Origin of the sequence: Pseudoalteromonas sp. NC201, from assembly GCF_002850255.1 — a bacterium.
Taxonomy (GTDB): Bacteria; Pseudomonadota; Gammaproteobacteria; order Enterobacterales; family Alteromonadaceae; genus Pseudoalteromonas.
On the sequence record NZ_CP022522.1, the window covers coordinates 112,501 to 170,171 of the forward strand.

Genomic DNA, 57,671 nt, shown 5'->3' on the forward strand with positions numbered 1-57,671 from the left:
TGTGAAAGGCTGTAGGCTGGTGACTTAGGAAAATCCGGGTTGCYAAGGCTGAGAGTCGAGACGAGCCACTAAGGTGGTGAAGTTGTTGATGCCCTACTTCCAGGAAAAGCCTCTAAGCTTCAGTTCATACTGAATCGTACCCTAAACCGACACAGGTGGTCAGGTAGAGAATACTAAGGCGCTTGAGAGAACTCGGGTGAAGGAACTAGGCAAAATTGTACCGTAACTTCGGGAGAAGGTACGCTCTTGTTTGTGAAGGACTTGCTCTGTAAGCAAACGAGAGCCGCAGTGACCAGGTGGCTGGGACTGTTTATTAAAAACACAGCACTGTGCAAAATCGTAAGATGACGTATACGGTGTGACACCTGCCCGGTGCCGGAAGGTTAATTGATGGGGTTAGCTTAGGCGAAGCTCTTGATCGAAGCCCCGGTAAACGGCGGCCGTAACTATAACGGTCCTAAGGTAGCGAAATTCCTTGTCGGGTAAGTTCCGACCTGCACGAATGGTGTAACCATGGCCACGCTGTCTCCACCCGAGACTCAGTGAAATTGAAATCGCAGTGAAGATGCTGTGTACCCGCGGCTAGACGGAAAGACCCCGTGAACCTTTACTACAGCTTGGCACTGAACATTGACCCTACATGTGTAGGATAGGTGGGAGGCTTTGAAGCAGGAACGCTAGTTTCTGTGGAGCCGACCTTGAAATACCACCCTTGTAGTGTTGATGTTCTAACTTAGGCCCCTGAATCGGGGTTGAGGACAGTGCCTGGTGGGTAGTTTGACTGGGGCGGTCTCCTCCCAAAGAGTAACGGAGGAGCACGAAGGTTTGCTAAGTACGGTCGGACATCGTACGGTTAGTGTAATGGTAGAAGCAAGCTTAACTGCGAGACAGACACGTCGAGCAGGTACGAAAGTAGGTCATAGTGATCCGGTGGTTCTGAATGGAAGGGCCATCGCTCAACGGATAAAAGGTACTCCGGGGATAACAGGCTGATACCGCCCAAGAGTTCATATCGACGGCGGTGTTTGGCACCTCGATGTCGGCTCATCACATCCTGGGGCTGAAGTCGGTCCCAAGGGTATGGCTGTTCGCCATTTAAAGTGGTACGCGAGCTGGGTTTAGAACGTCGTGAGACAGTTCGGTCCCTATCTGCCGTGGGCGTTTGAGAATTGAGAGGGGCTGCTCCTAGTACGAGAGGACCGGAGTGGACGAACCGCTGGTGTTCGGGTTGTGATGCCAATTGCATTGCCCGGTAGCTACGTTCGGAACTGATAACCGCTGAAAGCATCTAAGCGGGAAGCAGGCCTCGAGATGAGTTCTCACTTTGACTTAGAGTCAACTGAAGGGCCGTTGAAGACTACAACGTTGATAGGCGAGATGTGGAAGTGCTGTGAGGCATTAAGCTAACTCGTACTAATTACCCGTGAGGCTTAACCATACAACGCCAAAGTGGTTTATAAGCGACAGAAGTTAATAGACTAAAGTAGACAAAGAATTTAATAGCTTTTTCCGGATTTATATTAATGAAGGATACTTCATTAATGAACAGAATTTCCTGATGACCATAGCGTTTTGGACCCACCTGACCCCATGCCGAACTCAGAAGTGAAACAAAACAGCGTCGATGATAGTGTGGGCTTCCCATGTGAAAGTAGAACATCGTCAGGGCCTTATAAGAAAAACCCGTTGCAGTAATGCGACGGGTTTTTTTGCTGTTTGGGGTATAGAGATTTGAGATTTAAAAATCTCGCGAGGTAAACTCGCTCCTACCATAGACTCGCTCCCACCACAGTATAAACATGTATCGTGGGAGACGGTTTACCCGCCGATTTGTGAATTCATAATATTCTGTGGGAAAGTATTTATTGATCCCAAATTACCATTACTTTTTAATGTACTGTCCCGGTGGTTTGCCAAAGACTTTTTTAAACGCATTGCTAAATGCGGCGGTAGATTCAAAACCCAAATATTCGGCTGCTTGTTGCTGAGAATATCCATCTTTCAAAAGCTCAATTGCTTTGATAGCTCTTAGTTTTTGGCGCCAATCACTGAAGCCCATCATAAAACATTTGTGGAATAAGCGGTTGAGTGTCCGGGTTGATGCGCCGACTTGATCACTCCAGGCCTCCAAGCTTATTTTGCATCCTGGATTTGTATGTAGCTCGGTCACAATGGGTAAGATCCGAGCATCCTGTGCACTTGGAATAAAAAAGTGGCACGTTGCAGCTGACGTTAGCCTATCAATAAAGACCGTAATAAATCGCTCTGTTTTTTCATCTAGGTGGTACTCTTCCTGCCAAGTACAGATCTCCAGTATAAATTGCTTCAGTAGTTCATCTACCGCAATTAGCTTCGCTTTATTCCCTAGCAACTCGGTGTATTTATTGTCGATATAGACACTACGAAAATCTCCACCGTAGCGACAATACGTCTCATGTGGAAGGCCAGGAGGTAGCCACAAAGCTTGGTCGGGAGGGATCACGAAAGTGCCTTCAGGAGTCACAATTGTAATGACTCCATTGCTTGTATATGCAAGCTGTCCCCACTCATGTTGGTGCCGTTGAACATGCTCCCACTCTGCTTTTTTTACCGCTCTTGGCAGGATTGGCCGGCCAAGTGTTGGCTTTAAGAAGCGCTTATATTTGGGTTGAATACGCCAAGGAGAAGTTGTCTGTTTTGATAAAAAACTTGGCATAATTGTGTATATCTGAAATTGACGTGTGGCCATATTATAGCCATAACTTTTTAATAGTTGTGCTTTATGTGGAGATAATCATGAAGAATGCCTCTCAAGGATGGCAAAGTCCTTTTAATTTCTTAGTGCTCGCTACCATTGTTATGGCAGTTACATTCGCAGGCTGGATGGCCATGCTCAATAACTTTGCGATTGAAGCCGCAAACTTCAATGGCGCTAATATGGGAATGTTGCAATCTCTGCGTGAGATCCCCGGATTTTTAGCGTTTACAGCGGTGTTTGTTTTATTGGTGTTAAAGGAGCAAACCTTCGCACTGATCAGTTTATGTTTGCTGTCGCTTGGCGTCGCCATTACCGGCTTGTTGCCTACTATTTATGGTTTGTATGCAACTACAGTGTTAATGTCGATAGGTTTTCACTATTTCGAGACGCTGAATCAATCTCTCAGTTTACAATGGTTCAATAAAGATGAGGCACCGGCCAAACTAGGTATCTTGCTCTCTATTAAATCCATCGCTTCTCTGATCACCTATGCGGTAATATGGCTGGGTTTTAGCTACTTCTCCGCAGACTATCAGTGGATGTATCTGCTTATTGGAGGGGTTGGCTTTATCATTGCGCTATTTATGTTTATCGGCTTTCCAACCTTTGAAATGCATACTACGCAGCATAAAAAGCTCATTTTGAGAAAAGAGTACAGCCTATATTACGCCTTGATTTTCTTCTCGGGCGCGAGAAGACAAATATTTATGGTGTTTGCGGGTTTCTTAATGGTGGAAAAATTTGGTTTTGATGTTGCACAGATCACCGCGCTTTATATGTTGAATCATTTGATAAACATATTTATCGCCCCCAAAATTGGTCAAATGATTGGGCATATTGGTGAGCGTAAAACACTGACAATCGAATATGTGGGACTCATTTTTGTATTTATTGGTTATGCATTGGTAGAGTCAGCAAGCTTTGCAGCAGCGCTTTATGTCATCGACCATCTGTTTTTTGCGATGGCCATTGCACTCAAAACTTATTTTCAAAAAATTGCTCGGCCAGAAGATATCGCAGCAACAGCAGGGGTTAGCTTTACTATTAACCATATTGCAGCAGTAGTGATCCCAGCAAGCTTTGGCTTAGTATGGTTATACGATCAATCCTTAGTGTTTTACTTTGGTGCTGCACTTGCGGTGTGCTCATTGGTGTTGAGTCAATTTGTGAATACAGCCAATGTGCAGGAAAAGCTGGCTAAATCCGTGTGATGCTCCAGCATCACACGAATAGTGACATTGCAGTTTAGATACTGCGACCACACCAAACAACACGCCCTGCAATGCCGTGACTGTCGGCATTATCAGCGGTGATCTCCCAGCTCGGGTAATCAGGGTTATCACTGATCACTTTGAGCTGAGAGTGCTTTTGTTGCACTCGCTTAGCCATGAGACCCTCTTCTGTTTGAATGATATAAACCGCATCTTTACTGGGTTGATTCTGTGAAAGGTCAACGAGTACCATGTCGCCGTCTAGCAACGTGGGCTGCATACTATCACCACGGATAGAGACAAAGGCGAGCTTCTCTGAATACACGCCAAGATGGGAGTTTAGCCAACGACGGTTGAGTGCAAACTGCTCGGTAACTTCTTCATGACCAATTACACTGCCCATACCTGCACTGGCCTCAATATCAAGTTTAGGTATGAGGGTAAGTTCATCTTTAAGCTGACCTTGTGGTTTATCTAAGGGTTGTTCACCGGTAAGTAACCAGTTCAGATCAACGGCAAATAGGCTATAAAGGTGCTCAAGATATATCATTGAAGGGCGACTTAAGCCGCGACAAATACGGTAAATATGGGAAGGGGATTTACCTGTTAACTGGGCAAATTGGCGCTTATTGCCGCCTGCAAATTGCTCGACTAAGGTTACAAATCGTCTTGAAAATGCCGTACTCATCTCTTAATTATTCTCTTTATAGCGCCTAAACCCGCAAGCATACTGAGCTAAGCCTTATCTGTACAGTCTCGCTGCACTAGTTGGACATTTTATAAACGAGCATAATCAAGGACGAATAATGGCCTAAAGAGAGGGGTTATTTCATTAGACTAAGGTCGTAGTGAGTTGGGTTGTACGAAATTTGTCCATGCTGGTAGGCTAGAATCGCAAGTTAACATTTATTTAAACTCGGCACGACTTGCTTTAGCCGACATACAACATGGAAAAAGGTAATGAAATATACAAATTTATTAATTGCACTTCCGCTCTTGGGCGCGATGGAAGTTGCACTGGCGGTTGACTGTAGCAACTTAACGCAATGGCAATCACAGCAGGTATATACAGGTGGTGATGCTGTCACCTATCAGTCAGCTAAATACACCGCGAAATGGTGGACACAAAACCAAAACCCAGCGCAAAATTCTAATACTTATGATGTCTGGCAAGCAAACGGTAGTTGTGATCCTGTAACGCCATTGCCCCAGGTTTCGGTCACCTCTCCAAGCAGTAACGCACGAGTGTTAGTGGGTTCATCAGTTAGCCTAGCTGCGGCGGTAAGCCATCCGCAAAACACGGCTATCGACAGTGTTGAATTCTATCTCGATGGCACGCTGGTCGCCTCTGACAACAGTGCACCTTATGAGGTGATGTGGCAAGCGCAGGGGCTAGGTAATCGCGCATTAACTGTCTCTGCAACTGATGTGTCTGGGGCACGAGGTGAATCGAGTGCGGTGAACTTCAGTGTCGTGTCTGACGAGGTTCCTCCTGGCGACCCTAATTTTAAAATTGTCGGCTACTTTCCAAGTTGGCAGGGTGCCGTGAGTGATATTCAGTTTGATAAACTCACCCATATCAATTACTCATTTTTACTACCCAATGCAGATGGCACACTGAGACCACTTGAAAATTTGAGCAAAATGACAGCGCTAGTAAATTCGGCTCATGCCAACAATGTGAAAGTGGGAATTGCCATTGGTGGCTGGAACGGGGGGGACGATAGTGCATTCGAGACATTCGCCAGTTCACAGCAAGGTAGAGCCCGTTTCGTGCAAGAGGTCATTGCGTTTGTAGAGCAGCATAATCTAGATGGTGTTGATATGGATTGGGAATATCCAGATCCCGGTGCTTCAGCAAATAACTATGCATTACTGATGAAGGAACTAAGCGTTGAGTTACGCGCCAGAGGTAAATTCTTGACGGCAGCTGTGGTGGCGCTTGGTTATACTGGTGGTGGCGTGTTGGAATCTGTATTCCAAGATATCGACTTTTTAAATTTGATGGCGTACGACGCGAACAATACTGATCATGCTTCTATGCAATACGCCAAAGACTCAATAGCTTACTGGCAAGGTCGTGGGCTTAGTAAAGAAAAAACGGTATTAGGCGTACCATTTTATGCAAGACCTACTTGGAAAGCGTATCGCACCTTACTGCAGGAGAACCCTGCCAATGCCTGTCGCGATAGTGATGGTAGCAGCTACTACAATGGTATCCCGACGATCCGCGCAAAAACGCAGTACGCTAAGCTCAATGCCGGTGGCATTATGAATTGGGAGCTATCCCATGACAGTAATGGCCCTGCGTCGCTATTAACAGCGAAATGGGAAGTTGCTAATGGTGTAACACCAAGCTATCAATGTCAGTAAATTATTACTTATAACTCAGCTCGGCGGCGAGTGAGAGCTGGCCGTTGAGCATATAGAGAGTTTGACTGAGAAATAGGCTAACTACATATTTTTATAATATCTAGCCTATATATGGTGGGAAATGCTTATAAACAGCGTTCCATTACGCTGCAGGTAACAGCCGGTGAACTTGGACGTTGGCACCAGTAATCGTTATTAGTCGTTTCGCACATAACGCCGGTTTCTGGTCCTCTACCACCGGCTGCTTGCGGTGTGAGCTTTGCGGCTAGTTGACTCTGTTGATAGTCTAATTGTTTTAGTTTTTTCTTTGCTAGGGTAAGTTTCATATTATTTTCCTTTGAAATAAGAATGTCTTAATAGACTATTTCACCCTACTGTATAGTTTACTAAATGTACAGATTAAAGCGGTGACTACCCAGCTGTTGGGTAGTCACCTTATGTTTAAAGCGCTTTAAAACGAATAGCAACGCCGCCGCCAGCAGCCAGTTTTAATATCAGTTTGTCGGCACTTGTTACCTTTTTGCGGTAAATATTCATTTCATACGGGTTTTGTTTCCATTCGGCTTTATTACCGTCCGCGTAGATTTGCGCTTCAAAGGTTTTACCTGACTCAAGGAAATCTAAAGTAATAGGAATTTCTCTTGCTTCCTCGTCAGTTACTGCGCCTAAGAACCAATCGTTACCACTATATTGTTTATGCTTGCGCTCCTTTCTGGCAAAGACAACATAGTCACCCACTTCTCCTGCAAGTGCGATACTGTGTTCCCAGTCGGTGGGTACGTCTTTAATAAACTGAAAAGCATCTGGCTTAGCGAGGTAATTTTCTGGCAAATCGGCCGCCATTTGAATTGGACTATAAAGCACAACATAAAGCGCTAATTGTTTGGCGAGGGTGGTTTGTGGGCGGTTGGTTTTATCGCCAAGGCCGTTGAAGCCCATGTCAAAAATACCCGGAGTAAAGTCCATAGGGCCTGCTAACATGCGGGTAAAGGCAAGCATTGGCACATGCTCTGGTGGGTTTGGTGGCGTGCCCCATGCGTTGAACTCTTGCCCTCTTGCACCCTCTCTCGCGATCCAGTTTGGATAGGTACGACGCAGGCCGGTATCTTTGATTGGTTCATGTGTATTGATACTGATCTTGTGCTTGGCCGCAAGTTTGACGTTGTCTAAGTACTCATTTGCCATAAATTGACCGTCGTGCCATTCGAATCTGGCATTGCCCTTGGCATCAATGCGTTTGATGTTGCCACCATCGGCTACGTAACCGGTTTTAACTTGGCGAACGCCTGCTTTTTCGTAGAGTGCGAAAGCCGCCTCCATTTGATTGCGATAGTTGCTGACGTTACCAGACGTCTCGTGATGACCTATTAGGCGTGTACCTACTTTTTCTCCGTGCTTGGCTATTTCATCAATATTAAAGTCAGCATAGGCGTCGGTAAAGCTAAAGACATCACCGTTGAAGAACCAGTCGCCATCCCAGCCGATGTTCCACCCTTCAACCAACACGCCATCAAAGCCATGGTCAGCGGCAAAGCTCAAATATTCTTTAGTACGCGCCGTAGTCGCTCCATGTTTATCGCCGCTGCCCCAGGTATTTTTGTTGATGTGCATGCCCCACCAAATGCCGATGTATTTACCCGGCTCAACCCAAGATACATCGCCGAGCTTATTTGGTTCGTTGAGGTTTAAAATAAGGTGAGAGTTCAACAAGTCGGTGGCTTCATCGCCTATTTGCAGGGTGCGCCAAGGTGTATTGAACTTACCATTGGTTTTGACAGCAACGCCGTCTGACCAAGGTGTTAGATCGGCAACAAATGTTCCTGGGCGACGCTGGTTTAAGGTCATGCCCGCATAGTCAATTAGGGCCGCTTCATGCACACTGATATGAACCCCGTCTTGATTCTTTAAAGTAAATGGGGTGTGCACATGTGGGGCATCGTGCAGTGGTGTGGTGTTGTATACATATTCATAGCGATTCCAGCCACGAGCAGGGATCCACCACGCTGTACTTTTATCACTTTGTGCAAAGGCGAATTCGGTCAATTCTCTGGTGATATTAAGCGCTTGATTTTGAGCAACCTCATAGCGAAAGCCGACACCGTCATCAAATACTTTTACACGCACAGTATATTGCGGCGATTTGTCTGCCTGCTTAGCAAAGGTGACAGCAAGCTCATTGTGCTTATCTTGGATCACTCGGGCTTCGCCCCAAGGCTGTTGCCAACTGCTATCGACGCTATTACGCTGATGTGTGGTGATACTTAAGCCATCGCGCATCGATGCAGCTGTTGCGAAATCAAAACCAAGTTTAGACGGTTGAATAATGGTTTTGTTGTTAAAGCTGACTTGGTAGGTCGGCTGGCTATTATCATCACTCAAGGTAAAAGTGATTTTGCCATCTGGCGAACTCACAGCTAAAGATGCGGCAAAGCTCGTAGTCGTAAACAAGCTTAATCCGATCAGGGAAAGTGACATGGGGCGCATAGTTTTTCCTTCTTGTTGTCGGCACGAAAATTCGTGTTCTTTTGCACATAAGCTAAGCTTACTGTTGTATGCTAACGTTCACGTAAAAGTTGCATACGTATTCATGCTGTAAATGCGATGAATGTAATAATTATTCCGCTCGGTCTAGTGTAGACAAGCTAAGAAAAATAATAAGGATAGGTTGAACTGCTTATGCTAAACCTAACAATTTTTGGGCGTATTGCTGTTGTGATGGCAATGCTACAAGCCGGTCTAGTCAATGCCCTTGAAGTGCAAATAGTCGATGCTGATAAACAGCCGCTCGCGAATGCCGCGGTGTGGTTGCAAGGAGATAGCTTTGATAACAAAAGAACGATGCTAGATTATAAAATGGAGCAAAAGGATAAGGCGTTTGTGCCCCATATCTTGATGGTGCAAGCTGGCACCCAAGTCTCGTTTCCGAATTTAGATCCTATTCTGCACCACGTCTATTCGTTCTCTGCTGCAAAGCCGTTCGAGCTTAAGTTGTATCGCGATGACCCGAAACAAGTATTATTTGATCAAACTGGTGTGGTTGAGCTTGGCTGCAATATTCACGATTGGATGCTGGGTTATATCGTGGTTGTAGATAGCCCATTATTTGCGGTAACGGATAGCAGCGGCAAAGTATCAATCGACCTAGGTGCTCAGCAAGCCAGCGCACTAAAGCTGAATGTATGGCATGAAAGATTCGAAAATATAGACAAAATAGAACAGCATCCGCTCTCCATCGTGAATAACACTCAAGCAATTACCTATCAAATTAAGCAAACACTGGTTGCTCCACTTCAGGATTTCTCCGATGGCTTCGATGATTACTAAGCTAAGCGCCGCTTTGGCATTATTCGCCATAGGGCAAGCAGGTGCCGTTGAGATTTCTGGACAAGGGCAACTGCAAACGACCTGGCAGCATGATGATAATCGTAAAGCTTGGTATCAGCCTGGATGGGGCGTTACGCGTTTTGGGAAAGGGGAGTCAGATATTACGCTTAGTCGAGGCGCTATTGATTGGCGTGTAGATTTTGCTAGCGCTTGGTCTTTGCACGGGGTAACACAGTATGTGCCAGACCCAGATGACAAGCTCGGTTTTACAGAACTGTATTTGCAATATCGAACACTACCCAAAAATGGCCATCGCTTGATTGTTCGAGCTGGTGGCTTCTATCCGAAGTTTTCTATTGAGAACCCAGATATTGGTTGGTCATCACCCTATACATACCAGTATTCGGCTATTAACGCTTGGATAGGTGAGGAAGTGCGGGTATTTGGCGGTGAAGTCGCGATTGAGCAGCCGCAGACGCGCCGTAGCCGAGGTCAGGGATTCAAAGGTGTGTTTGGTGTTTTTAAGGGGAATGATCCGGCTGGCACTTTACTCGCATGGCGAGGCTTTACCGTGCATGATAGGCAGTCGGTGTTTAACGAAAGTCTCCCCTTTGCCGCGGTAGAGTCGTTGAACACACCGCAGCTACAACATCAAGCACAGCATGTTGAACCGTTTTCGGAAGTAGATGGCCGATTTGGTTATTATCTTGGATATCATCGCGAATTTTCAAACCGCAGTGAGATCAATGTCTATTGGTACGATAATAATGGCGATCCAAGTAAGATTAACTACCGAACTGGGCAGTATGCGTGGGACACTAAATTTATTAGTGCAGCTTGGCGTTACAAGTTAACCCCGCAGACGCATATACTCGTACAAGGCATGCTGGGTAATACCGCCATGGGTGTCAATCGCGGCGTTGATAATGACTTTAATAGTTGGTTTTTGCTACTCACACATCAGCGTGATGAGTGGCGCTTTTCCTTACGGGGGGAGCAGTTCAAAGTCATCGACAAAGATGATTGGCAGTTCGACCCAAACCAAAGTGATGGCCATGCACTGACCGCTACAGTGAAGTATCGAATTAATAGCAATTGGCTGGTGGGCGGTGAGTTTTTGAGTCTGACAACCACAGTTGCAAACCGCGAGGCCTTTAACGGAAAGCCCAAGCAAAGCGATAATGTGTGGCGACTCAGTGCGGAGTATCGTTTTAATTTATAACAATAAACGTGACGCCCAAGGTGTCACGCTTATTCATGCCATACGATACGTTAGTCCAGTAGACGATTAATGCCGTTTAAGGCTGCAACGCGATAGGCTTCGGCCATTGTTGGGTAGTTAAAGGTAGTATTGATAAAGTACTCGATATTATTACCCGTTCCTTTTTGTTCCATAATGGCTTGGCCGATATGGATGATCTCGGATGCACGTTCACCAAAGCAGTGAATACCTAATATCTCTTTGGTTTCTGCATGGAACAAAATTTTCAAGCTGCCGACTTCAGTGCCTGTGATCTGTGCACGAGCCAAATGTTTAAACTGGGCGCGACCCACTTCATAGGGAATGCGCGCAGCGGTGAGTTCTTGCTCAGTTTTACCAACAGAGCTCATTTCTGGAATGGTGTAAATGCCGGTTGGGATATCGGTGATCAAACGATCATCACAGGCACCATGCACAATCGCATTGGCCGCAATACGCCCTTGATCGAACGCCGCACTGGCTAGGCTGGGATAGCCAATCACATCTCCTACTGCGAAAATATTATCCACTTCAGTTTGATAGTGTTCGTTGACTTTAAGCTGGCCACGGCTATCAGCCTTTAGACCTACGCTTGCAAGGTTGAGTGTTTCGGTATTACCGGAGCGGCCATTGGCCCATAAAATGCAGTCTGCGCGTACTTTCTTGCCAGACTGTAGATGCACAATAACCCCTTTGTCATGGGTCTCTACTTTCGCAAACTCTTCGTTATGGCGAATAACAATACCATTATTCCAAAAATGGTAACTGAGTGCGTCAGAGATCTCGGCATCCATGAAGGCCAGTAAGCGGTCGCGGGTATTGATAAGATCTACCTTTGCGCCCAGTCCTTTAAAGATTGATGCATATTCACAGCCTATGACCCCTGCGCCGTATATCAATACGCGCTGAGGATTATGCTCAAGGCTTAAAATAGTGTCACTGTCGTAGACGCGAGGGTGGTTAAAATCAACGCCTGGTGGGCGGTATGGACGCGAGCCTGTGGCTATTACAATGGTTTTAGCGGTGAGTAACTCTTGCGAACCATCTTGGTGAATGACTTGTACTGTATGCGCGTCAACAAAGCTGGCATCTCCTTGAAACAAGTGGATGCGGTTACGACCATAAAAGCTAGAACGCAATGTTGACTGTTTTGAGATCACATCACTGGCATGGTGCAAAATATCTTGAAAGGTATGGCGCTGCGGGCGCTCGGTAAAACGATAAAGTGGATTCGCTTTATACTCAATTAAACGACTGACAGAATGGCGAAGCGCTTTTGAGGGAATGGTGCCCCAGTGAACGCAGCCACCGCCAACTGCATGCTGGCGTTCGATAACCGCGACTTTCTTACCACTTTTAGAGAGGTTCATGGCGGCGCCTTCGCCGCCAGGTCCGGTGCCTATAATAATGGCATCGTATTGATAGGATTGTGGAACAGTTTCGGTTTTTTCTGCAGCTTTTTTGCTCACGGCCTCACCCCTTTAGTTATTGAGGCCGCTGAACGTTATGCCGTTTTCAGTAGCCTCGAATTTAGTGCAATCCAAGCTTGTTTTTGGCTTTCCCAAGCTTGTTCTAGCTCTTTATATTGTTGCATCAGTGCGGAATGTTCGCACTGTGCAAGTACTGCCTCTTTCTTCGCTTCGAGTACCTGCTTTTGCACAGTACAGTAGTTTTGAAGCTTTTTAAGAAGTAAATCATACTCTTGTTGTAACAATGTAAGCTTATCTTGCGCCAAAGGCAATTTTGCGAGACTGACTTTAGTCTTATTCAACAAGGTCTCCGCTTTGGCTTTTTCAATGCGCTCAACCGGAGTGCGTTTTAGCTTACTGGCAAGGCCTAGTGCTGCAAAAGTGCGGATCAGCCATTTAGTTGGGTCATAGTGATACCAGCGAATACCATTACGGTAGTCGCTGGCAAAAATATGATGAAAGTTATGGTAGCCTTCACCGTAAGTGAATAGGGCTAGCAAACCATTGTCTCGCGCGGTATTTTTTTCGGTGTAAGGACGACTACCCCAAATGTGCGCCAGTGAATTGATAAAGAAGGTAAAGTGTTGACTGAGTACGAGTCTGAGTACGCCCGCAAGTAACAACATGCCAAACACATTTCCGAGTAATAAACCTAGCACTAACGGGATGCCGATATTCGTAAGTAACACCAATTTCATATAGTGCTTGTGTTGCCACATCACGATAGGGTTACGTTGTAAGTCTCTGGCGTTATTATAATCACCGTAAGTCTCGCCTTGATAATCTCTCAGCATCCAACCGATATGGCTATACCAGAAGCCTCGTGTTGCGGCGTACGGATCTTTTACTGGGTCGTCGACTTGGCCGTGGTGTACACGGTGATCGCTACTCCAATGTAATATACTGTTTTGTAACGCGAATGCGCCACCCAACGCAAAAATAACTTGAATCACAGGATGGGCGTCATAGGCTTTATGCGCCCATAAACGGTGATACCCTGCGGTGATCGACAGACCGGCGTAAAACATACAGGCAACAAAAGCTACCCAGTGGCTGGTGGTATAGCCGTATTCAAAGCCATACCAAGGCACCAAAGTGATCGCAGCTAAAAACGATAAGCTAAAGAACAGCACATTGGTCCATAAAATGGGTGGTTTTTTCATCAATTAATCTCAAAATCTAATTTCAGCGTACAACTGTACGCTAAAATAGTATTTCATTCTTGCTGCGTCAAGGTTTAGACTGCGGTTTATTGTTCTTATTTTTCGAAGCGAATTGGGGAAAGTCCATGGCTGGTGTACGCGCCCAACAAAAACAGAAGACCCGTCAAGCGCTTATCGAAGCGGCATTTAATCAACTAAGTGCTGAGCATAGTTTCTCGAATTTAAGCCTGCGTGAAGTCGCGCGAGAGGCGGGTATCGCACCTACTTCTTTTTATCGACATTTTAAGGATATGAACGAGCTCGGGCTGACTATGGTAGATGAAGCGGGTTTAACCTTGCGACAATTAATGCGCCAAGCAAGACGTCGCATCGCTAAAGGTGGTAGCGTGATCAATACTTCTGTGCACACCTTCATGGAATTTATTGAGCAGTCGAGCAACCAATTTCGTTTATTACTGCGTGAACGTTCGGGTACGTCACCTGCGTTTCGTGCCGCCGTGGCTAGAGAAATCAAACATTTTATCTTAGAGCTTGCTCATTACCTTGAAACAGAAACGGGAGTAGATACCCATCACGCCCACATGCAGGCTGAAGCAATGGTCACCTTAGTATTTAGCTCTGGTGCTGAGGCTTTGGATCAAGACCCCCCACAACGCGCTGAACTGACCGAGCGTTTGAAGTGGCAGTTGCGGTATATCGCAAAAGGTGCCTCTGGTTATGCAAAACATCCAGAACCAATAAAAAAATAGCCTAAATTGGCTATTTTTTTATTGGTAATTAAAATTCAAAAATACCCTGCTCACTTCATATCCTATCTGTGTTCACTTCTGATCTTGAAATGTATTTTCTAAATTTGGCGTTATTGTGATTTTATTTGCCAATAAATCGAGATTTAAACTCTATTTTTGGGATAATTTATGCTTGATTGTCGCTTTTGAAGCATGTTAAAACATAACCAATTCATCAACAGGAACACTTAGCTCAATGAAAATGACTGCGCGTATTTCACTCCTTCTTAACCTCCTACTGGTAAACCAGAGGGGTGGGGTGTAATTGCGCGAATTGAGCGACATTTACTGTAGACACCCCGCACTTGCGGGGTTTTTTTTGGCTGAGGATAAGGGTATGCAAGATAAAGTCTGGATTTTCGATACAACATTAAGGGACGGTGAGCAGGCGTTAAAAGCCAGCTTAACAGAAGAAGATAAAATACAGCTGGCGCATACCATTAGTCGTCTCAATGTGGATGTTATGGAAGTGGGTTTTCCAGTATCAAGTCCGGCTGATTTTCGTGCGGTACAACGCATTGCTGCCGAGGTAAAAGGTCCAGCGATTTGTGGCCTTGCGCGTGCGGTTAGTAAAGATATCGACGCATGTGGCGAAGCCCTTAAAGGCGCTGAGCAGCGCCGCATTCACACCTTTATCGCAACCAGCCCTCTGCACCTAGAACATAAGTTAAGAATGAGTCTAGATGATGCGACTAGCATGGCGATTAAGGCCATTTCTCAAGCCAGAAAGTACACTGATGATGTTGAGTTTTCATGTGAAGACGCCGGCCGTACGCCACACTCAGACCTGTGTCGTATTGTTGAAGCGGCGATTAATGCCGGTGCATCTACGATTAACTTGCCTGATACCGTAGGTTATGTCACACCAGACGAGTATGCAGCGATGATTTACCATATTCGTAATAATGTGCCTAACATCGACAAAGCCAGACTAAGTGTCCATTGTCACAACGATTTAGGACTTGCGGTGGCAAACTCAATCGCGGCGGTACAAGCCGGTGCAAGACAAATCGAATGTACCATCAATGGTATTGGTGAGCGTGCAGGTAACTGCTCACTAGAAGAAGTGGCGATGATCATGAAGATGCGTCAAGACCACCTAAAAGTGCACACCGATATTCGTAGCGAAGAGATTTATCGCGCGTCACGTCAAGTTGCTAAAATCTGCAATATGCCGGTGCAGCCAAACAAGGCAATTGTAGGCGAAAATGCCTTTGCACATAGCTCGGGTATTCACCAAGACGGCGTCTTAAAAGCACAAAACACCTATGAAATCATGGCACCAGAAACCGTTGGTGTGCCGAGTAATCAGTTAAATATGACTTCACGCTCTGGCCGACATGTTATCGAGCATCGTCTTACCGAGCTTGGCTATCAGAAATCGGATTACGATATGGATAGCCTGTATGAAAGCTTCTTGGCGTTAGCCGATCAAAAGGGCACGGTTTACGACTATGACCTTGAAGCGATGATTTATTTCAACCAAATCAAAGATAAAGACGAGCGCTACCAATTACAGTTCGTCAATGCATCTTCTAACTCTCAATCTATCGCGAGCGCGACTGTGGGGATTGCCTTGAATGGTGAGCTTAAGCAAGAAGCGGCAACCGGCAACGGTCCTGTGGAAGCGGCGTTTGTAGCTATCGAGCGTATCACTGGCATGGCGGTGGAAGTGGTGGAATATAACCTTGATGCGACGGGTAAAGGGGCAAGTTCACTGGGCCAAGTCGATATTATTGCCAAGTTTGATGGTAAGCAATATCACGGTGTGGGACTTGCGGCCGACATCGTCGAAGCGTCAGTGAGAGCCATGATCCGAGTATATAACCTAATTGATAGAGCACAAAAAGTGTCTAGCCTAAAACAACAAAGGAAAGCAGGATGAGTCAAACAAACTACAAAATCGCAGTATTAGCTGGAGATGGAATTGGTCCAGAAGTGATGCAAGCCGCTGAGCTGGTATTAGATAAAGTGGCGACTAAGTTCAACTTTGCTTTAGAAAAATCACCACAAGCGATTGGTGGTGCGGCCATAGACCAATTTGGTGAAGCCTTACCCGCGGCGACATTGGCCGCATGTGAAGCCGCTGATGCGATTTTATTTGGCTCTGTGGGTGGGCCTAAGTGGGAGCATTTACCACCAAATGAGCAACCAGAGCGGGCATCCTTATTACCGCTTAGAAAGCACTTTCAGCTATTTTGTAATCTGCGTCCTGCGCAGCTATTACCCGCATTAAGCGCTGCCTCTCCACTACGCAGTGACATTAGCCAGCAAGGTTTTGATATTTTATGCGTCCGTGAGCTTACTGGCGGAATTTATTTTGGCGAAAAAGGTCGCCAAGGTGAGGGCGAAAGCGAGTCGGCGTTTGATACGCAAACCTATTCGCGCAAAGAAATCGAACGCATCGCCCGTTTTGCTTTTGATGCAGCGAGACTTAGAAGCAATCATGTGACTTCTGTAGACAAAGCCAACGTGCTGGCAACCAGTGTACTGTGGCGTGAAGTGGTCAATGAAGTCGCGAAAGAATACCCAGATGTGGCGCTTGATCACATCTATATCGACAACGCTGCGATGCAGTTGGTAAAGCAACCAAGCCAGTTTGATGTGCTACTGTGCGACAACCTGTTTGGTGACATCCTTTCTGATGAATGTGCAATGATCACGGGTTCCATGGGGTTATTACCATCGGCAAGTCTAAATCAATCGGGTTTTGGCTTATATGAGCCAGCGGGCGGCTCAGCACCAGATATCGCCGGTAAAGGAGTGGCAAACCCAATCGCACAAATCTTAAGTGCCGCGCTGATGCTACGTTATTCATTGGGGCAAGACGAAGCGGCACGCGCAATTGAAAAGGCAGTAGCAGAGGCGGTGAAAGATGGTGTAGGTACACCGGATATCTATCCTCAAGCAGGATTTACTACTATGGATGTCGCGCAAGCGATCGTCGACAGGGTTTAATAAAGGTAAGAGCAAGTGGCAAAAACATTATACGATAAAATTTGGCAATCCCATGTGGTTGCTAAATTAAACGAGCAAACCGATCTCTTGTACATTGACCGTCATCTAGTACACGAAGTCACTTCACCGCAGGCATTTGCGGGCTTAAGAGAGCAGAATCGTCCGGTAAGGTGTCCAGAAAAAACCTTTGCGACAATGGATCATAATGTCTCGACCAAGAGCCGTTCGATTGATGCTGCCAGTGAGGTGAGCAAAAACCAGCTACAAGCGTTGGCACAAAACTGTGAAGAGTTCGGCATTGTACTTTACGATTTAAATTCGATTAACCAAGGTATAGTGCACGTAATGGGACCTGAGCAAGGGATCACTTTGCCGGGTACAACGATTGTATGTGGCGATAGCCATACCTCAACGCATGGTGCATTTGGTGCGCTGGCTCACGGTATTGGTACATCAGAGGTTGAACACGTGCTGGCCACGCAAACATTACAACAGAAAAAAGCCAAATCGTTAAAAATTCAAGTGAATGGCGTATTGCGCCCGACCGTGACTGCAAAAGACTTGATCCTCGCTGTGATTGGGCAATTAGGCACAGCTGGTGGCACTGGTTATGTGGCTGAGTTTTGTGGGACGGGGATCGAAGCGCTGTCGATGGAAGCGCGGATGACGCTCTGTAATATGAGTATTGAAATGGGGGCGAAAGCTGGCTTGATCGCACCTGACGAGAAAACCTTTGCGTATTTACGTGGTCGCCCATTTGCACCTCAAGGCGAAGACTTTGATGCTGCGGTGCGCTATTGGCAAACCTTGCATAGCGACCCGGATGCTGAATTTGATCGTGTCGTGGAGCTGGATGCTGACAGTGTACAACCTCAAGTAACCTGGGGGACCAGTCCAGAGCAAGTCATTGGTATTAATGACTTAGTACCGAACCCTGACGATGAACCTAATTTAGTCAAAGCGGATGCGATGCGCAGCGCGCTGAAATATATGGGCCTCGCAGCAGGACAAAGGCTAAGCGATGCCAAAGTCGACACCGTATTTATTGGCTCTTGCACCAATAGTCGTATTGAAGATTTGCGTGCGGCGGCACAAGTGGTGGCAGGCAAGCACGTAGCGGCAGGCGTTGAAGCGCTAATCGTCCCAGGATCTGGATTAGTAAAGCAGCAAGCCGAACAAGAGGGCTTAGCCGATATTTTTAAAGCTGCGGGGTTTGAGTGGCGAGAACCGGGCTGCTCTATGTGCTTGGCGATGAACGATGATCGGCTTGGCGCAGAAAAACGCTGTGCATCGACCTCAAACCGTAACTTTGAAGGGCGTCAAGGGCGAGGCGGTCGTACGCATTTGGTGAGTCCAGCAATGGCTGCCGCAGCGGCAATTGCAGGTCACTTTACTGATATTCGAGGAGAGGCGTCATGAGCGTGTTTCATCAGGGCCTAGTTGCGCCATTAGACAAAAACAATGTTGATACAGACCAAATTATTCCCAAGCAGTTTTTAACTTCAACCAGCCGCGATGGGTTTGATAAAGCGCTGTTTTATGATTGGCGCTATCTTGACGATGGCCAGCCAGATCCGAATTTTGTACTTAACTATCGACAATATCGGGGCGCGTCAATCTTGTTAACGCGTGACAACTTTGGTTGTGGCTCGTCTCGTGAGCATGCTCCTTGGGCACTAAAACAATATGGTTTTACCGTGATCCTAGCCGAGAGTTTTGCCGATATCTTTTTTAACAATTGTGGTAATAACCAAATGCTTTGCATTGCGTTACCAGCCAGCACGTTAGATACGCTCTTCGATGCATGTGAGCAACAATCACAAGTGCATTTGAGTATTGACCTAGAAGCGCAGCAGATAAGCGGAGCGGGTATTGCACCAATTGACTTTGAGGTGCGAGAAGACATCAAAGCACGCCTCTTGAGTGGCCTTGACTTTATCGGTGAGACCGAATTATTAAATGCCCAAATTGATGCCTTTGAGCAGCAGCTTGCTACGACAAGACCTTGGCAATAATAGCTGTTTACTCAATTTAGTCGAATAATTTTGCCACAAAGCCAGAAGCTGATTAAGCTCTGGCTTTATTTGTTTTAGGTGTCTCTAATGAAAAAATTAACTTTAGCGCTACTCGTAACCTTGAGCTGTGCAGCCTTCGCGCGTCCTGCCCCGCTGGTTTCCATCCCAAGCCATGATGCATTTTTTGACGCTATTAAAGCGCATTGTGGTAAAGCCTACGAAGGCAAAGTAATGGTGGATAATCAAGGCCCAAGCAGCTTTAGCGATGCGCGTCTTGTGATGCACGTTCGTAAATGTGGCGACGCTGAGCTTCAAGTCCCATTTCATGTAGGAAAAGATGCTTCAAGAACTTGGATCATCACCAAAACAGGGAGTGGTTTGAGCTTAAAGCACGATCACCGCCATGAAGATGGCAGTGACGATGTTTCTACTATGTATGGTGGTCATACCCTAGATGCGGGATTTAATACCGTGCAGTCGTTCCCTGCTGATGAATACTCAAAACAGTTATTTGTCCAGCAAGGGATCCCACAGTCAGTCGGAAATACATGGCAGATGTATATCTATCCGGAGCAGTTTACCTATCGTTTAGTGCGTGAAGGGCGAGAGTTCCGAGTGGACTTTGATTTAACAAAACCGGTAACCGCACCAAAAGCGCCTTGGGGATATAATACCAATTGAATTAATTCTCTAATCAATTTGAAGGGTGAAATATCATATTAGCTTCGTTAAAAATTTCTCATTTAGAACAACTAAATAGCAAAATTTTTGCCTAGCTACTAAAACTATTTTCCCGCTTCAAAATAGATCATTTACTTAATACAACTGGTATAAAGACTAAACCCAGAGCGGGTTACTGAAAAAGATTTATAGCGCTAACAAAAATGTGTGGCTATTTGGCCACACATTTTACGTCTACTGTTAAGTCATTCTGGTAAGGTCTTGGCTCTAATGGCATCTTATCAAAGCCTTGGACGCCACCAAGTAATGTCAATTGTGGGTTACTGCCTTGGCATAAGCGTTTGGCATGGCGCAGCAAAAATACGCTTTGTTGCCTAAAATGCGCATAACTATCTGGCTTAATTGCCAGTCGAAAGTGGTCATCGTTATACGTGGTTTGCTCATAATGTACTTTGTGGTCAAAGTCATAGAGCTTTTCAGGTTCGCCTCGTGGAACCGGTGTATATTGGCATGCCGAGAGCAATGTTGCACCTACGACTAGGGAACTTAGCTTTAATGAATTTAGTCTCAATGATAACTTACGCATAACCGTCCTTTTAGTCTGCTACATTTACAGTATATCACATGGGAGATTAGCCACTTGCTTAACCAACTTAAAAAACTATTTCAAAGCTTGCAGGAGTCGTCACCGAAACAAGAAATCGACTTTAATACCGCGCTTGCTGCATTACTGGTTGAAGTGATGCGAGCGGACGGCAAACTACAACAGTCGGAGTTCGATAAAATTGCGGAGCTACTCAAAACACGTTGTGAATTGCCTGAACCACAAGTCAGTGCACTGATAACGCAAGCACAGCAATTGGTGGAACAGGCGGTAGATATGTATTCTTTTGCCAAGCAAGTGAATAACCACACCAGCGACATTGAGCGCATCGAGGTCATTGAACTATTGTGGCACGTTGCTTATGCAGATGGTGAACTCGACAGCCATGAAGACCATATCATTCGGAAAATAGCCGGGCTGTTTTATGTTGCCCACCCTGATTTCATTGCTGCGAAGCTACGAGTACAACAATCAGCTAGTGTATAATCCTCTATTCTAGTGAGCTAAAAACTCCTTTTGGCAGCTGTGTACAGCCTCTTTTATCATAAAGTTAACCAAGGTTGGTGAGATTTTATAAAGCTTCGCAATTTCTTTTTGTTTGAATCGACCAGTACGATAAAAGCTAATGATATTTTGATGGCGAGTTGACAGTTTTTGGATTGTTGAGTCCATGCGTCTATCCAGTTGCGCCGACTCGACTTTGTTTTCGATATCTGAATCTGTGTCTGACATGTACTCTACATGCGTTGCCTCAAGGGCAACTAAGCTTTCTCGACTTTGCTTTCTAAGCATATCGATTGCAATATTCCTAGCCACTTGGAAGCAGAAACTCGTTGTGTTATTGATTTGCGCATTTTGTGTATGTGACATGCTGCTAAGACGGATAAAAGTGTCCTGTAACGCATCTTCGGCAAGATAGGGGCATTTTAAGATACTGTTGAGATACGCGAGTACCTTCCCTTTGTTGTCTGAAATAACGTTAGCCCACTTGATAGCAAACTTGGACACAGATCACACTCCTATGTTAATTATATTTTACCATTGCAAATGAAAACACTTATCATTTACTGTGCGATCTTATTTTCTGTTATGGGTTCATGTCAAGTTAAATTAATACTTTTACGCAATTTTTTGCACCATATATTAACATTCTATTGTCATTACAATTACTGAGAAAGTTGCTAGCAGATTACGGTCAACATGGGCTTTATCTCTACAAGGTGAGCTTGGTGCTCTCTAACAATGGAAGTGTTTAAGTTAACAAAATGAAAACTAACTGTATGGCTGTTCGTTAGGGAGCGGTAATCACAATGTGCTTTGTTGGGTGCTTGGAAAAAAGAGTCGGCTTTGAGCTGCTCTTAATATTGATGGTGTTGGTATGATGTTAAAGGGATATCTGTCTTGTATAAGAGCAACCTGAGCAATCTACTTTTATTAAAATTAACTCACACCGCAAAGTCAGATAAGTTACCCTGTATTTGATAACAATAAAACTCGGTCATGAGCATGAAAGTATTCGAAAAAATTTATCATAGAGCTGCCGAGCGCAAAGGCTCTGAGGCGGCGCTAAAAGCTAAGCTTAACCAACCATTGAGTGCCGAATCACTATTGGCATTAAGTGATGATCAATGGCTAGAAGAATTTACTCGCAAGATTTTCCAGAGCGGGTTTTATTGGGCGGTGGTTGATAATAAGTGGGATGGCTTTAGAGAAGTATTTTGGCAATTCTCAATTGAGAAGTTGCTTATGATGTCACCTGAAATGTATGAGCAACGTAGTCAGGATGAACGGATCATTCGTAATGCTAAAAAGGTAAAAAGTATCGCTGACAATTGCCATATGATTTTTGCAGTGCAACAACAGTATGGTCGCTTTAGTGATTTCGTCGCACACTGGCCTGAAGACAATATCGTAGGTCTGTGGCTGTACTTGAAAAAGCATGGTTCGAGACTCGGTGGGAATACCGGGCCTTACGCACTTCGTGTGTTAGGTAAAGATACGTTTTTACTGAGTAAAGACGTCGAAACGGTGCTACGTGCCGAGGAGATCATAGACGGAGGCTTACAAAGTCAGAAGTCACTGCAATCGGCGCAGCAGTTTTTCAATGAAATGCGTCAATATAGCGGGCTTAGCTTACAAGAGTTAAGCCAAATTGTGTCAATGAGTGTTGGTGATAATATTCGCTAGGCGCTAAAAATAGAGATGATCGCATGGTATTTTTTCAGCCCTATCAGGGTTCTGCTCTGCTCTTTAAGGAGCAACCAGCAAGATTTAATCAGCCCACATTACTACTATCTAATACGCCGTTGCTAGTTAAGCTTGAGCTAAAGGAATACGACACTACAGCGCTTGCTGAGCTGTTAAGTGGTCAGCGCCCTTTAGGCAATATTGAACCTACGAGCTTAGCCTACAGTGGTCATCAGTTTGGGCAATTTAACCCGTTACTTGGTGATGGCCGAGCGCATTTAATTGGCGGGGTGAAGCTCGATGACGGACGTCAATACGACCTGCACTTGAAAGGCTCTGGAGCGACGCGATTTTCTCGAGGTGGTGATGGCTTTTGTGCGCTAGGACCTGCGGTACGTGAGTTTATAATGAGCCAAGCTATGGTTGGCTTGGGGGTTCCAACTACGGAATGCCTAGCTGTTGTAACCACTGGACACCATGTTTATCGTCAAGGTGAAGTACCTGGCGCAGTTGTATGTCGTGTGGCAAAAAGTCATATCCGCATCGGTACCTTGCAATATCTGGCTACACAGCAAGATAAAGATGAGCTATGGAGCCTACTTAACTTGCTGGGCGAGCAATTATTTGAGGGATTTAAAGTTGAGACCGAACAGGATGTACTCGAATTGTTCCGTGAAGTGTGTGAGCAGTTGGTTGACTTAGTTGTCGAGTGGATGCGGGTTGGCTTTATTCATGGCGTGATGAATACCGACAATATTTTACTCAGTGGTGAAACGATAGACTTTGGCCCTTGTGCAATGATGGAAAAGTTTGATTTTAACGCCGTGTTTAGCTCTATCGATCGCCAAGGCCGCTATGCGTTTGGTAATCAGCCAAACATCATGAATTGGAACTGTGCGCGACTTGCCGAGGCCTTATTGGTGTTATGGCAGGATGAGCAAGTGGGAATTGAAGCGTTTAGTCAAATTTTGGCGGAGTTTTCTGAATCGTTTAATCGCAAATACAAAGATATGTGGGCGGCTAAGCTTGGTATTGATGAATGGAGCGACGCAGACGACATTCTACTTAGTGACTTACTCAAGTTGATGACGGAGCACGAACTAGACTTTACCAATACCTTTGCGGCACTAACTAATAGCTTGCTTGGTCATCCAAACAAAGCTTTATCCGTGCCAACGGAGTTGGAGAGCTGGCTGCGACAATGGGCGCAAAGGCGTGCTCACGATGACATTGCGACTAACTTGATGAGTCAAGCTAACCCGATACTTATCCCCCGTAATGCGTTGGTGGAGGCTGAGATTGCGCTGTTTAATCAGCAAGGCATGAGTCAAACGCTAGAGGATTGGCTAACTGCGTTGACGTCGCCCTATGATTACAAAGACTATCCTGAATCGTGGATCAGCGCGTCTACACCGGCCCACTATCAAACTTTTTGTGGAACCTAAATGGCAGAACAGCAGCTTTCTTGGCAAGAAATTAAACGTAAAGTCCTTGAGCACAAACGGCCGCTTATTAAGGCACATATCATCGCCTTGTTTGCCGCGTTGGTGAGTGTCCCTATCCCTTTGATGATGCCGTTGCTGGTCGATGAAGTCTTACTAGACACACCAGGTAGAGCAGTGGCTTGGATGAACTCGGTATTGCCCGAGCAATGGCATGGCCCCAGTGGCTATATCGTGGTTATTTTGTTGGCTGTAATAACCATGCGCTTGGCCAGCTTGGTGCTAGGGGTGATGCAGTCACGCCAGTTTACTATTATTGGCAAGGACATTAGTTATCAAATCCGTGAGCGCTTACTTACGCATTTACCTAAAGTTCAACTTAAGGAGTACGAAAGTCAAGGTGGTGCAGCAATTAGCTCTCGTTGTATTACCGATGTAGAAACCTTAGATAAATTTATCAGCCAAACCTTGTCACGCTTTTTAATCGGTTTACTCACAATCATTGGCACTGCGGCGATTTTGCTTTGGATTGATTGGATGTTGGGGCTGGTGATCCTGTTGCTCAATCCGGCGGTCATCTATTTTTCTCGGCAGTTTGGCAAACATGTTAAAGAGCTGAAAAAGGAAGAGAATGCTGCATTTGAAGCATTGCAAACTTCATTAGTCGAGACGCTAGATGCTATTTCTCAACTAAAAGCCGTTCGTCGAGAGATTAACTACTTTGCACAAGTTAAAGTAGCCGCCAAAGATCTCAAACATTACGCGGTGCAGTCACAATGGAAAACGGATGCCGTTAACCGCTTAAGTTTTACTGTGTTTTTGGTGGGGTTTGAGTTTTTCCGTGCTGTCGCTATGTTTATGGTGGTGTTTTCTGACTTAACAGTCGGCCAGATATTTGCAGTATTTGGTTACCTTTGGTTCATGATGGGGCCTGTACAGGAAATTCTTGGTATTCAATATGCGTACTATGGTGCTTCGGCGGCACTTAGTAGGTTAAATCAGGTTTTTAATTTTGCGACAGAAGCACAATATCCCGCTACAAAAACCGTCTTTGATTCATCTCAGGTTGATATCAAATTTGCCAATATAGACTTCGCTTACGTTGCAGAGCAACCCGTGCTCAAGCAGGTATCTTTGCATATTCCTGCAGGGAAGAAAGTAGCGTTAGTAGCGGTGTCTGGAGGTGGTAAATCTACTTTGGTGCAATTGCTTTTGGGATTGTATGAAAAGCAAAGTGGCGAGATTCATATAAATGACACGCCAGTAGAGCAAATTGGTTACGAAGCAGTGCGAGATAATATAGTGACCGTATTGCAGCAGCCGATACTCTTTAATACCAGCATCCGTGAAAATCTAGCAATGGGACGAGAGGTATCTGACCAAGTGCTGTGGCAGGCACTCCGAGTTGCAGAGCTAGCTGATACCGTACTTGCTCTGGCTGACAAATTAGATGCGCAAGTTGGTCGCAATGGGATTAAATTGTCCGGAGGACAGAAGCAAAGGTTAGCCATTGCTAGAATGGTTGTTGCCGATCCTAAAGTGGTGGTGCTGGATGAAGCAACCTCGGCACTTGATATTGAGACTGAGGCAAAAATTCATCGCAATTTGCAAGCGTTTTTGGCTGATAGAACGACTTTGATTATTGCACATCGACTGAGCGCAATAAAACAAGCCGACTTAATTTATGTTTTAGATGATGGTGAAGTGTCCCAGTATGGAGAACATAAGGATTTGTTAAAGGAACAAGGTCTGTATCAAATCCTATTTGGTCATCAAAATTAATTCATAAATAGCAAAAATTCCTTATGTAACGTTAAGTAAACATTAATGGACGAGCTAATATTATCTATGCAACGTAATCAGTAGACGCATTTTCTGGTAGACTATCCGAGTCAATACTCAATGCGTTAACTAACAGAGATGGGAAGGAATGATGAAAATTAAAACTTTGAGCTTACTAGTTGCGATGGCAGTAACAGCCAATGCAAATGCAAACACCACTGAACCTACTGAAGGTGTATATCTTGGTGTATTCGGTGATTACTATGATGCTGACTGGCAAAATCACCGTGATATGGCTGGCTTAGACGTAGAAGAGTCTACTGGTTGGGGTGCTGAAATCGGCTACCGTTTTGATAAATATTGGAGTGGTCGTCTTGAGTATGCAGACATGGATTTTGATCTTGGTGGGATCAGCAATGGTTCACTAGACGCAGAGCGTTATGGTATCGATGGTTTATATCACTTTGATGGTGGCCCATTCTATGGTCTAGTGGGTATCAAAAAGATGAATCTGGACGTCATTTCAGACAACACTTTTGCTAACGTTGGTGCTGGTGTTCGTCACTACTTCACCGATCACTTGTTCGTGAATGCAGAAGCGGCAGTTTACCAAGGCTTAGAAGCAGGTTTTACTGATGTTGGCGGTAAAATTGGTATCAACTACTCATTCGGTAGCACGGCTAAAACGGAAGAAGTTGCACCTGCTCCGGCACCTGTAGTTGCAGAAGCACCACAAGACAGTGATAAAGACGGTGTAGTGGACAGCGAAGACAAATGTGCTAATACACCAATGACGGATGCTGTTGATGCGTCAGGTTGTACTTTATATGAAACGAATGAAGACAAAGTAAATCTACTTGTTCGTTTCCCGCACGATGATGCTTCTTTCTCACAGCAATATGTTGATGATATCAACGCGGTTGCTAAGTTCTTAAAAGAACATAAAAATGCAGATGTAGTGATTGAAGGTCACGCATCAGCAGTAGGTGATGCGGATTATAACCAAAAGCTTTCTGAGCGCCGCGCGAAAAACGTTGCTGAGAAACTCGTAGATATGGGTATTGATTCAATGCGTATTACCACAGTAGGCTACGGTGAAGAGCGTTTGAAAAACCCAGCTAATACGCTTGAAGCGCATGCTGAAAACCGTCGCGTAGAAGCGCACGTTTCTTCTAAAGAGAAAGTAAAAGTTAAGCGTTAATTTTTACTTAACTTATGCAAAAAGGCTCCTTCGGGAGCCTTTTTTAATCCTACCAAGCGTACCTTTTCGCAAAATTAAAATGATTCTCGTTTGACTAATATTCATCAAAATATACTTGTTTCGGTATGCTTATTCATTGTATTTATAGTGACTATAAGGCGAGGTATCGCATGCAAGATTTTCATCTATACTCAAAGACCTTATAATTGTTCATTATATTTTATGGTCAAGGGAATGGTTCAGCCGATTGCATCAATAATCGCAGCCAGATCATTTACTTGTCTGTCCACGTCACCAAGAGGGCAATATTGTGCTTCAAGAATATCGTAAACACGTAGAAGAGCGTGCCGCGCAAGGTATCGTGCCTAAGCCGTTAGACGCGCAGCAAACTGCTGACCTTATCGAATTACTAAAAACTCCACCTGCAGGTGAAGAAGAGTTCATCGTTGATCTATTTATCAACCGTGTACCGCCAGGTGTAGATGATGCCGCTTACGTAAAAGCAGGCTTTTTGGCTGCAGTAGCGAAAGGCGAAGCTGAATCACCACTCATTTCAAAAGAGTATGCAGCTGAACTACTTGGCACTATGCTTGGTGGTTACAACATCGCGCCTATGATCGACCTACTAGACGACGCAGCACTTGCACCTATCGTTGCTAAGGGTTTATCTCATACACTACTGATGTTTGACGCATTCTACGATGTAGAAGAAAAAGCAAAAGCAGGCAATGAGTTTGCTAAGCAAGTGATTGAGTCATGGGCAAATGCAGAATGGTTTCTTGAGAAGCCAGCCGTTGCAGACAAGATTTCAGTGACTGTATTCAAAGTAACGGGTGAGACAAATACAGATGACTTGTCTCCAGCACCAGATGCTTGGTCTCGTCCAGATATCCCATTACACGCACTGGCTATGCTTAAAAACGAGCGTGACGGTATCAACCCTGATAAGCCAGGTGAAGTAGGTCCAATTGCACAACTGGAAGCGCTTAATGGTAAAGGTTTACCGCTAGCGTACGTAGGTGACGTTGTTGGTACAGGCTCATCTCGTAAATCTGCAACTAACTCCGTACTTTGGTTCATGGGTGATGACATTCCATTCGTACCAAACAAGCGCGTTGGCGGTGTGTGTCTAGGTGGTAAAATCGCGCCAATCTTCTTCAATACCATGGAAGATTCAGGTGCACTACCGATTGAGCTTCCAGTTGACGAACTAAACATGGGCGACCAAATCGACATCTTCCCATACGAAGGTGTGGTTAAGCGTCACGGTACTGACGAAGTTATCTCAACGTTCTCACTGAAATCAGACGTAATTCTTGATGAAGTACGTGCTGGTGGCCGTATTCCACTGATCATCGGTCGTGGTCTAACTGATAAAGCTCGTGCTTCACTAGGCCTAGAAGCTGAAGATATCTTCCGTAAGCCTAAGTTAGTGGCTGATTCTGGTAAAGGCTTTACGCTTGCACAGAAGATGGTTGGTAAAGCATGTAACATGGCAGGTGTACGCCCAGGTCAATACTGTGAGCCAACAATGACAACAGTAGGTTCTCAGGATACTACGGGTCCAATGACGCGTGATGAGCTTAAAGATCTTGCTTGTCTTGGCTTCTCTGCTGACCTTACAATGCAGTCATTCTGTCATACCTCAGCTTATCCTAAGCCAATCGATGTAAACACACACCACACACTTCCTGATTTCATCATGAACCGTGGCGGTGTATCACTACGCCCTGGTGACGGTGTTATCCACTCATGGCTAAACCGTATGCTACTTCCAGATACAGTAGGTACAGGTGGTGACTCACATACTCGTTTCCCGTTAGGTATTTCATTCCCAGCCGGTTCAGGTGCAGTAGCGTTTGCAGCAGCAACGGGCGTAATGCCGTTGGATATGCCTGAGTCAATCCTTGTTCGTTTTAAAGGTGAAATGCAGCCGGGTATCACATTACGTGACCTAGTACACGCTATCCCTTACTATGCAATCCAGCAAGGTCTATTGACGGTTGAGAAAAAAGGTAAGATCAACGAATTCTCTGGTCGCATCCTTGAAATCGAAGGTGTTGAGCATTTAACGGTTGAGCAAGCGTTCGAATTATCTGACGCATCTGCAGAGCGTAGTGCGGCAGGTTGTACTGTTAAGCTTTCACAAGCGTCTATCGAAGAGTACCTAAACTCTAATATCGTGATGCTTAAGTGGATGATCTCTGAAGGCTATGGTGATGTACGTACCATTGAGCGTCGTATCACTAAGATGGAAGAGTGGCTAGCGAATCCTGAGCTAATGACTGCTGACGCGGATGCAGAATACGCGCACACCATTGAGATTGATCTTGCTGATATCAAAGAGCCAATCCTTTGTGCACCAAATGACCCTGATGACGCTCGTCTACTTTCAGCGGTAACTGGTGAGAAGATCGACGAAGTATTCATCGGCTCTTGTATGACTAACATCGGTCACTTCCGTGCAGCTGGTAAACTACTGGATAATTTCGGTGGTCGTCTACCAACGCAACTATGGGTTGCTCCACCAACGAAGATGGACCGCGATCAGTTAACTGACGAAGGTTACTACGGTATTTACGGTCGTGTAGGTGCACGTATCGAAACTCCAGGATGTTCACTATGTATGGGTAACCAGGCACGTGTTGCTGATAAAGCAACGGTTGTTTCTACCTCGACTCGTAACTTCCCTAACCGTTTAGGTACGGGTGCAAACGTATTCCTTGCATCAGCAGAGCTTGCAGCGGTAGCTGCTATTCTTGGTAAACTACCAACACCTGCTGAATATCAAGAGTATGCAGAGAAGATCAATGCAACGGCTGCGGACACTTACCGTTACTTGAACTTCCATAAGATGCCTCAGTACACTAAAAAGGCAGACTCAGTGATCATTCAACAAGCGGTTTAATTACTCGCTCTAGAATACATTGAAAGAAAAAAGCCAGCGCATGCTGGCTTTTTTTATGCACATAAAGCACTCAAGTTAAATGGTGTTATCAAGCATTATTTTAAATCTAGATAAGTAATCTATTAAAGTGGCTATAAGTGGGTTTTTATTGCGTTTTGCTTGTTAAAATCCCGTTTTTTTAAACAGTAATTTTCTCTGGTTTTATTAGAATTGTCGGCAAATTCTCATCAATGGGCGAGAGGATCATGACAACAGTAAACAACCAGAATTTATTACAACTACGCTTTTTACCGCAGTCACATATCGACGCAGTTAAGCCTTTCTTCAATCAACTTCCAGATAACCCTTATGCCGATGGTGCATTCAGAAAGCGCCGCTATTCAGTGGTTAAATTCACTGACGGTGAAGTGACATTGCAGCCGACTAAGGCTTTCGTGCAAGACGACTCAATTAATACTTTCCAAGGTAATATTGAGCGTGTTTACGAAAACCTTGAGCAGGACATGTTAAACACCGATGGCTTTAAGCATATGCTTGCTGAATTTAAAGCCATGACGGGAATTGCAGATGATACCAGCATAGAAGTGCATCAGTTTCGCATGTTAGCGATTGAAAGCGATACCCCTCCTGCGCCAGAAGGTGTGCACCAAGATGGCTTTGACCATGTCTGTGTCTGCGGTGTTTCTCACGAAAATATTGCTGGTGGCGAGCTATTGGTTTATGAGCACAAAGAAGCTGAGCCCTGTTTCAAAATGGAAATCAAAGATGGTTTATTTGCACTGGTGAATGACCGTGAAGTGTGGCATAACGCAACACCGATGAACAAGCTAGATGCCGAGCAAGTCGGTTACCTAGACTGCTTCGTATTTACAGCCTAAGAGGGTAGTATGGATTTAAATCAAGTGCGTCGTCAGTTCCCTGCGCTTATGCAAAGTATTGGTGGAGCCGCGCCAATTTTCCTTGATGGTCCGGGTGGCTCTCAAGTACCGCAATCCGTATTGAGCGCGATGTCTGCTTACCTTGGTTATTTTAACTCTAACTTAGGTGGTGCATTTTTCTCGAGCGATAAGACCGTCAGTTTGATGAGTGAAGCGCGCCAAGCGGTTGCGGACTTACTCAATGCGCCAAGTGCAGATCAAATTGTATTTGGTGCCAACATGACTAGCTTAACCTTTAGCTTTAGCCGTGCGCTATCTCGCGAATGGCAAGCAGGTGATGAAGTTATTGTGACCAATGCCGATCACTATTCAAACGTTTCTTCATGGCGTCAAGCTGCCGAAGATAAAGGTGCGACGGTACATGCGGTGCGTATTAATGAAACCGATTGCACGCTTGATCTTGCGCATTTTGAATCACTACTAAATGCCAAGACTAAGTTAGTTGCGGTGACGTATGCATCGAATACAACGGGCTCAATCAACGATATCAAACGCATTGTGGAGCTTGCGCACCAAGTTGGTGCATTGGTATATGTTGATGCTGTGCATTATGCACCTCATGAGCTAATCGATGTACAAGGTTTGGATTGCGACTTCCTTGCGTGCTCTGCTTATAAGTTCTTTGGTCCGCATGTGGGCATTGTTTATGGTAAGCGTGAGCATTTAGAAGGTTTTACTCCGTATAAGGTGGAGCCGGCAAAAGACATTATCCCAGGCCGCTGGGAAACTGGTACGCAGAGTTTCGAAGGACTAGCGGGTGTTGTTGCGGCGATTGACTACATTGCTTCACTTAGCGAGATGAGTGTAGATGCACCACGCCGTGAGAAACTGGTTGAGGCGTTTGCACGCACAAAAGCGCATGAGATGCAGCTTAGCCAGCACTTCTTAACGCGTTTAGCCGAATTTAAAAAGATTAAACTTTTTGGTATCGAGTCACGTGAGCGACTCGCTGAGCGTACACCAACGTTTGCTTTGACATTTGATGGCATCGAGCCACGTACCGTGTCGGAATTCTTAGGTAAAAAGCACATGTGCGTATGGGATGGTAATTTCTACGCCCAAGGGCTTTGCGAGCAGCTAGGGGTGATGGATAAAGGTGGGGTTGTTCGCATCGGTTGTATGCATTACAACACCATAGAAGAACTAGATAGCTTGTTTGATGCATTCAGTGAGTTGTTAGCATAATACAAAGTGGGAGCTACGGCTCCCACTGCTCATTTAGGTTTCTTGCCCTTCAATAAATGCATTGAGCTTAGCAATGCGATGGCTCATACCTTCAATGAGCTTATCTTTGATTTTTTCCCGGATCACATTAGGCAAGCGTGTTAATGCATCTGGGGTTATCGCCAATATGATGCTGTCTTTTAACGCTTGTGCGCTAGTGCTGCGTTCTCGGTTAGTGATAAATGCACCTTCACCTAAAAACTCTCCAGGACCAACTTTACCTAAATCATGGGCCGCATCTTGTTTAAAAATCAAAAACTCACCGCTTAATACAATATACAGGCGATTGTCTTTTTCAAAGCGTTTGAAAGCATGACGCTCTTGTTGCACCAGATATAAGTGACCAAAAGACTCAAGCAACACCTGGCGCTCGGCAAGCGTAAACTCTTTAAAAAAAGCTAAGCGATTGATGATCTCTAGTTGTTTAAACAGTGGGACATTTTCAAGTAACTTCATGCAACCCATTCGGTAATCAAATTTATTCATGAATATTGCGTGCTTTTGACTTTCTCGTCAATGATTACCCCCCATTTGCAGGTTGATTCTGAGGTATGAATACAAGCTGCTGTGAATAAATCAACTCACCAGTTGCAGTTGAGTAACTTTTTGACCCACACAGGATCTGCTTTTGAACTACTCAGTGAAAACGCGTTTTGCTTAAATGCTGATGCATCTAGACGCACATTCATTGGTATAGCTAAGTGTGTTTTTAATAATCGCTTCAAGCCTAAGTCATCTATTTTCAAAAAAGATGCCGCTAACTTGGCTTTTTCTGATCCGTTGAGGTGGCTTCCTTGGGAAAACGCCTGTCCTGCTTTTATCCAGTCAAGATAAGCCGATCGAGACTCATTTAAGTAATCCTCTGTTAGTGCTTGTAATCTAGGCTGGAGGCGTTGATAAAGGGCTTCATCTTTGCTTAACACCGCGACGAGTAGAAGATTGAGACCGGAATTTAAAACGGCTGACTTGACTGTGGCTAGCTGGAAAAGTTCAAAAGCATGCTGAAGGGCTGATTTTGCATCTGTTAAGCTATTGGCATCTAGATGCAGCACCCCTAAGTTGTTGTAGATAGAAGCCATGGCTATATTATCAGGGAGTTGCTCTGCGACCTTGATTGCTTGAGCGTAAATGGCGCTTGCTTTTGGGTATCGTCCTTGTTCTCTGAGTGTATTTGCTTGTCCATTTAATACCCTCAGCTGTTGCTTCAAATTAGTTGTGTATTTAAGTGCGCAAGTATAGGCTTGTGTGGCGTCTTCCAGGCGATTTGCACGTCTAAGCAAAGTTGCGGATAAAAAGGTGATTTGGAAAAGCTCGCCTCGAAACTCAGCAGTCTGAGAAAGCTCAAAAAGCCGTGCCACAGGCTGTTGCGCAACATCATTGTTTCGCAGCAGCATTAGTGCTGTAGCTTCTAAAAGCTGTCTTTTGATATATTGAGCTTTATTCGTTTGCCTGTCTGGCTCAACCTGCTGAATGATTTGTAAAGCACGAGCAGGGTCTTTGTTGAGAAAATACTCGGCTCTATCATATTCATAGGTATGCTCTACCTTAGCTTCTCCTGCACCTAAAGCACTTGAGATTATTATTAAAGCGACTATAAAAGATGACACACTAGCACTATTTAACTGGACCTAACTTAGAGAGTGTAGACTGTTCTGATGGATTTTTAAAGTCACTTATATATCATTAGGTTAAGTTATTTTTCTGACTTGATTGCTGCCCACGTAGCGGAACTATGTGACTCAAGCAATCGAGTCAGTCCTGAATATTTCTCTCTTTTAGTTTTCTGGTCAATGTATTGCGTCCCCAGCCTATCTTTAACGCCGCATCTTGCTTATGACCATGACAGGCATTGAGTGCGGATTTGATCAGTCGTGTTTCTAATTGTGCCTGTACATCGGGCCAAATATGGTCTTTTCCTTTACGTAACTCTGAGTCTAACCAAGTTTGGAATGCGTCCAGCCAATTGCCATGCTCTAAGGCGTCAATCTGTTGTGGCTTTTCTAGCTCTTCGGGCAGATCCGCAGGGGTGACAAGTTCACCCGGGGCCATTACCGTTAACCAACGGCAGGTGTTTTCCAATTGCCTAACGTTGCCAGGCCAATGATACGCCTGCATTTTTTGCAGAGCATGTTTGGAGATGATTTTTGGCTCGGCTTTTAGCTCCTTTGCGCTTTTTGCAAGAAAGTGATCGCACAGGGCGGCGATATCTTCAGGGCGTTCACGTAAGGCTGGTAGTTTTAACCTGACGACATTGAGGCGGTGAAATAAGTCTTCACGGAATTTACCTTGCTTGACCAGTGTCTCTAAGTCTTGATGGGTAGCCGCGACGATACGGACATCGACTTTCACACTGTTGTGGCCACCAACCCGATAAAACTCACCATCGGCGAGTACGCGCAATAGCCGAGTCTGCACGTCCAGTGGCATATCACCGATTTCATCTAAAAATAGGGTGCCGCCATCGGCTTGCTCAAAGCGGCCACGGCGCATGCTGTCAGCGCCAGTAAAAGCGCCTTTTTCATGGCCGAACAACTCAGACTCGACGAGATCTTTGGGAATGGCGGCCATATTGAGCGCGATAAAAGAAGCCTCTTTGCGCGGGCTGTGATTGTGCAGTGCGCCTGCCACAAGCTCTTTACCCGTACCAGATTCGCCGTTAATCAATACACTCATGCTTGAAGCGGAAAGTTTACCGATGGCGCGGAACACTTCCTGCATCGCTGGGGCTTCACCAATAATGTCGGGGCTATTGGCTTTTTCACTTTGGCGCTTTTGCTTTTTAGTTTGCTGGCCTGCACGAAATGCACGTTGCACAAGGGAAATGGCCTCGTTTAAGTCGAAAGGTTTGGCGAGATATTCAAACGCCCCTTTTTTAAATGCGTTGACCGCAGAGTCCAAGTCCGAGTGCGCGGTCATAATGATCACCGGCAAGTTTGGGTAGAGCCCTGCAATTTTATCTAACAAGGCCATGCCATCGATACCTGGCATACGTACATCTGAGATCAGCACCGCGGGTTGCTCATATTCAAGCGCGGTCAATACATCTTGACCACTGGCGAAGCTCTCGGTTTCAAACTCAGCTCGCTTTAATGCCTTTTCTAAAACAAATCGGATTGAAGCGTCATCATCGACTAACCAAACTGATTTCATTGCACGTTTCCTGTTTCGGTGTTGTCAAAGGGAAGGTAGATACTGAACTCAGTGTGTCCTGGCCAACTATCGCATTCGATAAATCCTTGGTGTTGCTCTACCAAAGTTTGCGCGATAGAGAGCCCAAGTCCAGAGCCTCCTTCTTTATTCGTGATCATCGGAAAGAACAATGTCTCTTTTACCTCATCGGCGATCCCTGGACCGTTGTCGCTGATACGGATGAGTAATGCTTTTTTCAATAGTCGCTCACCATGATGAAGACGGTGTTTAATGCGCGTTGTTATGGTGATCGTACCGTCATGCTGTAGCGCTTGTTGAGCATTGCGTAGCATATTCAGCAGAACCTGCTGAATTTTGGCTTGATCTATCACGATAGCCGGAATACTGGGATCATAATCTTTTACCAAGGTGATATCGGCATCGCGCTCCAAGGTGGTTAACTTTATCACCGATTCTAACGCCTGATGGATATTACACGGCTCTTTTTGTGGTAACTGATTGGGTCCAAGCAATCTATCTACCAACTCGCGCAATCTATCTGCTTGCTCAATAATGAGCGTGGCACATTCTTCCCGTTCTTGTTGATCAGTTTCGTACTGCAATAATTGCGCCGCACCGCGGATCCCACCAAGTGGATTTTTTATTTCATGAGCAAGACCACGAATGAGATTTCGAGCTGCTTGAAATTGGTGCATTTGATTGGATGCTTGGTCATAACGCAGGGCATCATCAACACGGCGACATTCCACTAAAATGAACGCCTCTTCTGCAAGGTAAACTCGTCTGGCATGCAGACTTAGTGTCGCAACACGATTATCTACAAATACCACGTCTACCCTGTGTTGCTGGCAGTCTACACCATCTTGTAGCACGTATTTAGAGAGCCGTGGCAAGTCTATATGATGATGATTAAACACACTATCAATCGCCAGTCCAACAAGCCGTTTAGTGCTGAGTCCCAGTAGTTCACTACTGCTGTAATTGGCATAGTGGATCATTAAATTTTGATCGAGCACTAAAATCGCGGTTGAGAGAGATTGCCAAACTTTATCCAAGTCAATCGAGTTATGTTGATCCATATATGTTCACCGTGCACCAATGTGGTGCAATGAGAATAGCATAGCTTTGCATCCATTGGATTAAATTATTACCTGAGCTCAGAAACTAGGGGTTTTCGAACTCGTATCCTAAACTTGGTATTAATAAAGCATGCCAACTTTAAGGTGCCCACATTATTAATGCTTTGTGTCAAAAAATACATCTAGCTTGTGCTTGCGGGGGGAGCCTTTTTGTCACGTTCTGCATGAGTGGTTGTGACTTTCAAGGCGCTAGGAATGTTACCGAGTATACGGGTTGCTTTCCTCCTCACACCGCTAATTTACATCGGGCTACGAATGGCGAGAAAACCACCCTTACAGGCGTAATACGGGTCGTTCAACCTAACTGGCGAGATAAATATCTACTGCAAACAAAGGCTGAAGTCTACTATCAAATCCAGGTGGGTGAGCAAAGGTTGTGGATTGAACACAATGAAATGTCGAGTTTGGCCTCCTCAATAGCAGGAGGGATGAGTATGGTGTGTTTGCAACTACTGGTTAAAAGTCAGTGTAGGTAAGCAATATCGCTCTAATTATTCACGGTATTGCGGTGCAAAAAGAACTTATGAGCATCGCTTTGGGCGACTAACATACCTTTTTGATTAAACACTTTCATAACCAAAGAATGCTCGCCACGATTGATACCACGCAAAGAAAACTGAGTATTACTTTGTTTTGGCCCTGTGGCTGTTCCATTGAGAAAGAGTTGCACGCTTAAACCTTGGGTAAATCTTGGTTCTATGGTGCCAGTTACGTATACACTGCCACTATTATCACGGATTGTTTGCTCATGCTCAGGAGAAGTGATTTTAGCTGTATATTGAATCGTTGGTGTTGTATCCGTTTGTTCGAGAATTTTAGTATCAACACTTGGCATGGTTAAAGCGCTGGCGTTGAGTTTGACTTCTTTTGAACCAGGTTGCGGTACATCCGAATAGACCCAATGGCCGTTTTTATCTTTCCAGCGATAGATTTTTGGATTGGACTCTGCTGCAGCATCAATGCTTGTTAGGGTTAGCGTCATGCTAACCGACATTATAAGAAACCACTGACGCACCACAACTCTCCACAGTAAACTACTGTTCATACTTTAGTATAGTGTTGTTGGAATTGCGAGTTACAAATGAGTAACTCCGATAATAAATTTATTCGAGATATTTAATTTAACCTTTTGAATTAAATTAAAAAAGCCCGTAATTACGGGCTTGAGAACACATATGATTAAGAGTGCCAGAAACGCATAATGAGTTTTGGCTCTACAAGCTCAATACCGCGGTACTGAGCGTAGTAGTCTGTTAGCGATTAAACGCTGTAGTACATTTCGAACTCAACTGGGTGAGTTGTCATGTTTAATTTTTCAACTTCTTTCGACTTAAGTGTGATGTACGCATCGATTAGGTCGTCAGTGAATACGCCACCTTGAGTTAAGAACTCACGGTCAGCATCTAGAGAAGCAAGCGCTTCGTCAAGTGATGCTGCAACTGTTGGGATTTCTGCTGCTTCTTCCGCTGGTAGGTCGTACAAATCTTTGTCCATTGCATCGCCAGGGTGGATCTTGTTGCGGATACCGTCAAGACCAGCCATCAACTGCGCTGCGAAAGCTAGGTATGGGTTCGCCGCAGGATCTGGGAAGCGTACTTCGATACGACGACCCTTTTCTGATGGGATCACCGGGATACGGATTGATGCTGAGCGATTACGTGCTGAGTATGCAAGCATAACTGGCGCTTCAAACCCTGGTACTAGACGCTTATAAGAGTTTGTTGCTGGGTTAGTGAATGCATTGATTGCTTTAGCATGCTTAATGATACCACCAATGTAGTAAAGCGCTTCTTCAGATAGACCGCCGTACTTGTCGCCTGCGAAGATGTTCTTGCCGTCTTTAGCAAGTGATTGGTGGCAATGCATGCCTGAACCGTTATCACCAACGATTGGCTTAGGCATAAAGGTTGCTGTCTTACCGTATAGGTGAGCCATGTTGTGGATAACGTACTTCATCTCTTGGATTTCGTCTGCTTTAGTTACCATAGTATTAAAGCGAGTCGCAATCTCATTTTGACCAGCAGTTGCTACTTCGTGGTGGTGCGCTTCAACAACGTGGCCCATCTCTTCAAGTACTAAACAAGTAGCTGCACGCCAATCATTAGACGAATCTACCGGCGCTACTGGGAAGTAACCACCTTTTACGCCAGGACGGTGACCTGTGTTACCACCTTCGTAGTCTTTGTCTGAGTTCCAAGCCGCTTCTTCAGCATCGATTTTGTACATTGAGCCAGACATGTCAGTTTTAAATTTAACATCGTCAAACAAGAAGAACTCTGGCTCTGGACCGAATAATACGGTGTCTGCAATACCCGTTGAACGCATGAACTCTTCAGCGCGTTTAGCTACTGAACGTGGGTCACGCTCGTAACCCTGGTGTGTGTTTGGTTCAACCACGTCACAACGAACGATAAGCGTTGTTTCTTCTGCGAATGGGTCTAGCTTAGCACTTTCTGCATCAGGCATAAGTACCATGTCAGATTCGTTGATGCCTTTCCAACCAGCGATAGATGAGCCGTCAAACATTTTGCCGTCTTCAAAGAAGTCTTCATCGGCTTGATGATGTGGGATCGATACGTGTTGTTCTTTACCTTTTGTATCTGTGAAACGTAAGTCAACAAATTTTACGTCGTGCTCTTTAATAAAATCTAAAACCGATTGTGACATGTGTCCTCCGACTCGTTGGGTTATTTTTTGCTGCAATGTACTGCAATTGCACCTTGATAAGCGTTAATCGTGCCAATTGTTTAACTGTTTGATTTTTAATGGTTTATTTAAATTCACTGATCTGTGAACGGATGTTTTGCACTAAATTGGTGCGTAAGTGTTCCATGGTGGTGCGTAATATTTTTCCTGACAACGACACTTTCCATTTCTGTTGTAGTTGATATTGATTAAATGCTCAAGGTATCAAGATACCGAATAGCTAAAAATTGCTCGAGTATATTCAGTTGTCTGCACTAATGGTGGTCTGGTATTGAGCAGAAAATTGAAATTAATTTCTAAATTTATAGAAAAAATACATTCTAAATATTGCATATAAAGCACCTTTCTTTAGGTATTTAATCGAAACTTTTCTTTGCTCATTAACTGCTTCTTAGATTAATTTTTACATCTTTTGTTTATATACGCTAACACCAAAGAGCCCGCATTTTATAGGCGACTTTTTGTTCACCATTTATTTGTCTGTATTTAGGTGAATGATACTGCATGTGAGGAAGTTGTATGTACATTATGCAATTTTGTATTTCTCAATTGTGTCCTGTGTGTTAATTGTGTTAATCGAGTTAATTTTTGTTTTGTTTTTTGTGTTGATCAGTTTCATTTTTTGGGTACTATGTACCTGATATTAATAAGTTGAGTCTAATGTTAAAGGGGCTACTTGATGCACTCTAATAGGCTAAATTTTCGTTTGTTACTGTTGATATGCAAGGAAGAAGTAAGGTGTTTTCTCGAGAGTCATTAGCATTAAGATTTGTTATTTTAGTATTTATTCCCCTCCTTATAATCATCTCTTATTTTTACTTAGACGAGAGAGAAACTTTACCTCTGGATAATATCACATTAAGCGATAGCGCTTTGAGTAACAAAGTGAGTATCTCTAGAGATAAGTACGGAGTTCCAAATATAAGCGCGAAAAGTGATCATGATGCTTTTTTCGCTATGGGATATGTTCAAGCTCAAGATCGGCTTTGGCAAATGGAGTTACAGCGCCGACTAATTAAAGGTACTTTGAGTGAGGTCTTTGGAGCATCAACAATTGAGCGTGATAAATATATGCGTACTTTGGGGCTTGCTGATGCTGCAAAAGAGGCGCTAAAAAGTTTAGGGAAGCGGGAAAAAGGCATCTTAGTTGCCTTCTCTGAGGGAGTGAATGCGTATATCAGAGATTCTGAAAACCTACCAATTGAGTTTAGGGTTTTTGGTGTCGTTGCTTCAAATTGGTCTCCTGAAGATTCATTAATGGTAGGTAAGCTACTTTCTTACTCTCTGAGTTTTGCTGCTAATTATGAACGGGCCAGAGTACAAGCTGCCGCTAAATTACCAGTGGACTATTTACACTCAATCTATCCAGAGCTTAATGATCAGCAATCTTTATCAGAGGATATATCACGTGTCGCTAAATTGGATGAGACGTTAAGCCAGTTAGCGAGTATCGAAGAAGCTTTATTGCTAGAGCATGGGATTGGAGGCAAATTTGCCGGGAGTAACGCTTGGGCAATTTCTGGGGAGTTAAGTGCTTCGGGCGATGCGATGTTGGCGAATGATCCTCATCTCTCTTTCCAAATGCCTTCATTATGGTATCGAGCGTCTTTGTTAGGCGGCGAAGTAAACGCATCAGGTATGACCATTCCAGGATTGCCTGTAATTGTATTTGGACATAATGCTCATATTGCTTGGGGCGGTACTAACATGCCCGCGGATACGCAAGATTTGGTCATAGTGGACCTTAATCGAGGAGGGAATTCTGCAGGAGAGAAAATTGTTCAAAGGGTAGAGGAGATCGCGGTTAAGGCTGACTTCCCAGCTCAATTTAGAAAAGCCCCAGAGACTATAAAACATACGGTTGCACAATCAAAATATGGGCCTATTCTAGATTATAGTGCTGGCGCGTCTCATGGGTATGCACTGAGATGGACAGCTTTAAATGACAGTGATACTTCTATTTCTGCCTTGATCGACCTGAATTATGCTTCTAATTGGGAAGAGTTCAGGAATGCGCTCCAGCTTCTTATCACGCCGACAATCAATTTTGTTTACGCAGATCGCCTAGGCAATATAGGCCTCAATAGCGCGGGTAAAGTTCCGCTTCGCAAAAAACATTCTGGAGCCATACCTGTTAATCAGTATGAGTTTGAATGGACTGGGTACATTCCTTGGGAAAGTATGCCAACGGAATTCAACCCTAAAAAAGGCTATATCATTAATGCCAACCAAAAACATGTCTCTGAGGATTATCCTTACTTCATTTCTATGGACTGGGCTCCTTCATATAGAGCGGAACGTATAGCATCTCTTATAGAAGGTGAGTTAAAGCGAGGACACAAACTTTCCATCGATACTTTCCGGAGTATTCAAGGTGATGTACTTGACTTAGGAGCGATAGATCTACTCAACCTTCTTAGAAATGACTATCCAAATCTGAAGCCTTTACTTGGTGAGCTACTACATTGGGACGGAGATTATAAATCTGACCCTGACGTTGGTGCTATATACCAAGTCATGATCAGAAATTTAAAAGTCAAATTATTCCATTCACAAAGTCTTGCTACACAATTTGGTGGCGGGCTAACCGCATCTAGTCTAACCGACAAACAGTTATTGCTCGCCTTACAAGACCATGAATTATGGTGTTCTGACACTTCAGAAAAATGTACAGATGAAATTAGGGATTCCTATCAAGCGACTTTAGTTGAACTTGAGCGTAAGTTTGGCGCTAGGCCGTGGTCATGGGGAGAGCTTGCGCCGAGAACTTTCGCGCATCAACCCTTTAGTGAAGCGGACTTTTCGAGACGAATTTTTGAGCGGCAGATCACTGGAGCTGGTTCATTAGATACCGTGAATGCCGCCGGTTATCGGTTTGATAGTGCTGATGGATATGAGCAGATATTTGGTGCTGGGTTTCGCCAAATTATGGTGTCGAGTAAGCAGGAAGGGTTTAAGTCTTGGTACATCAATTCAACGGGTCAGTCCGGCAATATCATGAGCCCACACTATGATGACATGATCGACTTATATGAAAGTAATCAATTAGTTACTGAAACACCGCAATAAATATAATAATTAATAAAAAGGAATTGTAATGAGGTTACTCTCCGAATTAGGAAAGACGGCGCCTAACTCTGTCTTTATTTCACTGTTGAGCGGCGCGATCGCAGGCCTTATCTACGCGTCGCTAGTTCCAGTTATTCTAATCGCAATTGAAGAGTTTAGCTATGTATTAGACGGCACCGCAGATTTTGTTGAGGTGCTGGGCGTGCAAATAGCACATCCAAATTTAGCGCTGTTATTTTTAGGTATTTGCGCTGCGATTTTTATTTTGCAATCAGTATCAATGATTGCATTACAAAAGTCAGCATTAATGCTTGCGAGTAATATCCGAAAAAGATTGTTTGAAAAGATTCTAGGGGCTCCAATCGAGAACCTTGAGTCAGTTGGAACTTCTAAATTACTCGTTGTATTAAGTACAGATATCAGTCGAATTATGATGGGGGCGCAAGCAGTTCCTGGTCTGTTAGTCAGTTCAGTTATTTTGTTAGGTGTATTTTTATATATCTACTTTTTAAGTATGGGGGCATTTCTATTTTTATTGGTTTGTTTAGTTGTTTCAGTTATTACCTATCAAATTCCTATCATCTATTCCATGAGGTTTTTTAATAAATCAAGACAAGAAACAGATGAACTTCAAAAATCATTTCGCTCTTTACTAATGGGAGCGAAAGAGTTGAAAGTTAATAATGTTAAGCGAGAGTCATTTATTAAAAATGAGTTGCTTAAAGCTGAAAATGAAATGCGTGAAACACTTACTAAAACGTATAACTATACAATCTTTGCTGAAAACTATGGGATGCTATTAACCTATCTAATTATCGCCGTTTTGGTTTTCTCTTTTGTTAATTACTACTCGATTGGTCATGGTGAATTACTGGGTATAGTTATGGTTCTGCTATATATATCCGGCCCAATTCGATGGATATTGCAATCAATAGCTCCAATTTATAGAGCTAATGCGTCATATAATAAAGTAGATCTGATTCTTGCATCTTTGTCTAAGGAGGTAGAGAGTGAATTAACCCCGGTTAGTAACTGGGAAAAAGTAACTTTCGATAATACTTGCTTTTCTTATAAAAAATCTAATTTTGAAGTTGGCCCAATTTCTTTTAGTTGTAGACGCGGAGAAATAACTTTTATTGTTGGAGGGAATGGCTCGGGTAAATCAACCTTCTGTAAGGTCGCTACACTTCATTATAGGGCAACATCAGGAAATATTATCTTTGATGATGTGAAAGTTGATGAAAGCAATATTGATAGTTATCGCCAGTCAATAAGTGTTATCTATAGTGATTATCACTTATTTGAAAAGCTGCATGGAATTGATTTAGAAAATAGTGATGTTATAGATGAAATTAATTATTGGTTAGTGAAGCTTAACCTCGATGAGAAGGTGTTTTTAGAAGGAGATGGATTCTCTACTTTAGAACTTTCAGATGGTCAAAAAAGAAGGTTAGCATTAATAGCTAGTATTGTAGAAGATAAAGATTTTTATTTATTTGATGAATGGGCTGCAGATCAAGATCCTCAATTCAGAGAGATTTTTTACAAAGAAATCCTACCTATTTTAAAGTCAAGAAATAAGTTGATTATAGTTATAACTCATGATGATAGATATTATAACTTATCAGATCAGCTCGTTCATTTAGATAAAGGAGAGGTTCAGCTAAGTGCTTCAAGGTTAAATTATGGCGAGGCTAAGGCTGAAAAATCAAATTTTAAAAACTCAGAAAATAATAAGGATAACGCATATGAGGTTTGATTTTTCTCTAGCGCAGAAGGATGTTTACTTCGATCAGCTACATTGTATTGGTAATGCTAAATATAATATTGGTGGATATGTTGATATAAGCTCGGCAAATGTCACATCTTTATTAGAAGCAAGTGATCAGGTTATAGCAAGTAACCCTATGTTTAGTTTGACTATTGAGCATGAGCATGATGGTCCCAAAGCAAGATTTGATAACGCTTTACATATTAAGTCTACGGTGGTTGATTATAGAGACGCTATTGAACCGATTAAGTCAGCGCAGGAGCTTGTGAAAGAAATATTTTCTCAGCCCTTTGATCTTAAGGGAAGATGCCTCTACAAAACTTATATCATTCAACTGACAGATCAAAGGATCTGGTTTGTAGGTGTAGCGCATCATTTGCTGATTGATGGCTGGGGGTTTGCGCTATGGGCTGAGGCACTTTCAAAAGCTTATGAATCAAAAGAATATCAGGTTAATGAGCACGCGCAGCAAAACTATTTTGAACAAGACTCAGTATACTTGGAGTCAGAACGGTATCAGAAAGATAAGGAATTTTGGAAGTCTTACTTGCATTGTTCTAAAAGGAATATACTTGTTCCAAATAGGAAATTGGAATCGAAAAACTCAAGTGAGAGAGTTGTTTTTTCAGTAGCGCGAGATAAGTATGAAAGCTTATTTTCAAACAAAGGGTTTCTAGCTAAGTCCCCTGGTACTGTATTTTTGTCTCTTGTTTTTATAATGTTCTCTAGACTATATAGAGAGCGTAATTTTAATGTAGGGTTACCAGCTCACAATCGAAAATCAGCGAAACAAAAGAATGATATAGCTCTATATACAAGTGTTAGCCCTATATCGCTAGCTTATACATCAGACACCTCATTTGATCAGTTTCTTAGCTATGTAGCTTCTGAGCAAAAAAAAATATATCGACATCAGAAATACCCAATTGGTCATATTGTTTCTGATATGGGCCCTGAAGCAAGAAGTGGTCTCTATGATGTGTGTGTGAACTTCTTAAAATTAAATAATAGTTGTCGCTTTGCTAAAGCGCATGCATCTTACCATTATATCGAAAACCCTTTCCAAACTACTCCTTTTAACTTAACCATTTGGGACAATGGAGAAGTGCAGCCTGTTGAACTACAGGTGGATTATCACATGGGGTACTTTTCAAAAGAGGAAATTGCACAGCTTTTAGAAATACTTTTTTCTCTTCTAGAACAAGTTTCAAATAATCCAGAGGTAAAACTCTCTGAATTAATGCTTACATCTGAGAAAAATAAATCGTTATCTCTGTCCGACACTGGACTTGATGAGGAAATACAACCATTTATTACCTTATTTTTGGAGCAAGTGCGGAAATCTCCGAATACCGTAGCTGTGTCGTGTCAAAACAGAGAACTTACTTATGAAGCCTTAGATCTTTCTTCAACGCGGCTTGCATTGAGATTCAAGGAAATCGGGGTCAAAGCCGGTGATCTCGTAGGGCTAATGCTTCATCGCTCAGAAAGAATGGTGGAAGCGATTGTAGCGCTGAGTAAAATTGGAGCTGGTTTTGTGCCGATGGATCCGAGCTATCCAGTTAGCCGCCTAAAGCATATGGCACATGACAGTAATATTTCATTGCTTGTCATCGATAGTGATTTCTCTGAGTTAGCATTTGAGCTAACAGATAAGATTTATATTGTAGAGTCACTTTGTGAAAATACCGCTGTTGAAATTGGCTCGACTACCGTAGCCAAAAACGATAGCACTGCTTATGTTATATATACCTCGGGCTCTACAGGTACGCCAAAAGGCGTTGAAATTTCGAATCTATCTTTAGCTAACTTTTTGCTCTCAATGAGGAAAAAACCAGGAATCAGCCATGGAGATAGATTATTAGCCGTCACTCCATTTAGTTTTGATATATCTATTTTAGAACTATTACTTCCGTTAATAAGTGGAGCGACGGTCAAAGTATTTCCTTCACGTATAACCCATGATCTGCAAGGTTTGGTTGATGAAATTAACAAACCTGATACCAGCATCGTACAGATGACTCCTAGCGCATGGAAGTTGGTATTAGCTTCTGGCTGGCAAGGTAAACCTAGCTTAAAGGCGCTTGTGGGAGGAGAAGCTCTGCCACAGCATTTAGCAACTGAGCTAACAAGCAAGGTTGATGCGCTTTGGAATATGTATGGGCCAACTGAAACAACAATTTGGTCAAGCTGTATCCGAGTGGAAGAGAGTTGGAGTGTAAATTCAATAGGCCATCCAATCGCTAATACACAGATGGCAATTCTAGATAGCCAGCATAGCTTCATGCCTGTGGGTTGGACGGGTGAGTTATACATCAGTGGTAAGGGGTTGGCAAAAGGCTACTTTAATCAACCTGAGCTAACTGCTAGTCGCTTCATTAGTTGTAATGGAGAGCGTTGGTATAATACGGGAGATTTAGCGAAAATACAGGCAGATGGTAGTGTTGAATTTGTAGGACGAATAGATACTCAAGTTAAATTCCAAGGGTACAGAATAGAACTAGGTGAAATAGAGTCAATACTGAAAAAGTTACCGAATATCTCTGACGCAGTTGTTCTAATCAAGACATCTGACTCTGGTCATCAGTGTTTATGTGCTTACTATATCTCTGAAAATGATGAGTTATCCTCTGAACATTTGAGAGCCGCCGCTTCTGAATACCTTCCATTACATATGCTTCCAAGCCATTGGCAAGCACTTAAAGCGTTTCCTTTAACACCAAGTGGCAAACTAGATAGTAAGTCGCTTTCACTACCTTCGAGTTTTGCACAAGTAAGCACAACTGAAAATGAAGATCGTTTGATACAGGAGCTGGCAGCCGTTATTTGCCATCACCTTCAGATACCTCACCTTGATGCAGAGACAAACTTTTTTGATGCAGGAGCAAGATCCCAAGAAATGGTTGAGCTTGTGCCAAAGTTGAATGAAGCATTGAGTTTGTCACTAACTGTTGTCGATATGTTTAGTTATCCCTCACTTAACGCGCTGGCTCAAGTCATTGATGCCTCTGCGACCCGCAACTCCGAGGCAAAAAGCCGAACAGAGCAACTTCAATCAGGCAAATCAAGGCTTCAAAGAAGATTGAATACAAGGAAACAAGTCAATGAGTACTAATCAAAATTATCATGGTGCTGAAATCGCAGTCATAGGTATGTCTTCGCGATTCCCCAAAGTGAACTCGACACAAGAGTTTTGGCAATTGTTGCGAGAAGGCCGGTGTGGATTGTCAACATTCTCTTCTGAAGAGTTAGAGCGTGCAGGTGTGGATAGTGAGCTGATATCGCAAGACTCTTATGTTCCAGTTAAGGGGATTGTGGAAAATGCGATGGCCTTCGACGCAGAGTTTTTTGGATATAGTGAGCGTGAAGCTATTTTAATGGATCCTCAATTGAGGCTCTATCATGAGACTGCTTGGCAAGCTCTTGAAGATGCTGGTTGTGGGAGAGAGACGTTAAATGAGAGGTTGCTGGGCGTTTTTGGTGGAGCTTCAGCAAACCCATTATGGACAGCTCAATTTAGCCAAGCCGCTTCTGAAGGTGGTGCACAAGCTTACGAGATAATTAATCTCGTTAGTCGAGACTTTTTTAATACTCGTTTGGCATACAAGTTCAATCTAAATGGTCCAGCTGTGACTGTACAGTCAGCTTGTTCAACAGGCTTAGTTGCAATTCACCAAGCTTGTCAAAGTCTGTTAAGTGGGGATAGTGATATTGCGTTAGCTGGAGCTGTTTCATTATCTACCAACCCAGCTTTAGTTGAACCAGATATACAAGGATATGTTTATCAAGAGGGAATGATCCTCGCTCCTGATGGTCAATGTAGGCCATTCGATGAAAGTGCTCAGGGGACGGTCTTGAGTGATGGAGTCGGGTTTGTCGTTTTAAAGCGACTACATGATGCAATTACCGATGGTGATCAAATTCATGCTGTTATTAAAGGTTCAGCAATTAATAACGATGGTAATAATAAAGTAGGATATACCGCACCAAGTGTTGCAGGCCAGCGAGATGTGTTAAGTACAGCACTACAGATTGCTGGTGTTGAGCCACAAGGCATCGGTTACATTGAAACTCATGGAACAGGAACAAAGCTGGGAGACCCTATAGAGGTGCAGGCTTTGAACCAAGTATATGGCGTTAATAGATCAACGCCTTGTTTAATTGGCTCAGTAAAAAGCAACTTTGGCCATTTAGATACCGCAGCAGGTATCGCTGGGTTTATTAAGGCGGTACTCGCTATAAAGCATGGCGGGATTCCAGCAAGCTTGCATTACAAGGATGCAAATCAGAAGTGCCAGTTTTCTGAATCTGGGCTAATGGTATCGGATCACTTCCAGCAATGGCCATCAGCAGGGGTAAAACGTGCCGGCGTCAGCTCGTTTGGGATTGGTGGAACAAACGCGCATATTATTTTAGAAGAGTATCGAAAACCCGCAATGGAATCAGTGCAACAAAGTGCTGCCTTTATTCCTGTTACTGGTCATTCTAAAGAGAGTCTACAACGTAACTTAGCCGCAATGCAGAGCTGGTTGCGGTCAAATACTAACGATTCACTATCTGCTGCTTATACTATGTTATTTAAGCGTTCAAAGCAGAGTATTAAGTCTGCACTTGTTCATGATGCCGACAATCAATACATAGCGACAGCGTTTAATAAGGAGCTGCACCCTGAATCACTGGTATTCATGTTTAGTGGTCAAGGCTCTCAATACTCTAAGATGGCACAATGGCTATATAAGAATGATACAAAATTTAGAGAAGTAGCAGCGTTATGCTCTACACACATAGATGAGCTCACAGGTGTTAATGTATGCGAATTACTTTGGGGAAATACTGAGCAGATAGCAAGTGACGAACAGTTACGAGCAACAAAACTTGCGCAACTTACACTGTTCACCGTTGAGTTTGCAATTGCTCAAAGTCTAATTGATAAAGGGTATCGGCCTAGTGCGTTAATTGGGCATAGTCTTGGTGAGTATGTTGCTGCGACAGTTGCTGGGGTATTCAGCCTTCAAGACGCGATAAAGGTTATTAGCGCTAGAGCCCAAATTATGTCTCGTGCTACGCCGGGGAAAATGATTGCAGTGAATGGCAGTTGGACTCAGTTTGACACCTCAAAGTGGTCGAATGTATCAATTGCGACTATTAATTCTGAAAAGAACTATGTTGTTGCTGGAGCAGTCCAGGATATTGAGATATTTATTTCAGATGCACGAAGCAATGGATTAGAAACTACAGAGCTCAGTACATCAAGTGCATTTCACTCTTCATTAATGGATCCACTGTTAAGTGACTTTGAAGCTGAGTTCAAAGGGATTCAACTGAATACTCCCAACATGCCGATTATCTCAAATGTAACAGGTGATTGGGCAGGTGAGCAGGAACTATGTGATGCCTCTTATTGGGTTAAGCACTTGCGTCATACGGTTCAATTTCACAAAGGTATCAGCACGCTGTTGTCAGGACCAAGTCGAGCTTTTGTTGAAGTTGGTCCAGGTAATACGCTAGCCAACATTGTGTCACGCCATGGGCAATTAGAAAGTCAGAGTTTAGTCCTGCATACCACCCGCGCAAAAAGAAACGAAAAGAATGAACATACAGCATTCAATAAGTGTTTAGGGCAGCTTTATACGCTTGATATTGAACCTGATTGGAGCAGGGTACTTCAAGGTTTTAACAAGATCGCCGACCTTCCTCCTTATCAATTTGATAGCAAAGTTTATAAAACTCAGTTTTCAGGTTTTAGAGAAACGGCAGAAGAGGATGTTGAAGGATTTTATAAGCAACAGTGGAGTAAACAAGCGCTATCACTCCTATCACAGGATAGTGACAATAAAGGTAATATACTCGTTCTCGATGATAACAGTCATTTTTCCCAAAATATTATCAAGCAGTTAGAGTTGGAAACAGCAAGCACAATAACGACTGTTAGGGTTGGAGAAGTATTTAAGCGAGAGGATGAAAACCGCTACATTATGAGAGCGGAAATATTTGAAGATTATGAAAAGCTAGTTGCGGAATTAACGCGGTTAGTGACATTACCGACAAAAATTATCTCATTTTGGCCAAGTTTAAGCACTATTGACAACTATCATAGCATCCTCACATATCTCCATTTAGCAAGAGCATTCTCAAATGTCTCTTACCAAGATGAGATGAGTTGGTTTGCGATAACAACAGAAGCTTGTAACGTTACAGGTATAGAGTTGCTTAAACCCGAACAAGGGCTGGTGTACGGCACACTGAAAGTAATTTCTCAAGAGCATCAGAACATCTCAGCGCATCAAATTGACTTTGATAGTTCAAGTTTTAGTCAGTCTCAGTTACTTCCAATAATACGTTCTAAAAAATTGTCCACTGTAAGTGCGGTGCGAGGCAGAAATCTTTGGCAACCAGAGTTTCTAAAAATTGGCAAGGAGCTAGAAAAGAGCAGTTCACCTGTAGTTATTCGTGATAATGCGACTTATGTAATTACAGGTGGATTCGGAGGTGCAGGACAAGAACTTGCTCGTTATTTAGCGTCAACATATAAAGTAAACTTAGTGTTAGTGAGTCGAACAGACCGTTCATCTTCTCCTCTTATTGCTGAATTGAACTCCTATGGTGCCAATGTAACTTGCCTTGAGGCGGATGTAAGTACACCGCGATCAGCTCAAATAATCTGGGACAAAGCCGTCACTGAGTTTGGCCAAGTTAGCGGTGTATTTCACCTAGCGGGACTGCCAGGTGAAACGATGGTGATGAACCAAACAAATGAAATTGTGCATAAGGTACTAGCTGCAAAGCTGGGAACCGCCAACGCTTGGGTTGATATTTGCGAGCGTGAAGAGATGGAGTTCGTCGTACTATTTTCTTCGGTTACGGGGATTTTAGGTGGCATGGGTCAAAGTGACTATAGCTCAGCCAATGCTGGTTTGGATTGTATAGCAGAAGCAGCTCACAGTAGAGGTATAGATAGAGTTTTCAGTATTCGCTGGGATGCTTGGAAAGAAGCTGGAATGGCTGTAGAGGCATTAAATGGCAGAAGACGGATTACAGCACATCAAACTCATCCACTGTTGGGCGATCAAATTATCAATGAGTCAGGCCAGACGGTCTACTGTAAGCAATTTCATACAGAGAGGGATTGGCCGCTTGCTGAGCATTGGGTTATGGGTTTACCAACGATTCCTGGTGCAACCTATTTGGAGATGGCTGCAGCTGCATTTCAGCATTCAACCCCTTCAAAGCACATCACTTTAAAAGACGTATACTTTCTATCTGGTGCAGCCCTATCTGCAGGAGATTGGTCTGATTTATATACCAACCTAACAGTCGATGGCAATGGTACTCAATTCGAAATTACGAGTTATCAGCCGAGTAATGAGTTGTACCAAATTCATGCGAAAGGGCAGGTAAGTGGAGTTTCGAGCGCGCAGCCAGAAAGCATGTCGATTAATGAGCTAATTAATTCAATTCAAGGAAGAGTATTCGACAATGTTTCTGGTGCTGCAGACCTTGGGGCTCAAGCTCTTGGTGTGAGCCGAAATGCAGAGCAGCACGATCAGTTGATGAAGTATGGTGAGAGATGGAACTGTTTTGAAAAGGTGTGGATCGGCGAGCGCTCAGGCCTAGCTAAAATGCACTTACCTGCACAGTTCGATACTGATATTAATGACTACAGTTTACATCCTGCCTTACTGGATTGCGCAACCTCTTATCTGAGAGCTTTTATTGATGGTGGCGTCTATATACCAATTAGCTATGCAAAGCTTACCCAATATTCGAAGCTAGAAGGTCAGTTTTATAGTTTTGTCGAGTTGCAGAGTCAGGACAGCAAATCGGGAGTCATGAGCTTTGATATTTGTTTACTCAGCTTAACAGGAGAGCAGCTAGTAACTATTTCAAATTTCACGATGAAGAAAATTGAAACAGACTTAGCTAGCTCTTCAAGTAAGGTAAGCAATATACCTCTTAGTGAATTTGTATATAAACATAAAGCGATGCCAGCAGGCATTGATAATAGTACTGCAATGAGTGTTATCGAACAGACATTAGCTCACCGTCAGCCAGTAACTTTGTATGCAGCATCGGATTTTATAAAGCGCTATGAAAACTCCGCAGATGGTGACACTGGTTTATTCGACCTGAATGACGCGTTACCACAACAAACACGACCTAGACCTGATTTGGAAGTGGATTTTGTTGCAGCAAAAACTCCCACTCAAAAATCATTAGTGTCAATTTGGGAGCAAATGCTTGGATTAGAAAAAGTAGGGATTCAAGACGACTTCTTTGAGCTTGGTGGGGACTCTCTCGTTTTGATGCAGATCCATAAAAAAGTACAACAAACATTTGATGAAAAAATAGCGGTTGTTGAACTGTATAACTATCCGACAATTCAAAAACTCGCCGAATATATAGACTCTTCATCTAACGAAGATGACGATACTTTATCTCAGGTTTCTTCTCGAGTTGAGAAGAAAAAAGCAGCAGCCCTTCGCCGCAGAAAAAAACAACAAAAGGACTAACAGAAAATGAAATCAACAGAAGAATTAAAAGAATATTATCAGGATGACATTGCCGTTATTTCAATGGCTGGTCGCTTCCCCGGTGCAAACAGTGTCGAAGAGTTTTGGCATAACCTTGAAAATGGTGTCGAGTCAGTCAGGTTTTTTAGTCAAGAAGAGCTATTGAACTTAGGGGTTGATCCTGCACTTTTAGAAAACCCGAACTTTGTTGGTGCTGAGGGGGTACTTGAAGGCGTAGAGAATTTTGATGCTGAATTCTTTGGTTTCTCGCCTAGAGAAGCTGAATTGTTAGACCCACAGCATCGGATCTTCCTTGAGGTAATTTGGGAGCTGTTAGAAAGAGCGGGTTATGGTGCTGAAGAAGGCGACAACATCATTGGTGTTTATAGTGGAGCCGGTGCTAGTTCCTATCTGTCGAGAAACTTATTATCACACCAAGACTATGTAAGGGACGTTGGGACCTTTAAAGTCTCTCTCTCAACGGGACAAGACTTTGTCTCGACAAGAGCAAGCTACAAGCTTGGCTTATCTGGACCTAGTATCAATATTAATACTTTATGTTCGTCTTCAGCTGTTGCTGTTCACTATGCGAGGGAAGCGTTGCTTGCATATCAATGTGACATTGCGGTAGCTGGAGGAGTTACAATATCAAACTCAAGAGAAGATGCTTTATTTTACCAAGAGGGCGGCATAGGGTCCTTTGATGGTCACTGTAGAGCCTTCGATGCGAGGGCTGCCGGTACAGTTGCTGGGAATGGTATTGCGCTTGTTGCTTTGAAACGCATGGAAGATGCACTAGAAGATGGCGATCAGATCCTTGGCGTACTAAAGAGCAGTGCAATTAATAACGATGGCGGGGACAAAGCAAGTTATACCGCGCCAAGCCCTGAAGGGCAATCGAGGTGTATTACAGAAGCTCTTGAAAGCGCAGAGATAGATCCTGCGACGATTAGCTATATAGAAGCACATGGAACAGGTACTAACTTGGGGGATCCGATAGAAGTATCTGGTTTGACTAGAGCATTTCAACGCTATACGGATAAAAAGCAATTCTGTGGCATTGGTTCTGTGAAAACAAATATTGGGCACCTCGTATCAGCGGGGGGAGTTGCCAGTATGATAAAGACGTTGAAGGGGATGGAGCATCACAAGATACCTGCAAGTCTAAACTTTGAACAACCTAATCCAAAAATTGATTTTGCTAATAGCCCATTTTTCGTTGTTGATAAAACGATCCCGTGGGAACCAAGTGCAGGTGACAAGTTAAGAGCTGGTATTAGTTCATTTGGCATTGGTGGAACGAATGCACATTTAATCGTAGAAGAAGCGCCTGAGTTACCTAAGTCTGATTCAGCTAGTGGACTTCATCTAATCGTGTTGTCTGCAAAAACAGCATCCTCATTAGTAAAAACGAAAGAAAACCTGCTTGAGCACTTGAAGTGCTGCCCAGAGCTAAATATTGCTGACGTTGCTTACACGTTACAAGTCGGTAGGAGAAATTTTAAACACAAGTTTGTCACTGTTGTCAGTTCAATAGATGAATTAAAGAATAAGCTGACAGGAGACGACAAGCGATTCACGATCCATAGTGCCCAGAACAAAACAGAGCGAGATATTTGTTTTATGTTCCCCGGTCAAGGTAGTCAGTATGTCGGTATGGCGAAAGCTTTATATGAAAATGAAGCTGAGTTCAAAAAGCATTTAGATCAGTGCTTTGAATTAATACACACGCATTGCTCTTTGTCCTTAAAAGAACTTTTGTTTTGTGAGAATTCAACTGCTGCCAGTACACAACTTAAACAAACTCAGAATGCTCAATTAAGTTTATTTAGTGTTAGTTATGCACTAGCTAAACTGCTAATAAGTTGGGATGTAAAACCACAAAGCATGATTGGTCACAGTATCGGTGAGTATGTGGCAGCGTGTTTGTCCGGTGTATTTACTCTGGAAAATGCAATAAGACTCGTTGCAAAGCGTGGTGAGCTCATGGCGGGTATGCCACATGGCAAAATGTTGTCGATTCCAATCGCTGCAAGTGAAGTGTCTAACTGGGTAAGAGAGGGAGTTTGGCATTGCGTTCAAAATAGCGAACATTCACAGGTTTTGGGAGGGCAGCCTGAAGCAGTTGACGCTTTATTAGCTGAACTAAATGCAGCAGGAATTGAAGCTTCTCTGCTACATACATCTCATGCGTTTCACAGCGGGATGATGGCTGCTGCACTTCAGCCATTCATAGAGTTTGCAAGCACAATACCGATGAATAAACCAACTATCCCGTTTATCTCAAATGTATCGGGTGATTGGGCTGAGGAAGAAGTTTGCAGCCCAGAATATTGGGCTAAACACCTGCGTCAAACTGTGAAATTTAATGATGGCTTAGAGACATTATGGTCTGAGGATACTAGCCGTGTGTACGTTGAAGTTGGCCCAGGGACTACCTTACGATCATTTATAAAGACGTTGAGCAATAACCAAGCTCATGTTGCAAGTACATTACCTAAACCTGCAGAGCAAGAGTTGACTCTGGAAAGTATCGCATTTACGCGTGCTGAAATATGGGCAGCGGGGATCACACTACCTTTTGAAGAGTATTATTCTACGCAAAAGCGCCACAGAGTTCGTCTTCCTACCTATGCATTTGAGCCAAAAAGATATTGGATTGAACCTGCAGCAACAGGTAAGCAGTTATTTAAACCTGATTTAATTTTAACGAAAGATTCTGATATGCCCAGCACCACAAAACCGCTTGTAGAGGGGGCATTACGTTGGGAGTTAAAAGCGGTTGAACAACATACGACGTTGTCAGACGCACAATTGGCAGCTATCAAGGCGATGCAACAAGGTGTTACAGAGCAGCTTGCGACTATTCTTGGTAGTAGTATGGATGTCAAAGGTGAAGGCTTAGAGTTAAAGTTTGCAAATATAGAGTCTCAAATTGATGGTAGTAGTGATGACCTTGCATTGGCTTCCAATCATAGCCGTCCAAGTTTTGCGCCTGATTATGTTGAACCAAGAACGGAGCTTGAATCACTACTAGCGCAGCAATGGCAAGAAGTTTTGGGGTATAGCCCAGTTGGAATAGAAGATAATTTCTTTGAAATGGGTGGGCATAGCTTAATGGCGGCTGCCTTAGTAACCAAAATGCGCAAGCAGTTTGAATTTGAGATACCACTTCAGGAATTATTGCAATTACCAACTATTTCTGCACTTTCCGAATTAATTGAAACTCGGGTGTGGTTACTTGAGCAAGAAAATAGTGAGGCCGATACGACTGAACCTGTTGAGGTGCTTGAACTATGAATGTTGAGGCACTTTTACAAGAGCTTCGGGCTCATCACGTTAAATTAAATATCAAAGGTGACAAGCTGGTTTGTGAATTACCAAAAACGGGAATTCCTGATAGCCTGAAGACGACACTGATAAGTAATAAAGAAGCGTTGAAGTCGTTTTTAAATAAGCTTTATAAAGATAATAAGAAACGCCACACGATTCAAAAGGTCGATAAAGCTTGTGAAATACCACTGTCATTTTCACAGCAAAGCTTGTACTTAGCGCAAAAGTTTGCGTCAGGCAACGAGTATTACAACAGTCACTTCTTATTCGATATTAGTGGTGAGATTGATTTTTCCTGCTTTCAACTTGCTGTGCGCAAGTTGATAGAGCGGCATGAAATATTGCGGACTTGTTATGGCGAAAATTTAGGAATGCCGTTTCAGTTTGTAATGCCAATGGAAAGTATCGACATGACAAAAATCTGCGAGCTTGTTTCCGTGGTTCATAAAAACGATGAAGAAATAGAAGCGCAGATCAGAACAAGTATAAATATCTATTTTGATTTGGAACGTGATGCTCCTATCAGAGTTAAATTATTTAGAACGAAAGAAAGATATTTAGTGTTGTTTGTTATACACCACATCGCAACAGATGGATTTTCCGGTGGTGTTTGTAGTAAAGAGCTATGTCAATTGTATCTTCATGCGGTTGAGAAATCAGATGAGAGTTTGGCTCCATTAGATATTCAGTATGCAGATTATGCATTTTGGCAGCGTTCCCCTGAATGGATGGAAATGCAAAATGAAGGGATTGAATATTGGCTTGAAAGGCTAGAGGGTGCGCCAAAAGTAAATCAACTTCCATATGATTTTCCACGCCCACGTCAGTTGGATTATAGCGGTAGGACACAGCAGTTTAAGCTTGATTCCCTGAAGCTGGCTAAACTGAAAAAACTTGCTGCACGAGAAGAGACAACCTTGTTCATGCTGTTACATGGCCTGCTTGGTGTGCTAATCGCTAAAGTGAGTGGTCAATACGACAACACTATAGGTGCACCCATTGCAAATAGGCTGAATCCTCAGCTGGAGTCATTAATAGGCTTTTTTGTTAATACCTTACCAACAAGAGTACAAATTGATGCTAAACAAAGCTTAATTGATATTCTTCGACAGAATAAAACTAATCTATTGAATGACTTTTCGCATCAAGAAGTGCCAATCGATGTGCTTATTTCTGAAAGGGCGGGAGAGCGCTTGGTAGGCGGTTCAAATCTATTTCAGGTGCTATTTGTGATGCAAAACACGCCTGAGATGATGCTTGAGTTCGCTGACACAAAAATGGAGCTGAAAAACTTTGATGCCCATACTGTGCGATTTGATATAGAGCTTCACATCACGGAGCTTAATGATGAGCTCAATATTAGTTGGATGTATGCAACAGCACTTTTTAAAGAAGAAACGATTAAGAGTTTGCATGACAGCTTCATACTGCTCATTGATACCTTTTTAAATAATCCCGAAATAAATTGTTCAGATTTCTCGATAGTTAATAAGAAGCAACAAATACAGCTAGAGAAATTACAGACGAAAGAAGCGGTTCCTCTTGCTGGTGCCTCTGTGCAAGAAGCATTTGAGAGCACGGCTAGAGATTACCCAGAGAGTATCGCGTTAGTTGATAAAGAAGAGACAATTAGCTATGGCAGTTTAAACGCGCAAGCGAATAAATTAGCCCATTACTTAATTGAGACTGAGAATGTTAAACCTGGTGATTTAGTGGCATTTTTAGTTCCGAGGGGCATAGATCAAATC

The 57,671-nt window shown here is 43.6% G+C and carries 38 protein-coding genes and 2 rRNA genes (2 of these 40 only partly in view); 26 read left to right on the forward strand and 14 right to left on the reverse strand.

Annotation, left to right across the window (positions count from 1 at the left end; all coding sequences use genetic code 11):
- Nucleotides 1-1,438 (forward strand): 23S ribosomal RNA (locus PNC201_RS00525); it begins 1,447 nt to the left of the window's first position.
- A 116-nt stretch (nucleotides 1,439-1,554) separates the two neighbouring features.
- A 5S ribosomal RNA gene (gene rrf / locus PNC201_RS00530) occupies nucleotides 1,555-1,668 on the forward strand.
- A 214-nt stretch (nucleotides 1,669-1,882) separates the two neighbouring features.
- On the opposite strand, the gene PNC201_RS00535 is transcribed toward rrf, so the two are convergent.
- Nucleotides 1,883-2,728 carry an AraC family transcriptional regulator gene (locus tag PNC201_RS00535; RefSeq protein WP_233525196.1) on the reverse strand — a complete coding sequence of 282 codons (846 nt, stop codon included), beginning with the start codon at nucleotides 2,726-2,728 and terminating at the stop codon, nucleotides 1,883-1,885.
- Between the two features lie 47 nt (nucleotides 2,729-2,775).
- On the opposite strand from PNC201_RS00535, the gene PNC201_RS00540 reads away from it, so the two are divergent.
- A complete protein-coding gene (locus PNC201_RS00540) occupies nucleotides 2,776-3,948 on the forward strand; it encodes an MFS transporter (RefSeq protein WP_102055847.1) in 1,173 nt (390 codons plus the stop codon).
- Between the two features lie 34 nt (nucleotides 3,949-3,982).
- On the opposite strand, the gene PNC201_RS00545 is transcribed toward PNC201_RS00540, so the two are convergent.
- Complete coding sequence (locus PNC201_RS00545; RefSeq protein WP_010604302.1) at nucleotides 3,983-4,636, reverse strand: XRE family transcriptional regulator; 654 nt, start codon at nucleotides 4,634-4,636, stop codon at nucleotides 3,983-3,985.
- Nucleotides 4,637-4,908: 272 nt separating this feature from the next.
- On the opposite strand from PNC201_RS00545, the gene PNC201_RS00550 reads away from it, so the two are divergent.
- The gene (locus tag PNC201_RS00550) at nucleotides 4,909-6,321 is read left to right on the forward strand and encodes a glycosyl hydrolase family 18 protein (protein ID WP_102055848.1); all 1,413 of its coding nucleotides are present in this window, start codon (nucleotides 4,909-4,911) and stop codon (nucleotides 6,319-6,321) included.
- Nucleotides 6,322-6,446: 125 nt separating this feature from the next.
- On the opposite strand, the gene PNC201_RS00555 is transcribed toward PNC201_RS00550, so the two are convergent.
- Nucleotides 6,447-6,647: a hypothetical protein gene (locus PNC201_RS00555; RefSeq protein WP_010604304.1), complete on the reverse strand. Its 201-nt coding sequence runs from the start codon at nucleotides 6,645-6,647 to the stop codon at nucleotides 6,447-6,449.
- A 115-nt stretch (nucleotides 6,648-6,762) separates the two neighbouring features.
- Entirely contained in the window at nucleotides 6,763-8,796 is a 2,034-nt protein-coding gene (locus tag PNC201_RS00560; protein WP_199539670.1) for a glycoside hydrolase family 97 protein, read from the reverse strand.
- Between the two features lie 201 nt (nucleotides 8,797-8,997).
- On the opposite strand from PNC201_RS00560, the gene PNC201_RS00565 reads away from it, so the two are divergent.
- Together PNC201_RS00565 and PNC201_RS00570 are read left to right on the forward strand one after the other, a co-directional pair.
- Complete coding sequence (locus PNC201_RS00565; RefSeq protein ID WP_102055850.1) at nucleotides 8,998-9,645, forward strand: methylamine utilization protein; 648 nt, start codon at nucleotides 8,998-9,000, stop codon at nucleotides 9,643-9,645.
- Nucleotides 9,626-10,867 carry a hypothetical protein gene (locus PNC201_RS00570; protein ID WP_102055851.1) on the forward strand — a complete coding sequence of 414 codons (1,242 nt, stop codon included), beginning with the start codon at nucleotides 9,626-9,628 and terminating at the stop codon, nucleotides 10,865-10,867. The genes PNC201_RS00565 and PNC201_RS00570 overlap by 20 nt, the downstream gene beginning before the upstream one ends.
- A gap of 50 nt (nucleotides 10,868-10,917) precedes the next feature.
- On the opposite strand, the gene sthA is transcribed toward PNC201_RS00570, so the two are convergent.
- Nucleotides 10,918-12,354 carry a Si-specific NAD(P)(+) transhydrogenase gene (gene sthA, locus PNC201_RS00575; RefSeq protein ID WP_102055852.1) on the reverse strand — a complete coding sequence of 479 codons (1,437 nt, stop codon included), beginning with the start codon at nucleotides 12,352-12,354 and terminating at the stop codon, nucleotides 10,918-10,920.
- Between the two features lie 35 nt (nucleotides 12,355-12,389).
- Complete coding sequence (locus PNC201_RS00580) at nucleotides 12,390-13,517, reverse strand: acyl-CoA desaturase (RefSeq protein ID WP_010374369.1); 1,128 nt, start codon at nucleotides 13,515-13,517, stop codon at nucleotides 12,390-12,392.
- Between the two features lie 125 nt (nucleotides 13,518-13,642).
- Between PNC201_RS00580 and fabR the strand changes: the two genes are divergently transcribed.
- The 6 genes from fabR to PNC201_RS00610 all read left to right on the forward strand — a co-directional run bounded on the left by fabR (nucleotide 13,643) and on the right by PNC201_RS00610 (nucleotide 19,959).
- Nucleotides 13,643-14,266 carry an HTH-type transcriptional repressor FabR gene (gene fabR / locus PNC201_RS00585; RefSeq protein WP_010374371.1) on the forward strand — a complete coding sequence of 208 codons (624 nt, stop codon included), beginning with the start codon at nucleotides 13,643-13,645 and terminating at the stop codon, nucleotides 14,264-14,266.
- A gap of 376 nt (nucleotides 14,267-14,642) precedes the next feature.
- Nucleotides 14,643-16,190 (forward strand): 2-isopropylmalate synthase, encoded by a 1,548-nt coding sequence (gene leuA / locus PNC201_RS00590; RefSeq protein ID WP_102055853.1) that lies wholly within the window; start codon nucleotides 14,643-14,645, stop codon nucleotides 16,188-16,190.
- Nucleotides 16,187-17,263, forward strand: coding sequence for a 3-isopropylmalate dehydrogenase (gene leuB, locus PNC201_RS00595; RefSeq protein ID WP_045989497.1), 1,077 nt, complete (start codon nucleotides 16,187-16,189; stop codon nucleotides 17,261-17,263). The genes leuA and leuB overlap by 4 nt, the downstream gene beginning before the upstream one ends.
- A 15-nt stretch (nucleotides 17,264-17,278) precedes the next feature.
- On the forward strand, nucleotides 17,279-18,682 hold the full coding sequence (leuC, locus tag PNC201_RS00600; RefSeq protein ID WP_102055854.1) for a 3-isopropylmalate dehydratase large subunit: 1,404 nt from the start codon (nucleotides 17,279-17,281) through the stop codon (nucleotides 18,680-18,682).
- Nucleotides 18,679-19,278 carry a 3-isopropylmalate dehydratase small subunit gene (leuD, locus tag PNC201_RS00605; RefSeq protein WP_010604312.1) on the forward strand — a complete coding sequence of 200 codons (600 nt, stop codon included), beginning with the start codon at nucleotides 18,679-18,681 and terminating at the stop codon, nucleotides 19,276-19,278. Before leuC ends, leuD begins: the two co-directional genes overlap by 4 nt.
- 87 nt (nucleotides 19,279-19,365) lie before the next feature.
- A complete protein-coding gene (locus tag PNC201_RS00610) occupies nucleotides 19,366-19,959 on the forward strand; it encodes a hypothetical protein (protein ID WP_102055855.1) in 594 nt (197 codons plus the stop codon).
- A gap of 211 nt (nucleotides 19,960-20,170) precedes the next feature.
- Here the strand turns inward: PNC201_RS00610 and PNC201_RS00615 are convergent, their stop codons facing one another.
- Nucleotides 20,171-20,545 carry a hypothetical protein gene (locus tag PNC201_RS00615; protein WP_039494777.1) on the reverse strand — a complete coding sequence of 125 codons (375 nt, stop codon included), beginning with the start codon at nucleotides 20,543-20,545 and terminating at the stop codon, nucleotides 20,171-20,173.
- Nucleotides 20,546-20,599: 54 nt separating this feature from the next.
- Between PNC201_RS00615 and PNC201_RS00620 the strand changes: the two genes are divergently transcribed.
- Nucleotides 20,600-21,049, forward strand: a complete 450-nt coding sequence (locus tag PNC201_RS00620) for a tellurite resistance TerB family protein (RefSeq protein ID WP_102055856.1) — start codon at nucleotides 20,600-20,602, stop codon at nucleotides 21,047-21,049.
- Nucleotides 21,050-21,058: 9 nt separating this feature from the next.
- Here the strand turns inward: PNC201_RS00620 and PNC201_RS00625 are convergent, their stop codons facing one another.
- Nucleotides 21,059-21,571: an RNA polymerase sigma factor gene (locus PNC201_RS00625; protein WP_010604316.1), complete on the reverse strand. Its 513-nt coding sequence runs from the start codon at nucleotides 21,569-21,571 to the stop codon at nucleotides 21,059-21,061.
- A 498-nt stretch (nucleotides 21,572-22,069) separates the two neighbouring features.
- Here PNC201_RS00625 and PNC201_RS00630 point away from each other — a divergent pair, with 498 nt between their 5' ends.
- From PNC201_RS00630 to PNC201_RS00660, 7 genes are all read left to right on the forward strand, one after another.
- Nucleotides 22,070-22,750 carry a DNA-3-methyladenine glycosylase I gene (locus PNC201_RS00630; RefSeq protein WP_010604317.1) on the forward strand — a complete coding sequence of 227 codons (681 nt, stop codon included), beginning with the start codon at nucleotides 22,070-22,072 and terminating at the stop codon, nucleotides 22,748-22,750.
- 23 nt (nucleotides 22,751-22,773) lie between these two features.
- Entirely contained in the window at nucleotides 22,774-24,195 is a 1,422-nt protein-coding gene (locus PNC201_RS00635; RefSeq protein ID WP_102055857.1) for a protein adenylyltransferase SelO, read from the forward strand.
- A complete protein-coding gene (locus tag PNC201_RS00640; RefSeq protein ID WP_102055858.1) occupies nucleotides 24,196-25,974 on the forward strand; it encodes an ABC transporter ATP-binding protein in 1,779 nt (592 codons plus the stop codon). It begins immediately after the preceding gene.
- A gap of 151 nt (nucleotides 25,975-26,125) precedes the next feature.
- Nucleotides 26,126-27,175 (forward strand): OmpA family protein, encoded by a 1,050-nt coding sequence (locus tag PNC201_RS00645; RefSeq protein WP_102055859.1) that lies wholly within the window; start codon nucleotides 26,126-26,128, stop codon nucleotides 27,173-27,175.
- A 310-nt stretch (nucleotides 27,176-27,485) separates the two neighbouring features.
- Complete coding sequence (gene acnB, locus PNC201_RS00650; protein WP_045989411.1) at nucleotides 27,486-30,083, forward strand: bifunctional aconitate hydratase 2/2-methylisocitrate dehydratase; 2,598 nt, start codon at nucleotides 27,486-27,488, stop codon at nucleotides 30,081-30,083.
- A gap of 245 nt (nucleotides 30,084-30,328) precedes the next feature.
- Nucleotides 30,329-30,961, forward strand: coding sequence for a 2OG-Fe dioxygenase family protein (locus PNC201_RS00655; protein ID WP_010604322.1), 633 nt, complete (start codon nucleotides 30,329-30,331; stop codon nucleotides 30,959-30,961).
- Nucleotides 30,962-30,970: 9 nt separating this feature from the next.
- Entirely contained in the window at nucleotides 30,971-32,206 is a 1,236-nt protein-coding gene (locus PNC201_RS00660) for a cysteine desulfurase-like protein (protein WP_010374444.1), read from the forward strand.
- A gap of 33 nt (nucleotides 32,207-32,239) precedes the next feature.
- Here PNC201_RS00660 and PNC201_RS00665 read toward each other — a convergent pair whose 3' ends face one another.
- The 6 genes from PNC201_RS00665 to glnA form a co-directional block, all read right to left on the reverse strand.
- Nucleotides 32,240-32,701: a cyclic nucleotide-binding domain-containing protein gene (locus PNC201_RS00665; RefSeq protein WP_010374445.1), complete on the reverse strand. Its 462-nt coding sequence runs from the start codon at nucleotides 32,699-32,701 to the stop codon at nucleotides 32,240-32,242.
- Nucleotides 32,702-32,826: 125 nt separating this feature from the next.
- A complete protein-coding gene (locus tag PNC201_RS00670) occupies nucleotides 32,827-33,852 on the reverse strand; it encodes a tetratricopeptide repeat protein (RefSeq protein WP_102055860.1) in 1,026 nt (341 codons plus the stop codon).
- A gap of 145 nt (nucleotides 33,853-33,997) precedes the next feature.
- The gene (gene ntrC / locus PNC201_RS00675; RefSeq protein WP_102055861.1) at nucleotides 33,998-35,395 is read right to left on the reverse strand and encodes a nitrogen regulation protein NR(I); all 1,398 of its coding nucleotides are present in this window, start codon (nucleotides 35,393-35,395) and stop codon (nucleotides 33,998-34,000) included.
- On the reverse strand, nucleotides 35,392-36,474 hold the full coding sequence (glnL, locus tag PNC201_RS00680; RefSeq protein ID WP_102055862.1) for a nitrogen regulation protein NR(II): 1,083 nt from the start codon (nucleotides 36,472-36,474) through the stop codon (nucleotides 35,392-35,394). Before glnL ends, ntrC begins: the two co-directional genes overlap by 4 nt.
- 547 nt (nucleotides 36,475-37,021) lie before the next feature.
- Nucleotides 37,022-37,528 (reverse strand): DUF4124 domain-containing protein, encoded by a 507-nt coding sequence (locus PNC201_RS00690; protein WP_010604328.1) that lies wholly within the window; start codon nucleotides 37,526-37,528, stop codon nucleotides 37,022-37,024.
- A gap of 266 nt (nucleotides 37,529-37,794) precedes the next feature.
- The gene (gene glnA / locus PNC201_RS00695; protein ID WP_010604329.1) at nucleotides 37,795-39,201 is read right to left on the reverse strand and encodes a glutamate--ammonia ligase; all 1,407 of its coding nucleotides are present in this window, start codon (nucleotides 39,199-39,201) and stop codon (nucleotides 37,795-37,797) included.
- Between the two features lie 924 nt (nucleotides 39,202-40,125).
- On the opposite strand from glnA, the gene PNC201_RS00700 reads away from it, so the two are divergent.
- The 6 genes in view from PNC201_RS00700 to PNC201_RS00725 are tightly spaced (at most 28 nt apart) and all read left to right on the forward strand, a layout consistent with a single transcriptional unit that may run on beyond the window.
- On the forward strand, nucleotides 40,126-42,309 hold the full coding sequence (locus PNC201_RS00700; RefSeq protein WP_158299088.1) for a penicillin acylase family protein: 2,184 nt from the start codon (nucleotides 40,126-40,128) through the stop codon (nucleotides 42,307-42,309).
- A gap of 28 nt (nucleotides 42,310-42,337) precedes the next feature.
- Nucleotides 42,338-44,068 carry a cyclic peptide export ABC transporter gene (locus PNC201_RS00705; RefSeq protein WP_010604331.1) on the forward strand — a complete coding sequence of 577 codons (1,731 nt, stop codon included), beginning with the start codon at nucleotides 42,338-42,340 and terminating at the stop codon, nucleotides 44,066-44,068.
- A complete protein-coding gene (locus tag PNC201_RS00710; protein ID WP_158299089.1) occupies nucleotides 44,058-47,195 on the forward strand; it encodes a non-ribosomal peptide synthetase in 3,138 nt (1,045 codons plus the stop codon). The genes PNC201_RS00705 and PNC201_RS00710 overlap by 11 nt, the downstream gene beginning before the upstream one ends.
- Nucleotides 47,185-52,590, forward strand: coding sequence for a type I polyketide synthase (locus PNC201_RS00715; RefSeq protein ID WP_102055866.1), 5,406 nt, complete (start codon nucleotides 47,185-47,187; stop codon nucleotides 52,588-52,590). Before PNC201_RS00710 ends, PNC201_RS00715 begins: the two co-directional genes overlap by 11 nt.
- A 6-nt stretch (nucleotides 52,591-52,596) precedes the next feature.
- Nucleotides 52,597-55,890 carry a type I polyketide synthase gene (locus PNC201_RS00720; protein ID WP_102055867.1) on the forward strand — a complete coding sequence of 1,098 codons (3,294 nt, stop codon included), beginning with the start codon at nucleotides 52,597-52,599 and terminating at the stop codon, nucleotides 55,888-55,890.
- A protein-coding gene (locus tag PNC201_RS00725; protein WP_102055868.1) for a non-ribosomal peptide synthetase crosses the window boundary here: on the forward strand, nucleotides 55,887-57,671 show its 5' portion. The gene runs 1,626 nt beyond the window's last position; only the first 1,785 of its 3,411 coding nucleotides appear in the window; it begins with the start codon at nucleotides 55,887-55,889; its stop codon lies beyond the right edge, outside the window. The genes PNC201_RS00720 and PNC201_RS00725 overlap by 4 nt, the downstream gene beginning before the upstream one ends.

Coding starts and splice junctions, on each gene's coding strand:
- PNC201_RS00535 (WP_233525196.1), bottom strand. CDS start 2,728: ATGGCCACACGTCAATTTCAGATATACACAATTATGCCAAGTTTTTTA.
- PNC201_RS00540 (WP_102055847.1), top strand. CDS start 2,776: ATGAAGAATGCCTCTCAAGGATGGCAAAGTCCTTTTAATTTCTTAGTG.
- PNC201_RS00545 (WP_010604302.1), bottom strand. CDS start 4,636: ATGAGTACGGCATTTTCAAGACGATTTGTAACCTTAGTCGAGCAATTT.
- PNC201_RS00550 (WP_102055848.1), top strand. CDS start 4,909: ATGAAATATACAAATTTATTAATTGCACTTCCGCTCTTGGGCGCGATG.
- PNC201_RS00555 (WP_010604304.1), bottom strand. CDS start 6,647: ATGAAACTTACCCTAGCAAAGAAAAAACTAAAACAATTAGACTATCAA.
- PNC201_RS00560 (WP_199539670.1), bottom strand. CDS start 8,796: ATGTCACTTTCCCTGATCGGATTAAGCTTGTTTACGACTACGAGCTTT.
- PNC201_RS00565 (WP_102055850.1), top strand. CDS start 8,998: ATGCTAAACCTAACAATTTTTGGGCGTATTGCTGTTGTGATGGCAATG.
- PNC201_RS00570 (WP_102055851.1), top strand. CDS start 9,626: ATGGCTTCGATGATTACTAAGCTAAGCGCCGCTTTGGCATTATTCGCC.
- PNC201_RS00580 (WP_010374369.1), bottom strand. CDS start 13,517: ATGAAAAAACCACCCATTTTATGGACCAATGTGCTGTTCTTTAGCTTA.
- fabR (WP_010374371.1), top strand. CDS start 13,643: ATGGCTGGTGTACGCGCCCAACAAAAACAGAAGACCCGTCAAGCGCTT.
- leuA (WP_102055853.1), top strand. CDS start 14,643: ATGCAAGATAAAGTCTGGATTTTCGATACAACATTAAGGGACGGTGAG.
- leuB (WP_045989497.1), top strand. CDS start 16,187: ATGAGTCAAACAAACTACAAAATCGCAGTATTAGCTGGAGATGGAATT.
- leuD (WP_010604312.1), top strand. CDS start 18,679: ATGAGCGTGTTTCATCAGGGCCTAGTTGCGCCATTAGACAAAAACAAT.
- PNC201_RS00610 (WP_102055855.1), top strand. CDS start 19,366: ATGAAAAAATTAACTTTAGCGCTACTCGTAACCTTGAGCTGTGCAGCC.
- PNC201_RS00615 (WP_039494777.1), bottom strand. CDS start 20,545: ATGCGTAAGTTATCATTGAGACTAAATTCATTAAAGCTAAGTTCCCTA.
- PNC201_RS00630 (WP_010604317.1), top strand. CDS start 22,070: ATGAAAGTATTCGAAAAAATTTATCATAGAGCTGCCGAGCGCAAAGGC.
- PNC201_RS00635 (WP_102055857.1), top strand. CDS start 22,774: ATGGTATTTTTTCAGCCCTATCAGGGTTCTGCTCTGCTCTTTAAGGAG.
- PNC201_RS00640 (WP_102055858.1), top strand. CDS start 24,196: ATGGCAGAACAGCAGCTTTCTTGGCAAGAAATTAAACGTAAAGTCCTT.
- PNC201_RS00645 (WP_102055859.1), top strand. CDS start 26,126: ATGAAAATTAAAACTTTGAGCTTACTAGTTGCGATGGCAGTAACAGCC.
- PNC201_RS00655 (WP_010604322.1), top strand. CDS start 30,329: ATGACAACAGTAAACAACCAGAATTTATTACAACTACGCTTTTTACCG.
- PNC201_RS00660 (WP_010374444.1), top strand. CDS start 30,971: ATGGATTTAAATCAAGTGCGTCGTCAGTTCCCTGCGCTTATGCAAAGT.
- PNC201_RS00665 (WP_010374445.1), bottom strand. CDS start 32,701: ATGAAGTTACTTGAAAATGTCCCACTGTTTAAACAACTAGAGATCATC.
- ntrC (WP_102055861.1), bottom strand. CDS start 35,395: ATGAAATCAGTTTGGTTAGTCGATGATGACGCTTCAATCCGATTTGTT.
- glnL (WP_102055862.1), bottom strand. CDS start 36,474: ATGGATCAACATAACTCGATTGACTTGGATAAAGTTTGGCAATCTCTC.
- PNC201_RS00690 (WP_010604328.1), bottom strand. CDS start 37,528: ATGTCGGTTAGCATGACGCTAACCCTAACAAGCATTGATGCTGCAGCA.
- glnA (WP_010604329.1), bottom strand. CDS start 39,201: ATGTCACAATCGGTTTTAGATTTTATTAAAGAGCACGACGTAAAATTT.
- PNC201_RS00705 (WP_010604331.1), top strand. CDS start 42,338: ATGAGGTTACTCTCCGAATTAGGAAAGACGGCGCCTAACTCTGTCTTT.
- PNC201_RS00710 (WP_158299089.1), top strand. CDS start 44,058: ATGAGGTTTGATTTTTCTCTAGCGCAGAAGGATGTTTACTTCGATCAG.
- PNC201_RS00715 (WP_102055866.1), top strand. CDS start 47,185: ATGAGTACTAATCAAAATTATCATGGTGCTGAAATCGCAGTCATAGGT.
- PNC201_RS00720 (WP_102055867.1), top strand. CDS start 52,597: ATGAAATCAACAGAAGAATTAAAAGAATATTATCAGGATGACATTGCC.